Consider the following 55,638-nt stretch of genomic DNA (forward strand, 5'->3'; position numbering starts at 1 on the left):
GAAGATGCCGTGTGGCTTCAGGGACATGACGGGCAGTTTATCGGCGTTTTCCCATCTGAGGACATGGTCGTGGTACGGCTGGGCTTGACGCCATCGCGGCATGGATATTCCTCGTTGCCGCTGGCAAAAGAGCTCATCGCCGCCTTTCAAAACTGACGTGAAGGACCCCTGTGTGCGGCTCATTTGTTGTAGTGCGATGCATGACTTCAAATCGAGCCGATTGGCCAGGGTGCTTCTCGCAACGTCCCAAAGATTAGTCGGATGAGCCCAAAATACCTGCAAGCCCCGCCCGACAGAACTGCAACAGGTTTTGGATCGCGTCTTCCGGATCTTGATCACCGTCAGGTCCGGAAAGTGCCGCGATCCGCCATTCTGACGTACACAGAGCCAGCATCGAAGACACCGAGAAGACCAGCGCCCCGGCAACCTTTGCTGGGTCGGCCTTAGGGTATCTTGTGCACAGCTTTTGAACCACCAGCGAGGCGACGGGATCAAAATGGATTTTGGCCAGCGCATGCCAACGCGCATCCGCGGAAACGATCGCTACAATGCGCGCATAGGCCAGCCATTGTGGGTCATTGCTGAATGCGCGGCTCAGTAACGGCCTCATGAAGGCCGACATCAGGTCCCCGGCATCCCAGCTGCTCTGTTCCTCCAATCGGCTGATGGCTTCGCGGCGTTCTTGCGACAACTCGCTGGCGCGGCGCGCAACGATACGTTCGAATAGCTCGTCCTTTGGACCACCGTGAAAGTTCACACTGGCCTTCTGAACCTGCGCCCGCGCGGCAATATCGCGAATCGACGCGCCTTCGAATCCCTGCTCGGCAAAGACCAGTTCCGCAGCGTCAAGAATACGTTCTCGTGCCGCAATGGATCGCTGCGAGGGCGCCCTTTTTCTTTCTTTTACAGCGTGTTGTGCCATTTCAAAAACTAATTTGCCTTATTTCGAACGATCGTTCAAGATAAATAGTGTCGCAGGAGGAGAGACGGATGGAACAGGTGCAAGTCGGAGCGGGTCAACCGGTCACGGTGAAGGCCCGCCCGGAAGAGTGTTTTGCTCTGATCGGAGCCGGGCCCATGGGTCTTGCAATGGCCAAGACACTTGTCGAGCAGGGAGTGCCATTTCAGGGGTTTGAACTGGCAGATGACGTGGGTGGTCTGTGGAACATCGATGCTCCTCGGTCTACGATGTACGAGACTGCCCACCTCATATCGTCGAAGAAAATGACCGAATTCACCGACTTTCCCATGCGCGATGATACGGCAGAATACCCTTCGCATCGTGAACTCAAGACCTACTTCCACGATTTCGCCAACGCGTTTGACCTGTACCAGCACTATCACTTTGGTGCCGAGGTCCTAAGCACCACACCCTTGGACGCAGGCGGATGGGAGGTGAAATGGCGCGACAAGGCAGGTGCCGAGCACCGCCAGACTTTTGTGGGGGTTCTGATCGCAAACGGCACTTTGTCCGAGCCGAACATGCCCGAATTTGAAGGAGAGTTTACGGGCGAACTGATCCATGCCTCGGACTACCGCTATCCGACGCAATTCACAGGCAAGCGGGTTCTGGTCATCGGGGCAGGAAACTCGGGCTGCGACATCGCTGTTGACGCCATTCACCACGGGCAGTCCTGCGATATCTCGATGCGTCGGGGGTATTACTTTGTTCCCAAATACGTGTTCGGCGTTCCCGCCGATACGATGGGTGGGAAAATCAAACTGCCTATGTGGCTGAAGCGCAAGGTCGACGGCACAATCCTGAAATGGTTCGTGGGTGATCCGCAGAAGTATGGCTTTCCCAAGCCAGATTATGCCCTTTATGAGTCCCACCCCGTCGTAAATTCGCTGATCCTGTTCCACGCTGGACATGGCGATCTGACAGTGCGCCCGGATATTGAACGCTTCGACGGCAAGACCCTGTATTTCCGAGACGGCAGCAGCGCCGACTACGACATGGTTCTGGCCGCAACCGGGTACAAATTGCACTACCCATTCATCGACAAGGCGCATCTGAACTGGCAGGGGGACGCCCCGCATCTGTATCTGAACTGTATGCACCCGACCCGCGATGACCTGTTCGTTCTGGGCATGATCGAGGCATCTGGCCTGGGCTGGCAAGGGCGGCATGAGCAGGCCGAGATGGTAGCGCGCTATATTGCCGGGCTGAGGTCCGGTAACTCTGCCGCAAAGGCGATCCACGCGACCAAATCCAAGAAATTCGAGCGTGCGACCGGCGGCATGAACTATATCGACCTGCCTCGGATGGCATACTACGTGGACAAGGCGACCTATCGCGGTGAGGTGACCAGGCAGATCGCGGCATTGAAGGCGGCCCAGCCATGACCGGGATCGACGACGTTGCGTTGAACTTCGACGCCGGGAACTTGAGGCTGTTGAATGCGATCCTCGCGGTCGTCATGTTCTCGATTGCTCTGGATCTTCGGATGGAAGATTTCCGCCGCATCCTGCGCGGTCCAAAACCGCTGCTTGTTGGGTTGGCTTCTCAGTTTTTGGTTCTACCGGCACTTACTTTCCTGATGCTGTTGGTGGTCAATCCACTCCCCTCGGTCGCGATGGGACTGATCCTTGTTGCGGCCTGCCCGGGTGGGAACATCTCAAACTTCATGACGCACCGTGCTGGCGGGAACGTCGCGCTTTCGGTATCTATGACCGCCTTTGCGACCGTGGGCGCGATCCTGATAACACCGGCGAATGTAGCACTGTGGGGGAACCTTTACGCCCCGACTCGGGAAATCTTGCAGAGAACTGAGATCGACCCGGTCGCAGTGGCCATTACAGTCGGCTTCATGCTGGTCCTGCCCCTTATCCTTGGCATGTTGGTCAACGCGCGTTTCACAGCCGTCGCCGACAAAATCCGGCGTCCGATGCAGTGGCTCTCGATGGCGATCTTCATCGCGTTCATCATCGTGGCGCTTGCCGCGAATTGGGCGAATTTCCAGCGTTTTGCCACAGCAATCATCGGAATCGTCATCCTCCATAACGCACTGGCGTTCATGGGAGGGTATTTGACCGCGACCGCCGCCAATCTGTCGGAACGCGACCGCCGGTCTGTCACAATCGAAACAGGAATACAGAATTCGGGCCTTGGCCTTATCCTGATTTTCGCCTTTTTCGGCGGGCTCGGCGGCATGGCCGTGGCCGCAGCACTTTGGGGTATTTGGCACGCAATCTCGGGGCTGGCTCTGGCCGCGTTCTTTGCAAGACGAGAGGTGCCCGAATGCGCCACATCCTGATCACCGGAGCCGCCGGCGCAGTGGGCACTGCCTTGCTAAAGCGATTGGGCAACCGCGCCGATGTCACGATCACGGCGACCGATATTCGTCCGCCCGCCGACCTGCCAGTCAATGCGCGGTTCGTTCGGATGGATGTCACCGGCAACGCGCCTCTCAACGTTGTTCTGGCTGAGGGACCAGACACAATCGTGCATCTTGCATCCATCGTGACCCCCGGTCCGGGTTCGACCAGAGAGCATGAGTATCAGGTCGACGTCGAAGGCACTCGGAATGTACTGAATGCGGCGATTGCCGCCGGAGTTAAGCGTCTGGTGGTGACATCATCGGGTGCTGCATACGGATATCATGCCGATAACCCGGTTCCCTTGCGTGAAACGGATGCGATACGAGGCAACCAGGAATTCCCGTATTCCTGGCACAAGCGTTTGGTCGAAGAGATGCTGACTGATGCCAGAGGCACCGCGCCTGATCTGGAGCAAGTTGTTTTGCGTGTGGGCACTGTTCTGGGCCGGAAGGTTGAAAACCAGATAACGGCTCTGTTTCGCAAACCCCGCCTGCTGGGTCTGAATGGGCACGACAGCCCCTTTGTGTTTATCTGGGACGAGGATCTGGCCGATATTCTGGTGCGTGCGGCCACAGACGGACCTGCCGGAGTATTCAACGTAGCGGGCGATGGAGCGATGACCGTGTCGCAGATCGCATCACAAATGGGCAAATCGGTGCGTTGGCTGCCCCCGTTAGTGGTCAAAGCTGTTCTATCCGTTGCCCGTCCGCTGCGCCTGTCGCGCTATGGGCCGGAACAAGTGCGGTTTCTTTTGTATCGCCCCGTTTTGAACAATGCCGCGCTAAAAAGTGTATTTGGCTATCACCCAAAACTTTCAAGCGCAGAAGCATTCCAACACTGGTGGGAGGCCGCCCAATGAAACCAACCGCAGTTATTACCGGTGGTGCAGGAGGATTGGGCCGCGCCTTGTCCACCGCGTTGAGGGAAGACGGCTGGCATACGGCTTTGATCGACCTGCCCGGCCCCGAGCTTGACGCGCTTGCTAGTCTGGACGACGTCAGCACCTATGCGTGCGATCTGACAGACGCCAACCAGTGCAAAGACATTTGTAGCCGGATCATTGCAGCAAGAGAGTCCGTTGATCTGGTCATCTACAATGCAGGTGTTTCGCAAATCTCAGCGTTTTCTGACAGCGATATGGGCTCGCACCGTAACCTGTTCGAAATCAACTATTTCGCAGCCGTTCGCTGCGCGCAGCATTTCCTGGATGCTATCAGGACAGCCAAGGGCACGCATCTTGCGATCTCTTCCGTCGCAGGCTTTGCGCCGCTCATTCACCGCACCGCCTATGCAGCCAGCAAACACGCGATGGAGGGGTTCTTCAAATCCCTCCGCGCCGAAGAAGCGGCGCACGAGGTCCGCGTCGCCATCGCTGCACCATCCTTTGTGGCGACCAATATCGGGCGACCAGAGGCTGCAGGCGCTGGGTTTGTTCGCCCCGGTTCAGCCTCGGATGGCATCGACTACATGGAGCCGGATGCGGCTGCACGGGTGATCTTGAATGGTCTCAAGCGGAACAAGGACTACATCCCGGTTGGTCGGATCGCTCGGATTGCCAATTTGCTGAACCGTGTGGCGCCAAGGTTCTACTTTCGGCAAATGATACGAACCGTTGGCAAGCAGACAACGCCCTGACCCATTATCTGACCGAGGCTCCAAGCACCATCTTTAGCCTCTGCGCATCAATCGGCTTATGCAGCAGTGGATAACCCGCCGTTTTGCAATGGGCTACCAATTCGGCCGAACGGTCAGCGGAAATGATGCAACCCGGCAGTTGTCCGAATTCGTGCGCCAATTCGGCAATGGCATCGGTCCCGGTTTTGCCGCTCTTCAATTGGTAGTCGGCGATAATGACATCGGGTAAAATCCCGATCTCGTGCAGCAGGCTTGCAGCTTCGGCTTTACTGGCCGCTTCCAGCACCTGAACGCCCCAATTTTCCATCGCCATACTCAGCGCGCCACGCAGGGCGTCATCGTCTTCTATTAGCAACGCGACAGTTCTATGCAACACGTCCGAAGGAGGCTGTATGGCGGCCTTCCCGTTATTCTGTTCATCACGTGCCTCATCCGCTGATGGAACATCGATCGAGAAAACGGTTCCTCGCCCCGGTTCGGATTGCAGGCGTATCGGGTGTTTCAGCAACCCACAGGCGCGTTCCACAATGGCAAGACCCAAGCCCATGCCGTCCGCCGCACTAGCATCTGAATGAACCCGTTTAAACTCTTGAAAAACAATGTCTCTTTGATCGGGCGCAATACCGATGCCTGTATCCCAAACCTGAATCGAAAAGGTTTTGCGCCTCCGCCTGACACCGACCAGGATCCGACCCGCTTCTGTGTACCGGATCGCATTTGACAACAGGTTCTGCAGAATGCGCCGCAGGTAGCTGGCGTCGCTTCTGACCACCGCGCCAGTGCCAACAAAATGCAATCCGAGACCCTTGGCCTGTGCCATCGGCCCAAAAGCGTCTTCCATCTGGGAAAAGAGATCTCCGACCGGGACCGAAGATAAATGAACGGATGCCCGCCCAGAATCCAGTTTTGAAATGTCCAGCAGCGCCTCAAGAATGTGTTCTACACTGTTAAGCGCGCTTTCTGCCTTGGCCGCAACGTCCCGCGCGTCGGCCTCAGCCAATCCTCCGCCCAGCGTCGAGACGTAGAGTTTTGCAGCGGACAGAGGCTGTAACAGATCGTGGCTGGCGGCTGCGACAAAGCGTGATTTTGATGCGTTCGCGCGCTCTGCCTCGTTCAGGGCGTCCGCCAGCTCCATCGTCCGCGATGCAACGCGCTGCTCCAGCAATTCCTTGGCTTCGACCAGTGCTTGCGCGGATTTTCGTTCAGCAGTCACATCGGTGAAAGATATCACAAAACCCCGGTCTGGCATTTCCTGCGCAAAGACCGACAGTATCTTGGCACGGCCGCTATGCATCTGGAATTGCAGCGGCGGACGCTCGGTCGAACGATTAACCCAGGCCAGCAGATTGGCATCGCTCACGCCACCCTCAAAGCTGATGGTCGCGCTTAATCGGTGGAACAACGTCTGGAACTGCGCGCCCATCTGAAATTGCGCGTTGGGAATGGCCAACAGCTCGCTGGCGCGGTTGTTCCAGCCGACAAGTCGCAGCTTGCTGTCAAAGATACAGACCCCCTGATCTATATGCTCCAGTGTCGCGCGGATCAGCCGTGCTTTATCATCGAGGATGCGGTCCCTTTCCTGCCGCTCGATCCGCATGATGTCCGTCACATCCGTCTGCAGAATAACGGTGCCGCCATCCGGCGTTCGGTGCTCGGACACCTGCATCCAGCGGCTGCCGCTAAGGCGGATGTTAAAGACCACGTGATCCTCAGAATGGCGCGCGATGCGCCGTTTCACCCAATCCTCTGGTGAAACAACCTCTGGCAGAGACAGGAACTTTGACTGGCTGACCAAGCCAACATAGTCAGTAAAGCGCAATCCGGGGGTCAGCTTGGCCTGAATATCGGGCATATGCAGGCCAAAGCGGCTATTGCACAGCACCATTTCCTCATCCCGGTTGAACAGTGCAAACCCCTCTTGCACCGCCTCGATCGCATTGGCGAGGTCTGCGCGGGCGGCTTCGGTTTCCTGATTGGCTTGCGCCAGACGGGCGTTCGAGTCATTGAGCAATTCTAACGCACGCTCAAGATCATCCGTCCGCGCCCGCACTTCCTGTTCAAGCATGGCGGCCCGCTGAAACTGAGCATAGGCCGCTCCCGAGGCGTTGGTTGATTCCTCAACCCGCCGCATCAGCGCCGCAACGATTTTCAGCAGCTTTTCATTCTGCCGATCAATCGGATCATTTGGGTCGGTCAGAGATTCAATCATCGCCTACCCGTCTTCCGGAGGATAAATCGCGACGCCGGTCAGCGTCTGGTTTACATGGATCGAGTTATACTGCTCACCATAGGTCGAAAACCCAACAACATGGTTTTCGGACAGTAAGCGGGAAATCTCGCCAGTCATCTGCTTTTCCTGCGCTTCAAGACGGCGCAGGATGCAATCACAGCCAAGGATCGTGTCCGGGCGGGCGGTCTGTGTCAGCACGGCGATTTCTTCCTCAAGATGCGAAACCATGTCCCGAGGTTCTGCCAGCGTAAGAACCAGCCCCTCATCTATCGCCGAAAAGAACACAAGGTCACCGTTGCCCGCGACACGCTGAATGGCCCGCACATGATGCTGGCCACCGATCTGAACAACCACCGGGTGGGCCGCAAAGGTAAAGGTCGTCAGCTGTTCCGGGTCTTTGCCAAGCAGACGGGCATATTCGCGTGCGGCCGGCTCAGCGTTGATTTCCTGAACCACGCGGTTTGTAGGGTCGGCCTTGGTCACAACCATGCGCCGCGCTGTCGGCACCAGGTGATCCGTTTTGAATACTTTGACCGGGCAGCGTGTACGAACCTGCGTCAGGACAGCCGCGTTCTGCATGGCCTGACCGTCCTTCATCACATAGGTTGCACCGAAACGGGTTCCGTCCCCCGCCGACCCACCGAACAAGGGCACCGGCCCCAGTCCAACGGCGAGTTCCGATGTCAACGCATCCTCTTTCGTCGACAGCCCGTCGATCATCAAAAAGGAAAACTCGTGTTTCCAATCCGGTTCGGACACCGCCATATCGTTACGATTGCAGATCATCTGGTCAATGATGTCCTGCGCAGAAAACTCCTCAAGGTTCGGCACCAGCAGGGTCCGAACTTCGAAATGCGATGATGGGAATCCAACAGCAACGATCTGATCTTCGCTATAACCGCAATCTGCAAGTTCACCCGCAGTGGTACAGCCGATCACAGGAGTGGGCGCAAAGGCTTGGTCCGCGTCGGAAACAACCGCTGCCGCATCTGCACCTGGGCTTACAAAAAGAACAACCAATGAGAGGGGTGCACCGCCCAGAGATTCGGCGAGTTTTCTGACCGCCTGATCCGTGTCACGATGTACAAAACCCGTTTTGACGATACCTGGCGTTCGGGCAGCAGCTGTCGCCCACCCAACGGCTTGGTTCATCGTGCTCTCCTCCCTCAAGCGCGACGTTTCGCTAAGATATGGCGCTTGGGCTTATTCTTGCAAGACGCTGGCAAGAGAAGCTTTCTTGGCCAGCAGTACAGCCTGCGTGCGGCTTTGGACGCCAAGCTTGCGCATGATTGCAGTCACATGCGCTTTGACTGTGGTCTCGGCGATGGACAGATCAAACGCAATTTGCTTGTTCAGCTTGCCCTCACAGATAAGCTGCAGAATACGCGATTGCTGATTGGTCAACGTGGCAAGACGATTGGCAGCGTCGCTGTTTTCGGCACCCGCCTCGTCTTCGATCAGCACATAGCCGTCCGGCACGAAGACGCCACCTGAGTGGACGGTCTCAAATGCCGTGCGAAACACATCGCGCTGGCTGTGCTTGGGCACATAGCCTGAGGCACCCGCGCGGATCACCTGACTGATCACACGATTCTCAGAGATCGACGACACCACGATGACCGGTGCATCTGTGGCGGCTTTGACACGCATCAGCCCCTCAAGCCCATCCACATCCGGCAGGTTAAGATCCAGCACGATCGCATCAAGCCGTAAACCACCGGCAATCAGAGCAATCGCATTTTCCAATCTGTCCGCGGTCTTGATTTCACCAATACGAGCGATACTTTGCAACGTCATCGACAAAGCATCGCAGAACAATGGATGGTCATCGACGATCAGAACCTTGTCGAAATCAATCTGTCCGGCAGATTTTGCAAACATAAACTATGGCCTTCGCAATCAGGGTGCCTCAACCCTAGCAACCGATCGGCGCCGCGCCTACTGGCGAAACGTCGTATTCCCCGACCCCGAGTTTGACTATTTGTCGGTGCTATTTGGCAAAACCGATTGACGCAGTACCGCCGTCACTTTTGCGCCGATCTGGGGGGCTTCGCTTTCTCTGGGGCCTGCAACGTTCAAAACAGCGTTGGGTCGCGCCATGATCCAAGGCTTCACCTCACGAACACAGATTTCGGCTTGCTGACGCAGATCCACAACCAAGCATGGCTTTCCGGTCTTGTGTGCGAAATCGATGGTCAGTTGCGTTCCGGGGCTGCTTGATCCATCGAGGAACACCAGCAACGCATCGCAAGACAAAACATTCAACCTTGTGCGTTCCGCTACATCTTCGGACTGCGTTTCAGTCAAACCGGTGAAGCGATCTGGAATGCGACCCGCCTCGTTCAAGCGACCTTTCGGAACCCAGCCGCCATAGGGGATGTCGTTTTCCAGTGCGAATTGCCACGCCGCCAGATCAACGCCTGTTTGTCCGCCGGTTATGATTTTCACAAGGCGTTCCCCACCCTTACACAGCGTCTTGTTAACTCAGCAGGCCGATTTCATGCCCGTCGATTATAATCGCCAGATCCCAGTACTTTCTGATTTCTTCCTCGGCGGCCTGTGCTGCTGCCTGCTCTTCTGGAATGCGTTCGACCCGAAAACCAAAACGTTCAAGCCCGCAATAGTCAACGCGGCTAAGAATGACCGGAAAGACCTCCCGCTCCAACGCGGCGGCGGCCAGAAGCCTTGCAACACGATACGGCGTTTCCGGCGGCTCGTGCACACGTACACCGATATGCACTGGTCCACCCGGTTCACGGTCCCACAGCATAAGCGATGGTGCGAGGCGCATGTTCGGGAACACAACCTTGCCTATTGGCTTGGTGTCCCGGCCCTCGTTGATCAGGTCGTCCAGCGGCTCGGGCCGATTTGGCGACGCTCTGCTAAGGATTTCGAACCATGGATCACTGGTCATATCTGGCCCCCAATTCGGTCAGCAATTCGGCGGCTTTGACAGCCCCCGTCTTAGGCAACTCAAAACTGTTCAAGGCGGATTTGTGGTATTCGGCACCGTCATGATCCAGCCAGTCTGTGACCGTACGTTCAAGCGTCATGAATTCCCGTTCGGTAATGATGGCGCACAGGTCACGGTCGGCCATAGCTGTGGCGCGTCGTTCCTGATCGTCCAGATAGGGTGCTGACTGCGGGATAAATATCGCCGGAATGCGATGATACAGCATCTCAAGGACCGAGTTGTATCCCGCAGCAGAAATGACAACGTCCGCGGCAAGGCTAAGCTTAGTCGCCTCTAAAGTCTGCACCACAAGGGTGTTTTTCCATCCAAATGCGGCGGGCTGGACCGTACTTCCGGGCCACGTAACAATCAGGTGCAGACAATCCTGACGCGCCTCAAGCATACCCGAGATTGCCTGCAATTGCGCAGACCGGTCCGAGGCGACACCACCCCCCAACATGCTGACGGCCAGGTGCTTGAAATCACGCCCGAAACGTTCCGCCAGCCGAGCCCGGAGCTGCTCATTTTCTGCCGCAGACTGTTCCACCTGACGCACAATTGGCCCCACATAGTGAACGTGATCGCCATAGCTGTATGCGTCGTTTAGTTCGTCAAACGCCTCAGAGGGCACGATGACGCGGTCAAACACACCTTCGCGGCGCAGCATGGTCTGGCGCGACCGGCCTTCAGGCCACAATCCACGTCGGATCCAAGCGGCCGAAAGCTTGCGCTCACGGATCACCCGATAGACGGAGTCGAACACATAGCCTCCGTCAAACACCAATGTATCATTTTCCTGAAGCGCCGCACTGAGGCGCCGATATGTAAGAACGTCATTGCCTTCAGAGTTGGTCTTCGTATCGATACGCTGAACCAACGGAATACAGTCGATACCTTCACGGCGGACAAGGGGTACGCAGCTTGGAAAAGCCGCGAACATTTTGGTCGTGCTGTCCGGCATTTCTCGGGCGATGTTTGTGCATCGCTGCGCGTGCCCCAGCCCCACCCCGTTCGTCGGGAAGAACAGAGTTTTAGGTTTGTCCTGTTCTGCCAGACGCTGTCTCGGCTTCAGGCCCGCAGCCGCTTCGAGACGAGAAATGTCGACCGTGTGCAACCACTGAGATTTTGAGGCTTGTTCGACAATTTGCGGCACGTTGTCGATCACATTGCCGATCAGATACCCATCCAGTGCAAATGGCGTTTTGGGCCCCAGCAATGCAGGTGCGCCAGAGGACATCAGGACCTCATCTTCCGTGCAATCAATGGCAACGCCGCCGGCAGCAATCAACTCGATTGCAAAAGCGGCCATGCGAACGCCGGCAATTCCCTGCCCGAACATCACCAGAATATCCGCCGAATTCGCCAGGGTAAGCGGTGACAGGCCGGTATAAAGGTAGGTCGGCAAATCGTGAAAAGGCGACGCCTTGATCGCCTCATTCTGCGCGCCGCTTACTATGAGCTTCAGATTATAGCCACTCTGGATGCTCATGCGGGAAAAGCATGACAGCGTCTCGGGGTTGTCCAGTTCCATCGAGCCCAGAACAGCTGTCACGTTCGGCACCGCCCTGTTGGGCCGCCGTGATACAGACCGAATATCCGCGACCAATGGGCTTGAGGTCGATGGCAGCACAGGGCGCGGCTGAAAATCCGTCAGGTCAATCACCTGGGCTTCGCGCCCAAGCGCGTACGCCAACCGGGCCTTGGCCGCGATGTAACTCTGCTGGGTCATAAAACGACCGGTTGCAATCACTGGGACACTCGGGGCGAGTTGTTTGTTCCTAAGCGACGCAAGAAGAAAATCGTCGATCTCTTCGGCACCCAGAACGAAAACGGTTAGCGCCTTGTGCTCATCCGGGTCGACAAGGAACTTGGCCGCCTCATAAATCCTGCCACGCCCTGCATCCTCTGGCAGATAGTCCGCATCAATGCATACATTATAGCCAAGTGCAGCAAGCTGTTCGGCAAAGATCAACTGCGTGTCAAACGACCGCAATGAGCGTGTGCCAACTTCCACATAGATCATGTATTCACCCCGCTGTCGGCGGATAGTATGCCCGACAGCATCGCCTTGAAATTCCCAGCAGAGTAGTTTTGAAGAGCCGCCTGCGACTTGGCCACCTGCTCATGGTACTTCTGCGGATAAGCGATCAGATCGGCAATGATCGTATCCACTTGTGATGGCTGGCAAGTCAGTACGGCATTTCCAAACGTGGCACCAGTTTCGGGGTTGGTCAGAACCACCTTACCCGCTGCCACCGCTTCGGCCACAACGCGACCAAAGCTTTCCTGCCAGGTCGGCGCCGTAAAATATACAAAAAAGTCAATCATTCCAAAGAACTCTTGCACAGTTATGGCATCAAAGGGAAGCAAGGTCCAATGCGCGCGAAGTACGCGGGCATTCAACAAAGCATCCGCTCCAAGAATTACATTGGACTGAGAATGGCTTGGAAAACAGCTATCCAAATCTGCAATGGCAGGGAATTTCTCGAACCCGGGTCGTGAATGTCGCCCGCGGCGATCCTGAGGGTCTTCACTCGGCGCGCTCATCTCGGTTTCGCAAATATTGAACCAATCGGAACCCAAAACGTCCCATTGCCGTGCCATACGGGACGTTGCCAACCAGTCGACCACACCTTTGCGGTTATACGGAGATATCGGCGCGAGTGATTTCCTCAGCGAAATTGTCGAGGCTTCGATCTGGCGCAGGCAGCTTGAAACATCAAACCCCTCTTCCCCACCCGGGCGCAGAAAATTCTCATGCGTAATCACATACAGTTCTCTGGCAATGATCTTTGTGCCAAGCGTGTCCTGAAATTTCAGAAAAGACGGATTGTGCAAGAAAACGAAATCGGCGGTGATCCGGGGTGCGTCCCAAATGATTGGAATGTTCAATTCGTCCAGCATCCGTCGCAGGACAGGTGCGACGTGTTGGTTGTTCCCAAATGTTTTGGATGTGATTGCATGCACGACCACCTGGCCGAATTCTGCGGCCAGCGGCAACTCGGCGGCTACAGCCGCAGACGTCCCGCCAGAAAACCGCGGCTCAATGACATAGGCAATCTTAGGTATGTTCGATCGCCCGAAAGCAGGCATTTCCGACATCCGGCTCAGTGTTGCAACGAGGCAGCGACTGCGTCTGCGTCGTCGCCCGAGCGGCTCTCACCGCTGGCCGGTGCGCTGGAGGCATAGCTGAAATCCAGATCGCCAACCGACGCGACCTCGTGAAAGCTCCGCAGCTCCAGCGATAGTTCATCTTCGCCGGTCAAAAGCTCGGGGTTTTTATCGAGGTAGGAATATAGCGCCTGTATGTCATTGGTGGACAGCATTTGGTCAATGGCCAGCAGATGCTCAAGCGTAATCTCAGCACGTGCATTTTGGGTCGTCGATAACAATAGCAGAGCAGTTACGATGCCGATAAGTCGTCTATCCGTCATTGTGGATACCTCGTCGGAAATAATTAACAGTACACAAAATTGAATCAGTCCTTCTTAGTATAGCTCAAAATACCGTCATTGGGTGGTCGCTTTTTTTAGTTTGCTCAGAACCTGACTTCTGAGTCGATTTACGCGGCTGGGAGCCTGGGCTCTGACCGTACTGCGCGGGGCGGTCCGCTTGACCCGGGCAACGCCGGAGCCTTCCCCTGATAGCCATAACTCTATGATACCGCTTGGAGTTTTGACATTGGCACCGGTGAAATCACGCAACAATGCCCCGGCGTCTTTGGCAAGGGCGGCGGCCCTTTCCTCGTCCTGCTTGTGATAGAAGCGAACGTTTGACTGGGTGATCCCGAAACCCACGCGCGCCTGCCCGCTCAGCTCATGCCCCGTTGACGTCAGGTTCGTCACAACAGAATCAACAACGCCCTGCGGCACGTTGGATGGCGCATAAAGCCGGAAGGCCACAACCGTATTTGCCGGAGCAGGCGCTGGTTCCGATGGGGTGATCGCATCACCCGGCAATGCTGTTCGTTCAATCGGTTTTGATGGCGCGGACGCCTCTTGCAGCAAGGGTGCCAAGGACACTACGGCATCCAACGGAATTGGTACTCGAGGCGCGTTCGGCGTCTCCAGCGAGCCAGGCGCTGCCGAAAGCCTTGGTGCATCCAACGCAGACAATGTCTCGGAAGGGGCCGGCGTGGCCAGTGGTGCCGGCGCATCAGATAGCTCAGGCGCAACACGTAGTGCCGCCAGTTCTACCGGCTCAGGCAGAGGCTCGGATGGCACTGTTGTCACGACCTCGGCAGCACGCCCTGAGTCCTCTGGCTGCGTGGCCGGGTCTAATGCGACCGTGCTCAACTCGCTTGCGTCTGGTTCAGGTAACACGCGCAATTCCGGCGGCTGTTCGATTTCAAATGAGGCCACGACGTCCGGCAGGAAAAGCATCGGATCATTTGCCAGATTGATCACGAGGTCCAATTCCGGCTGATAAGAACCTACTTGTTCTGGCCCTGTCTCGACGATATCCAAGGGCACTTGCGACGCTGCATAGCTCAAGGCGTCAGGTTGGACCGGAACCACCGGAGAAGGAATTGCCGTCAAAGTAGCTGTTGCTGTTCTGGTTGCACCTTCCGAGAATTCTTCAAGCGCTGCCTCTGTCACAGTTGTTTCAACAAAAGCGACGGACGTGCTGAAAATCTCGGGAGAGGTTTGAAGCCCGACGAAACCCAGATTCACCTCTGGCCGGGGTCGATAGCTGAGCAGGGTTATCGGAAGTGGCGGCTGAATAAGGGTTGGCACAAAGGACAAAACACTGGGAGCCGAGCTTGAAAGCTCTGGCTCAGCACCGGCAGGTTCCGACTGGGGAAGCGACAGTGACGCCAAGTCTTCCGAACCGTCAGTGTCGCCACCCGGCGAAGGCGTATCCGATGACGTATCGAACACAGTCGCGGACCTTACCGTCAGATCCTCTGTTCCGCTTGCAATGCCTGCAGTCGGCGCAAGGTTCTCGGTCATCTCAACGTCTTGTTGTGCAACCGCACTCGGTGCCACGGCTTCTTGACTTGTCTGATCCGCATTTTCGGTCGGACCAGACCCGTTCAATCCGGACAAGATCAAAAAAATCGAGGACGATGCAGCCACACCGATGCCGCACCCTGCGGCGACCAGACCCAACCGCGTCTTGCGACGAGATCGTTTCTGATCCTCAATCCTTTCAATTAGATTCTTGCGTAGACGGTCCGCGACCTCATCTTCGGACAGCTTCAGGCTGGGCTCTGAGTTAGGCAGATCCTCAGAAACACTGTCGGGATTGATCCCCGGCACGGGCGCGTCATTGGGCGGCGCAGCGCTGGTATCACCATGTTTTTCGTGTGCAACGTTATCGGTCGCACCGCTGTCATTGTTGACGGTTTTTCCGCCTGCACCGCTTGCAGTTGTTCCTTGAGCCGACTCACCGGATTGGCGAGTATTGGGTGCTTGAGCCGGTTTACCAGCAGATCCCGGCTGCCCGGCGGCCACATTCTGCGCGCTTGCTGGTTGCGAACCTGCGGTTGAGTTCTGAGTTTTGTTGCTGTCCGGGGAAGACGGTTGCGCTGCACCGCCGTTCGCCTTGCCAGCCGCGGGGTTGCTTTCCTGCTGAATCCGAGCTTTTTCAAGCACCTCCTGCCATTCAGGAGATTGCACAAAGTCATAAATACCCGACACTTTGTTAGCGTCATTCTTGGCAACTTGTGGGCGAGCTTTTGGATCGCTGGCCTTTGTCATCAATACCCCCGAACTGGCCGCCGGAACATGCTCTTCGCTGTCACAACTCGGGCAAACCAAATACACTCGTGAACATCAAAAATTCAAAAATAAATGCACAAACCAGTATAAAAAATTGACCGCTGGAAGACAAGTAATCCAGTGTTCGGTGTAAAACTTTTACGTATTTCGAAGGGGAGGAATGCGTATTTGCAGCCCCCTACTTACGCTCGGATCGATGATCAACGCCGCCGATCAAAAGATCGGGCAAGCTGTGGCCCTGTATCAGGAAACCTGCGGAAACCGAGTTGAATTGGGCGCGGTTGAAATAGCACCATACGCTTAAAAATGATCGCTGACGGCTGGCCGACATTACGATTTGGATTAGGCTGATGAATGCCGAATAGGCCCCGCTGCGCTACGGAGACAGCGCAACACCTTCCACTGTAACCCGATGCATGAGACGCCGAAAACCGTGGTAGTCGTTGATCGCCTTGTGCCACGTGGCTCGGTTATCCCAAATGGCGACGTCCCCTGCCCGCCAACGTAAACGGCACTGGAATTCTGGTTGCTTGCAGTGATCGTAAATCATCCCCAGCACCGCAGCGGATTCTTCACTGCTGAGGCCCTTGATTTCCGTGGTGAATACGGGATTGACGAACAACCCACGCCGACCGCTGAGCGGATGCGTTATGACCACGGGATGCACGGCGTCTTGCGTGGCTGCATGGGCATTGCCCAACCGGCCGCTTTTGGCCGCTTCTGTGTCCAGCGTATCGGTGCCAAATACATGGCGCGAGGAATGCACGGCCCACAATCCGTCAAGAAAACCGCGCATCTTGGACGACAGGGCCTCATAGGCCGAAGCCATCGACACAAACAGTGTATCGCCCCCGTATGGCGGAATGTCCAATGAATGGAGGATCGAGCCCATGGCCGGTTCCTGATCGTAGGAGTGGTCCGTGTGCCAGCCTTCGCCAACAGCTTCCTTCTGGTCCTTTTCCTTCAGAACTGTCGCGATTTCGGGATGTCCTTCCACGGGCTTGAAAAATCGGTTTACGTTGATCGAGCCAAACCGGCGTGCAAACGCCAAATGCTCTTCCGGGCTGATGCTTTGATTTCTTAGGACAATAACAGAATATTCTGCAAAGGCGGATCGGATCTCTTCGAATTGATCCTCGCACCGAATATCAGCCCCAAGGATCTCTGCCCCCAATCCTCCGGTAAGTGGTTTTATGTCCATGCGTCGTCCCCCTTTGTCACCAATCCTATTTGATGGCCCCGTCCTTTCAAAACAACCAGGTTGCCCCCCAATGGCTATGGTAGATTACCTGAGAAACCACCCGCCGGGCATGATCTAGGCATGGTAAAGCCCGGGCACCAATCCCTCTGCCAGGCTTTTCAGGGTTTTCGGCGCAGTTCCTGCAGGCTGCGGGGGGCCGTAATACACATCATAAGTTCCACCCAGTTTGGCAATCAGTTCCGAAACGTATCGCAGCGAGGACACCCTGCGCCCGACCTCGTCGTTACCACCGCTTAACAACGCCGCCAAACGCCGTGTCCGATAGTAATGCCGGGAGTTGCGCATATCGGCAGAGGCAGGAACAACAGGCGCGCCCATGTCGGCAGAGGCGCGCGTCACCCCTGTGCGCCAAGGCGGTTCGATCAAACGCCCGTTTTTCATAATGGGCACCCGCCCCGATCCAAAAACAACAAGCGCACCACCGGCTTGCAGATGCTTCAGCATGCCCGCTCGGGTTTGCCGCGCGGTCAGGACCTTGTCCTTTCGGTCCAAATCCACCGGAACGATCAGGTCGCGTCCAAGAAACCGTTCAGTTTCGCGCCCGGCGACAACCCTCAAATCGGGCCGGTGGTCGAGCAAAGCGCCAGCATGGGCCAGAAAATCAAATGTGCCGATGGGATGTGTGGAACCGATGACGACAGGACCGTTGGCGGGAACATTCTCAAGCCCATGAGCGTTGATCGTGGTCCCACCGTTCATCGCCAGGACGGCTCGGATCAGTTCGTGTCCGGTTCGCCCATCAAGCTTTCGCAGAATTTGTTCGGTCTCTCGCAGGGCAAAGAATGCCTGACCAGTAAAGGCGCGGCTGACAACATCGACGCCTTGCATCGTGCGCCGCAGGCCTGCGAGCTTCATATCTGACCCAACTGGTATTCGCAGGCGCGCGCGCAGCAAGTCGTCCAGTGGATTGTCTGTGTTTTTGACCAAAGCGTGCCTAAACCGTTTCGGGATGTTGGCTGAGACGCTAGCACGCATTTTGCATGGCTGCACCCGGTCGCAGACCCCAATTTCTGACGGCACACCAAACCAACCTCACTCTTGTATCATCAAATGAAGCCGTTGATCGGCGCGGACAAAAAAGGCACCAATGATTTTAGCAATCTGCGCTCTGAACCGGCATGAACAACCAAAGGTCCGACGGCATTGAAAACCTTTTAGTAAAACACATCTCGCGACTGCTGGATGACAGTGTCCTCTCGTGCCATAGATTGCACGGGGGCGGCCTGTCCGAGGTGGTGCGTCTTCTGCTTGGTTCGGGCAAAAACATCGTGGCTAAGTCCGGCCCGTACCCGGAACGCGAAGGGCAAATGCTGAGGGTGCTGGCGGAGGCGGGTGCAAATGTCCCACGGCCAATTGCCAGCAACTCTGACGTTCTTGTGCTTGAGGATCTCGGCCCCGAAGTCCCATCATCCGACGGTATGTGGCAAGATCTGGGGGCGCAACTTCGTGTCCTCCATGCTGAAACCGGCGACCTATACGGCTGGGAAAGCGACTATGCCTTCGGGAACATGCGGATCGACAACGGGTGGAAAAACCGCTGGTCCGAGTTTTGGTTCGAACAACGCCTGGCGGCCGACATCCATGTGCTGCCGCCGGACATCGCACGGCGGTTGGAAAAGCTGCAGCGCCGTATCACCGCACTCTTGCCGGACCGGCCCAGACCCTCGCTACTTCATGGCGACCTATGGTCCGGAAATGTGTACTTCGCGGCGGACGGCAAGGCCTACCTTATTGATCCGGCAAGCTACTACGGACATGCCGAAGTCGATCTGGCAATGCTGACGTTGTTTGGTGCTCCGCCCGGTGCGTTTTGGGACGTCTACGGCCATCTGGGTGAAGGCTGGCAACATCGACGCCATGCCTACCAGCTTTGGCCGGCACTTGTTCATTTCCGCCTGTTCGGAGAGGGATATCGCGCCATGGTCGAGACCCTTTTGGCTGCACTGGACGAGTAACGCCCACGCGCAGCCTTTGGAAGGTGGCGACAATCTGAATCCGCGGACTGCCTTAAATCGCCAAATACTCTTCGCGAAGACTGGTGTTTTCAAGCACCTCGTTCGCCGTCCCATCAAATACGATCGTGCCGGTGTCCAATATGATCGCGCGATCGGCCAACTCCAAAGCGCGGACAGCGTTCTGCTCGACGATGATCGTGGTCATGCCCTGTTGCTTGACGTGCACAAGTGTTTTTTCAATCTCGTCGACAATAACCGGGGCCAGACCTTCGTAAGGCTCGTCCAAAAGCAGGACCTTGATATCTCTGGCAAGGGCTCGGGCGATTGACAGCATCTGTTGTTCGCCACCCGACAATGTAATCCCCTCTTGCTTCCTGCGTTCGCCTAGGCGCGGGAACAACTCATACAGCCGTTCCAGGGACCATCCGACAGGCGGGGCAATCTGGGCAAGCTGGAGGTTTTCCTCAACGGTCAAGCCAGGGATTATTCGTCTGTCTTCCGGTACCAGGCCAAGTCCGACAGCTGCCGCTTCGTAGCTTGTCATATTGTGCAGCGGTTTGTGATCCAGCCAGATTTCACCATGCCTTACTTCGGGGTCACCAACCCGGGCAATCGACCGGAGTGTCGAGGTTTTGCCAGCGCCGTTTCGTCCAAGCAGGGCAAGAATCTCGCCTTCGTGCACGTTAAAGCTGACACCCTGTACGATATAGCTTTCGCCGTAATACGAGTGCATGTCCCATACAGAAAGGAACGCAGGCGCGGTACTGGCCCTATTGGCGTTTTTCGAAAAGTCAGGTTTTTCGTTCATAGCTTTTCCTTACGCAGCAGTCTCGCCCAAATAGGCCTCGCGGACCTTGGGATTACCGCGGATGTTTTCCGGAGTGTCTTCGACCAATGGTGTCCCCTGCGCCAATACGGTGATCCGTTCGGCCAGGCTGAAAACGACGTGCATATCATGCTCGATAATGGCGATGGTAATGTCGCGTTCATCTTTGATCTGTTTGAGCAAGTCGATCGTGTTGTTGGTATCAGCCCGCGCCATGCCTGCCGTCGGTTCATCCAGCAGCAGCAAGCGTGGGTTCTGGCTGAGACACATGCCGATCTCAAGTCGCCGTTTGTCGCCGCGCGACAGAGAGGCCGCGTTCATCTCGCGCTTGTCGGCCATGTTCATTTCTTCCAACATGGCTTCGGCTTGTTCTACCACCTCACGTTCGTTGGCGATGGTCTCATAGGCGTGCATCCGAAACGCGCCATCCCGCATCGCGAAGATCGGGATCAGCATGTTCTCCATCACCGTCAGCTCACCAAAAATCTCGGGCGTCTGGAACACGCGGCTGATGCCCATCTGGTTGATCTGGAACGGCTCCAGCCCAAGAACTGAGTTGTTGTTGAACAGCACCGACCCCGTATCCGGCATCAGCTTGCCAACCAGACAGTTCAATAGTGTCGACTTTCCGGCGCCGTTGGGACCAATGATGGCGTGAACCGAGTTCTCCTCGACGTTGAGGTTCACATCCGTCAGCGCCTTGAGGCCACCGAAGCGTTTGCTGACGTCTTTGACTCTTAGAATTGCCATTGCTCACCCCTCATTCAGCCGGTTCTGTTTTGCCCGACGGCGCGTCATCGGTATCTTTTTTCTTTCGTTTGAAGCGCTTGAGCAAACGTTGTCCACCTTCGACAAGACCGCCCGGCAGATAGATGACGACCAGCATGAACAATATGCCCAGCGTCAGGTGCCAGCCCTTGCCGATGAACGGGTGGATCAGGAACACCACGGCGTCCTCCAGCCCGTCGGGCAGGAATGCGAACCAGCTATGCAGAACGTTGTCGTTGATCTTCGAGAAGATGTTCTCGAAATACTTGATGAAACCTGCGCCCAGAACCGGTCCGATCAGCGTGCCCGTACCACCAAGGATGGTCATCAAGACGACTTCACCCGAAGCGGTCCATTGCATCCGTTCGGCACCTGCCAGCGGGTCCATCGCGGCCATCAGACCTCCGGCCAGACCGGCATACATGCCCGAGATCACGAAGGCGGCCAAAGTATAAGGCTTGGAGTTCAGGCCGGTATAGTTCATCCGTTGCTGGTTCGACTTCACCGCGCGCAGCATCATGCCAAAGGGCGAGCGGAAGATGCGGATCGCTAGATAGAACACCACCATCATGATCACCGCGCACAAGTAATAGCCTGCGTTAAAGTCGAAACTCCATGCGCCCACATCCATCGTATAGGTCGCCCGCATCGGCAGACCAAACAGATGCGGCAGGTCTGGTGAGTTCGCCCCCTGCAGGATTTGCGGATCGTCCGCATAGACCTGCAGACCGGTTTCGCCATTCGTCAGATTAAACTTGGGGTTCGAGAGCACCGAATAGGCCAACGCAAAGCTCATCTGCGCGAAGGCCAGCGTCAGGATCGAGAAATAGATACCCGAGCGTCGCAGGCTGACAAATCCGATTAGTAGCGAAAACAATCCAGCGACGACGACACTCAACGCGATGGCTGGAATGACATTGTAGCTAAGAAGTTTGAACATCCAAACGGCTGAGTATGACCCCACCCCCAGAAAGGCCGCGTGACCGAAGGACAAGTACCCGGTCAGGCCGAACAGAATGTTGAACCCGATGGCGAAGATGCCAAAAATCACGAACCGCTGCATCAGGTCCGGATAACCCGCGTTGAACTGCGCCATGGCGCTGCCTTCCGGGAACGGGTTTAGGATGAAGGGGGCCAGCAAGGTCAAAAGCGCGACGATGATCAGCAGGCTGGTATCTTTTTTGTTCAGTCCCAACATGGGTTATTCCTCCATCACGCCTTTGCGCCCCATCAGCCCGCGCGGACGCGTCAGCAGCACGATGATGGCGACTAGGTAGATGATGATTTGGTTGATGCCCGGGATCGTGGTCGTGGCCCAGGTGGTCGACGCAAAGCTTTCGAGTATCCCCAGAAGGAACCCGGCTAGAACAGCCCCTGGCAACGACCCCATGCCGCCCACAACAACCACGACGAAGCTCAGGACCAGAAAGTCCATGCCCATGTGATAATTGGGCGGGTTCAACGGCCCGTACATCACCCCGGCGAGACCCGCGACAGCGGCAGCTATGCCAAACATTATGGTAAATCGGCGGTCGATGTTAATGCCCAGAAGGCCCACGGTTTCCCGGTCCGCCATCCCCGCGCGAACAACCATCCCGAAGGTGGTGAACTGCAGGAACGAGAACACTGCCCCGATTATGCCAACGGCAAATCCGAAATAGACCAGCCGCCAGATCGGATAGATGATAGCATTCGGGTCAAACCCAACCATGATGCCCAGATCGACAGACCCGCTCAGCGCATCGGGCGGCGGGGTCTGGATCGGGTTGGCTCCGAAGAAGTACTTGACGATTTCCTGCAGAACGATCGCAAGTCCAAAGGTTACAAGGATCTGATCAGCATGTGGACGCTTGTAGAAATGCTTGATCAGCCCGCGCTCCATCACATACCCGACCAGCAGCATGACCGGGATCGCGAACAGGATGGCCAGAGGGACGGACCAGTCGATGATCGTTGCACCGACTTCGGGGCCGAACCAGTATTCGACATACGGGGTTTCGACCTTCAGCGGATTACCCAGGAAGTCTTTTTGGGTTTCGTCCAGAGTTTCGAAACTCAGGTTCAGCAGTTTTTGCAAAGTGACGGCGCAGAACGCACCGATCATGAACAAGGCCCCATGGGCAAAGTTCACGACGCCGAGCGTCCCGAAGATCAGCGTCAGACCCAGCGCGATCAGCGCATAAGCCGAGCCCTTGTCCAGACCGTTAAGTATTTGCAGTAGGATGGCGTCCATTGGGCCCACCTCAGGGTTGGTCAGTGTGGATTGAGTGGTCGCGACCGGGTCGACAGGCCCGGCCACAAGAAGTCTGACTGCCGGAAACGGCAGTCAGACATGCGCCAAATTGCTTACGCGCCCGGGTTGCACTTACCCAGCTCGCCACCGGCGAACATCGGGTGCTCCGGATCGTACTCGACTTGCGCACGCGGCGTGATCTCGACGATTTCAAGCGTGTCATAGGCGTTGGTCGGGTTCTCGTTGCCCCGCACAACCAGCACGTCCTTGAAGCACTGGTGGTCGGCACCGCGATACCATGTCGGACCGTTGCCCAAGCCGTCGAACTCAAAGTCTTCCAGGGCTTCGACAACGCCGCATGGATTGAACGTACCAGCCCGTTCGACCGCGTCCGCATAAAGCAGAACCTGCGCATAGCAAGTCTGGGCCGAGTTGGACGGCGGCTTGCCGTACTTCTCACCAAAGGATTTAACGAAGGCCTTTGTGCCCTCATCCTGCAACTGCCAGTTCCAGTTCATCGAACCCAGCACACCTTTGATGTTCTCGCCTGCACCGGCGGCCATCAGCTCGGAATAGAGCGGTACGACGATCTTGAAGTCCTTGCCGTTGGCAACCTTATCGAGCAGACCGAACTGGATCGCGTTGGTCAGCGAGTTCACCATGTTACCGCCATAGTGGTTCAGAACCAGAACGTCCGCGCCCGAGTTCAGAACCGGAGCGATGTAGGACGAGAAGTCCGTCGACGCGAGCGGTGTCTTGACCGTGTTGACCGTTTCCCATCCCAAGGCTTCGGTCGAGGCAACGATCGACTCTTCCTGAGTCCAGCCCCAGTTGTAGTCGGCTGTCAGGTGATATGCGCGACGTTCCTTGCCCATCTCAGCCGCCAGCACCGGCGCGAGTGCTGCACCAGACATGTAGGCGTTGAAGAAATGGCGGAACCCGTTGGCTTTCTTATCCTTGCCTGTGGTGTCGTTGGCATGGGTCAGGCCGGCCATAAAGATAACGCCTGCCTCTTGGCAAAGGCCTTGAACCGCAACGGCCACGCCCGAGGACGACCCGCCGTTGATCATGATCGCGCCGTCTTTTTCGATCATCGACTTGGCCGACGCGCGCGCCGCGTCCGATTTGGTCTGGGTATCGCCGGTGACGAACTCGACTTTCTTGCCGAGGATACCGTTCCCTTTCAGCGCTTTCGACGAAAATGTGTTCAGGCAACCTCCGTCGCCTTCGCCGTTCAGATGTTCGACCGCCAGTTGCTGCGCCAGCAATTCGTCATTGCCTTCTTCCGCATAAGGTCCGGTTTGCGGAACATTGAAGCCCAGAGTCACGGATGACCCAGTCGGTTCATTTGTAAAGGCAGCGGCCGACGAAGCCGTAAAGATCGTAGGCAGGGCCAGACCGGAACCTGCTACGGCACCAGACTTCAGCACGCCGCGGCGCGTGACATTTTTGTTAGTCATGTATTCCTCCCATTTCCATTTTTCGTCCTTTGGCTCCTCTTCCAGCAGACGAAAACGCACTTTTGTGCATTCCAATAATGGAAATCGGACTGAAAATTTCTCAATAAATTACCGGTATTGAAACAAAATTTTGTAAATTCATTCACGAAAAACTGGAATTTTTGTAAATAATCAGGGAATCCCCCACGCGCCATGAATGGTTTCAGGCAGTTAAGTGTGAACTTCCATGGCAGCGACCCTTGGACTCAGACCCACCTGCCTCACGTTTCTATTGACACGCAACTGCAGACACATCTCACACCGAGACCTCCGACCTCACGCACCAGTTCCGGCAAACTCGGCCATACAAAAAAGCATGAAGGACATACGAACGAAATCGCAGCGTCAGCCCGATTTTCTTTGGTTTTCTTTGATTTGCCGAAAGTCAGATGATTGCAGTCTAAAGCAGCCTCGCCAAAATCATGCACCCGAGATCAAACCACCAGCGATTTCATCGACAGGAATCCGAATGCAGCCAGCGCTTCAAGCCACTAGAATTACCAGATAATTCTAAATCGGGAAATCAAACGAGACGGTCCTGAGTGGCGGGGAGACAGGGATTCGAACCCTGGGAACGCTCTCACGTTCAACGGTTTTCAAGACCGCCGCATTCGACCACTCTGCCACCTCCCCGCTTGAGGCCGGGTCTAAGGCCATCGCGCAGCGGTGGCAAGTCCAAATAGGGAAATCTTGCCGAAGCACTTGCTGCGGTCTTTCCATGACACTTTGCCCGCGTTATGATCTGCAGGAAAGACCGGAGCAGGCTGGCAATACAGAACCAGCAGTCGGCGGCGGGTCTCGGGAAACGAGGCCCAATCAGGCAAGGGATGACAAAATGAAGCGAGCGACTGAGACACGCGCACATCCGCGAGCGTTAGCGGCTTTGGCCGTTATGTCCGTGGTTTTAGCTGGTTGCGACGAGGCGCTTTCCCCAGACAATGTCTCGGCAGAAGCCGAAAGTTCTGAAACAGAAAATGAAGGCCGGACCGACCTGTTCCCCATACCCGCCGGCAGCCCGAAAGATGACGTCGAAGCCCCCGAGGTTTTTCAGCTGTCTGAGCCCGGGCTATGGGACGGCCGCCCGTCTTTGGGCGGCATATGGGTTGCCCACCCTGATGTGACACAGCCCGAACGTGTGCGCGTCAAAAACCCCAAGAACAACAAAACGATCACTGCAGCGCTATTCCGTCGCGAAAGAAATCTGCCGGGCCCTGAGTTGCAGCTATCCTCTGACGCCGCCGAAAAGCTGGGTATCCTGGCGGGCGCTCCAACGAAAGTTGACGTTGTCGCTCTTCGTCGCAAGGCGCCTGAGCCTGAGCCTGAGCCTGAGCCAGCTGCCGAGGAACCGGAAACCGAAAAGGCCCCTGCCGCGGAATCGCAGACTGCGGCTGCGAATGAACCCAAGGCTGACGTCACCGAAAATGAGGCCGCCGCAACCGAAAAGCCTGCCAAGCTCAAATGGTGGCAGCGCAAAAAGCCCGCTGCTACGGCCGGTGCCGCGACAGCGGCTGCTGTAGCTGCCGAAGCCGCAACCGACACGGCCACCGAGACAGCCGCAGAAACGGCGGCTGAGACGGTTGAAGCGGCTTCCGAAGCAGCGCCATCAGCTTCTCTGGTAGACCCGGAAGTCACTCCACCGGCTGAACAACCTGCCAAGCGGAAATGGTGGCAAAAGAAAAAACCTGATGAAATCACCGAAACGCCGCTTGACCCGATTGCGGGCGCGGCGGCGGCGATTGACGCGGCCGAACCCACACCGGCTGGCGCTGCAGCAGCCACAACCACCAGCGCTTCGGCAGCCACGACGGCTTCGGTATCGTCCTTGTCGAAACCGTTTGTCCAGGTGGGCACATTTGGGGTTGAAGCCAACGCCGACAGTGCTGCCAACAAGATCCGCCGCAATGGGTTGCCCGCCGAGGTGCGAGAACTGACCTCGGACGGCAAACCTGTCTGGAGGGTTCTGGTAGGTCCCGCCACGACCCGCTCGGAACGCAACGCTATGCAGCGTGATATCAAAGATTTGGGCTTTACCGACGCGTTCACCGTCAAAAACTGAAACAAAGGAGGCTCCCATGCTGTCCTCGCTGCGATCATCTGTTTTGACCCTCGGGTTGGCGCTGTTTGCCTTTCCCGCCCACGCCTTCGATACGACAGCCCGCGCGGCCTATGTGATTGACCAGACGACCGGAACGGTTCTGCTGTCCAAGGAAGCGGACCAGCCGCTGCCGCCTGCGTCGATGTCCAAACTGATGACGCTCTATGTCGCGTTTGAAGCGTTGCGTGATGGACGCCTGACCCTGGGTGAAACCCTGCCCGTTTCGGAACACGCCATGAGCTATGGCGGCTCGACCATGTTCCTGAACACACAGGACCGCGTCACAGTCGAGGACCTGTTGCGAGGCATTATCGTTCTGTCCGGCAACGACGCCTGCGTCGTGATTGCCGAGGCGCTCAGCCCCGATGGGACCGAGGCAGGGTTTGCCCGTTACATGACACAACGCGCCAAGCAAATGGGCATGGACAATTCGAACTTCGCCAATTCGAACGGCTGGCCGGCAGCCGGCCACATGATGTCGGTTCACGACCTCGCTGTTCTGGCCAATCGGCTGATCAGCGATTTCCCGGAATATTACCCTCTGTTCGCCGAAGAAGAGTTTGAATTCGATGGCCGTGCGCCGTCGAACAAACGCAACCGCAACCCGTTGCTGAAACTGGGCATCGGGGCAGACGGCTTGAAAACCGGACACACGCAAGAGGCAGGCTATGGCCTTGTCGGTTCGGCCAAACAAGGTGACCGCCGTGTGGTCTTTGTCCTGACCGGGCTCGACAGTACCGCTCGCCGCGCAGAGGAGGCTGAGGCCGTGGTTAACTGGTCGTTTCGCAATTTTGTCGAGAGGACAATTGCCGACGCAGAAACGCCGATAGCCGAAGCTCAGATTTGGATGGGGGCCGAAAAGACCGTTGGGCTCGTACCCGAAGAGGATCTGACCCTGTTGTTCCCAGTTCTCAACGACAAGAACGTCGAAGCCGAGGTCGTCTATGAAGGTCCGATCAACGCGCCTGTCGAAAAGGGGCAAAAATTGGCGGAACTGGTGATCACACCCGAAGGGTTGCCAGAAATCCGCCGTCCTCTGTTTGCCGCCAAGGACGTGCCTGTGGGTGGTTTCGTCGTGCGCATGAAAACCGTAGGTGGAATCGTTCTGGAAGACGTGATCGGCAATCCGCTGGAGGCGATGTGACGAAGGCCGGGTTGTTCCTGACCTTCGAAGGCATTGACGGGTCTGGAAAGTCATCACAAGCGCGCATGCTTGCCGAACACTTGCGTGACCTCGGTCACGATGTGGTCTTGACCCGTGAACCAGGAGGCTCCGATGGTGCCGAAGAAATCCGACGCCTTGTTCTGGAAGGCGATCCAGATCGCTGGTCGGCGGAAACCGAAATCCTGCTGTTCACCGCCGCACGCCGGGACCATCTTGAACGCACGATCAACCCAGCGCTGGCCGAAGGCAAAGTCGTGATTTGCGACAGGTTTGCCGACAGCACCCGCATGTATCAGGGCCTGTCGCGCGGCGATCTGCGGGGCCTGGTGGACCAGTTGCACAATCTGATGATCGGGCGCGAACCCGATCTGACCGTTTTAATCGACATGGACCCCGAAACCGGCCTGTCCCGTGCGAAGGGGCGTCAGGGAACGGAGGAACGGTTCGAGGATTTCGGTCTGGATCTGCAACAACAGATGCGCGCGGGCTTTCTGGCCCTTGCGGACGAGTTTTCCGACCGTTTCCGCGTTATCGACGGCAACCGGGACATGGACAGTGTTGCACAGGATGTGACAGATATCGTTCTGCAAGCATTGCGATAGACGATAGATGAGCGACGACACTCCGACCCCGGATCAGGCACCTGGTGCCCCGCACCCGCGTGAGACACTGCGCCTGTTTGGACAAGACGCAGCGGAACAGACCTTTCTGACGGCCTATACCTCTGAGCGTCTGCACCATGGGTGGCTGTTGACGGGGCCGCGCGGCGTGGGCAAAGCAACGCTGGCGTGGCGGATTGCCCGGTTCCTGCTGGCAACGCCTCCGGTCGAGGATGACGGGTTGTTTGGTGCGCCACCTCCGCCCGAAAGTCTGGATATCGATCCGGAACATCCCGTCGCCAACCGCATTCTGGCCGGAGCGGAACCCGGATTGGCTGCAATCACCCGGTCTCTGAACGATCAGGGACGGCTGCGCAATGAGATCGTGGTTGATGACATCCGCAAGCTCGGCAAGTTCTTTGGGCTTTCCTCAACTGACGGTGGCCGTCGCGTTGTGATCGTGGATGCCGCAGATGAGATGAACGTCAGCGCAGCCAACGCGCTGTTGAAAATGCTCGAGGAGCCCCCGGCCCGCACCACCTTGCTGCTGATCTCGCACCAGCCGTCGCGCCTGCTTCCGACGATCCGGTCCCGGTGCCGGACGCTGCGCCTGTCACCGCTGGGACCCAAAGACATGGAAGCCGCGCTGATGCAGACCGGCGCAGAAATACCTGCGAGTACAGACCATCTGGCTGCACTGGCGGCAGGCTCCGTCGGTGATGCGGTTCGCCTGATCAATCTGGGCGGGCTGGAGATTTACGCCGAACTGATCGCCATTCTGGGCACCCTGCCCCGCATGGACCGCCAACGCGCGCTGGCTTTGGCCGAGGCTGCAGCCCAACGTGGCGCGGCAGAGCGGTTTGAACTGTTACTCACCTTGATCGACGTCGCTTTGTCCCGTCTCGCGATGACCGGCGCAACCGGTGCGCCCCTGTTGCCCGAGGCCGCGCTGAACGAGGCAGAAACACTTGCCCGCCTGTCGCCCTCACCTCACCAGGCGCGCAAATGGGCAGAAGTTGCCGCAATGATCACCGCGCGCGCGCGCCATGGGCAGGCGGTGAACCTTGACCCTGCCGCTCTGGTCCTAGATACGGTGTTCAAGATACAGGAAACCGCCGGTCAGAGCAGATGAGCGATACCCCCCAAATCACCGACAGCCATTGCCATCTGGACTTCCCCGATTTCGAGGGTCAGCTGGATCAGATCGTGACCAATGCCGCCGAAGCTGGCGTGACGCGCATGGTGACCATCTGCACCCGCTTGCGGAACGAACCAACCGTCCGCGCCATCGCCGAGGCCCACGCGCCTGTCTTCTACGCCGCAGGCACACACCCCATGAGCGCTGCTGATGAGCCGATGGCGTCCGTCGACGAACTTGTCGCTTTGTCCCGGCATCCAAAATTTGTCGGCATCGGCGAAACCGGATTGGACTATCACTATACTGCGGACAGCGCTGCGGTGCAGAAGCAATCGTTGCGGGTTCATATCGAGGCCGCCCAACGCACCGGTCTGCCCCTGATCATCCACGCCCGTGCCGCCGATGACGACATAGCCCGCATTCTGGCCGAGGAGCACCGCAACGCGCCCTATTCTTGCGTCATGCACTGCTTCTCATCCTCAGCTGAACTGGCCAAGGCCGCCCTGGAGTTGGGGTTCTATTTGTCGATGTCCGGCATAGCGGCCTTCCCCAAAAGTCAGGAGTTGCGCGACATCTTCGCCAGTGCTCCGGTCGAGCGCGTCCTTGTTGAAACCGACGCGCCATATCTGGCCCCGCCCCCTTATCGTGGAAAGCGGAATGAGCCCGCCTATACTGCCCACACGGCCCGAAAAGGGGCCGAGTTATTTGGGATGGACTACGCCGAATTCGCAGCCCAAACACAGGCCAATTTTAATCGGTTGTTCACCAAGGCTGCGACATACAAGGCGGCTGCATGATCGAATTGCGAAGCACCATCCTGGGCTGCGGATCTTCCGGCGGAGTTCCCCGGCTGGGCGGTCATTGGGGGGATTGCGACCCGAGTAACCCCAAAAACACCCGCCGGCGCTGTTCGATGCTGGTGGAACGCGACGGCCCAGATGGAACAACCTCCGTGCTGATCGACACCACCCCGGACATGCGCAGCCAGTTGCTGGACAGCGGGACGGGGCGTCTGGATGGGGTGATCTACACCCATTCCCACGCAGACCATGTTCACGGCATCGACGACCTGCGTATGATCGTTTTCAACATGCGCGAACGCGTGCCCGTCTGGGCCGATGGAGACACGCAGAACGCCCTGCTGGGGCGGTTCGGCTACGCCTTTATTCAACCCGAAGGGTCGCCCTATCCGCCGATCCTTGATCTGAAAACCATTGACGGCCCGTTTGAGGTGGACGGACCCGGCGGTCCGATCCCGTTTCATCCTTTCAAGGTCAATCACGGCTCGATCGACTCGCTGGGCTTCCGGATGGGCAAGCTGGCTTACTTACCGGATGTGGCGGAGATCTACGACGACGCATGGTCGATGATGCAAGGGTTGGATTGCCTGGTGATCGACGCGCTACGCCGAAAGCCTCACCCGACGCATGCGCATTTGGAAAAAACGCTGCGCTGGATCGAACAGCTGAGCCCCAAGCGTGCGGTCCTGACCAACATGCATATCGATCTGGACTATGCCACGGTCGATGCGGAAACCGCCGACTACATCACTCCTGCCTATGACGGAATGGTAATCCATCAGGCGCTTTAAAACCTCACGCAACCGACCCGGGACGCCCCAGTCTTGTGTCGACCCAGCTTGCAAAGCGGTGCCATGCTCCAAAGCCTGATTGACGTAATTCTACCGGTTTTCCTTGTGATCGGAGCAGGTTATGCCTCGACCCGGCTGGGGTATTTCAAGGAAATCCACATCGACGGGTTGATGAAATTCACCCAGGGCTTTGCCATCCCATGTCTGCTGTTCCTTGCAATTTCGCATCTGGATCTGAGCGCCAGTTTCGATCCGCGGCTTTTAGCCAGTTTCTATACCGCTGCGGGTCTGTGTTTTGCCGCGGGCTTGTTTGGTGCAAGGTTTATCTTTGGCCGGGATTGGGAAGATTGTGTTGCCATCGGGTTCTGCTGTCTGTTTTCGAATTCAGTTCTTTTGGGTCTGCCAATTACCGAACGCGCTTACGGCCCGGAAAACCTGACCGGAAACTATGCGATCATCGCCTTCCATTCGCCCTTTTGCTACGGCGTTGGCATCACAGTGATGGAGGTCATACGAAACCGCGGCCATGGCGGCCCTCAGATGGTCAAATCCATCCTGTCCGCCATGTTCCGCAATGCGCTAATCCTTGGCATTGCACTGGGTTTCGCGGTGAATCTGTCGGGTATAGGCATGCCTGCGGTCGTTGACGAAGCCCTTGGCCTTGTGACCCGCGCCGCGCTGCCCGGAGCGCTGTTCGCATTGGGCGGAGTGCTCGTGAAATACAAGCCCGAAGGTGATTTGCGGACTATCGCCTTTGTCTGCACAGTCTCGCTGATGCTGCATCCCGGCCTTGTCTGGCTATTCGGATCAACAGTCGGCCTGCCACAGGATCTATTCCGGTCGGGCGTTTTGAACGCCGCGATGGCACCTGGTTTCAATGCCTATATTTTCGCCAATATGTATGGGCGTGCGAAACGGGTTGCGGCCTCTTCCGTTCTGGTCGGAACCGGCGTTTCGATCCTGACGGTCTGGCTTTGGCTGACGTTATTGGGATAGCGTGGCGTCCCACGAATTGACTTTGCAGCAGCCGGACACACCTATCGGAAGAACCACAGGACACATAGTATGCCGCACGCCCTTATCGTCGCCCACGGTCAACCCTCAGCCCCGGATCCTGCCGAGGCAGCTTTAGCTGCATATGCTGCCGAGGTTGATGAGTATTGCGATGGGGTCACAGTTCGGTCCGCGACGCTTGCGGCGCCAGGAGTGCTTGAGGCACGTTTGGACGAGCTTCCCGAAGATACCGTGATCTATCCCCTTTTCATGGCCAAGGGGTGGTTCGTGACAAGTGCTCTGCCAAAAAGACTTGGTGGAAAGAACACCCGAATTCTGGACCCGCTGGGTGTAGATTCTATGCTCCCTACTTTGGCCGCAGTCGCATTGCAGAATACGCTTTCGTACAACGGCTGGAACGCGGCTGATTCAGATTTTGTCCTCGCCGCTCACGGGTCCGGCCGCAGTCGTAACCCGTCAGCGGTCGCCACAGCTTTTTCAATGGAATTGGCCGAGAAAATAACGTTCCGATCGATCCGCGTCGGGTTTGTGGAAGAGGCCCCGTCCATTGCCGAGGCCGCGACCGGGGCCAGCGATCAAGCTTTGTGCCTGCCCTTCTTTGCCTGCAACGGCGGGCATGTTCTGGAGGACGTGCCGCAGGAATTGGCGCGTGCGCAGTTCAAAGGGCACGTAATGCCGGTTGTTGGCGATCTACCCCCGATCAAACGTCATATCGCCAATGTTCTGCGGCAGGCCTTTTTACAGGCCTAACCTGTGCACCGAACCAAAGCTCATTGCGAACTGGCAGGTCTCAGCCCAGAAGCAATGAGTGACGAGTACAGACAATGCTGCGACCTTCCTTGCTTCTTCGCTTCGTACAGGGCCTGATCGGCTGCGTTCAACACCTCTGCTGCATTGGGTGTGCTGAATTGCGTGGACAAGGCAGTTCCGATGCTTGTCGAAATCTTGCACGGCGTTCCCTGGAAGATCATCGGTTGGCATAGACGGCAGATCAGGCGTCCCGCTATGTCTGACAGGACACTTTCATCGACCAGACCTTTGTAGATGATCACAAACTCATCGCCGCCAATCCGGGCGACCGTGTCCTCATTGCGCGTCTCTTCCTCCATGATGCGCGCGGCCTGCTGCAATACAAAGTCCCCGGCCGCATGGCCAAGACGATCGTTGATACTTTTGAAGAAATCCAGGTCCAAATGCATGAGTGCAAAGGCTGAGTTGGCCGAGATCAGGTGGCCAAGAACCACATCCATCGCCCTGCGATTTTTCAACCCTGTCAATATGTCTGTTACCGCCTGTTCTTCGGCAGCCAACATTGCCCCCTGAAGTCGCAGGTTCAGTGAACGCGACGCCTCCATCGCCGCTGATTTCGCCTCAACCAGATAGAGCAGTTCAATCGCCAGATCCGTGCCGGAAAAATCCGCGCTGGTCAGGGCGTAGTCACGAACTGCATCCAGTATCGAAATCCCGAAGGACAGGTTGATGATGGCCCCGTTCCCCTTTGGCAAGGGCGCGATTAGCCCGGTCAGCGCGGTCCGGGGTTCATCGTGAAATTTCAGATGCACTTTGCCGCCGGTCAGAGACAGCAGCTTCGCAATCGTTGTAACTGTTCGTGGCCGAACCAGTTCAAAGACGTCCAAAAAGTCTCGACCCCGCATCGGGTGATCCGGGCGAAGCTTTTGCAACGTCGGCCCGGCATTCACGATCCTGCCCTGATCATCCACCATCACGAACATGGGGCATAGCGTGTCCAAAAGGGTCGAGAGTTCAGAGGTTTGCATCATGATTTGCGTGCCCCCAGATCGAAATGACGCCCTTCGGCGAACGCGCTTTCGATCAGAATGATCGTGATGACCTCAGCGTCGCCGCACTGCCCTTCATGAGACAGAATGGCCAATGCTCCATAATCGTCTGCAATTGCCCGCAATACGCCGACCATCACGCTGGAATAGCCCAGCAGACCAGGGTAGCAGTACAAGTGATATTCTGCCGGTGACACTTCACGCAATTCCAGCATTGGCAGGCGCAGATCGGATACTGCAAGGCGGGCACGATCCGATAAGTCATCCAGCGAGTGCAGGAATTCGACATATGTCACACCGCCGAACCGAAGCAATCGGCGCAAATCTTCCATATTGGGGTGCGACACCAGATAGGTTCCAAGATCCTCCAGTATCTCAGCCCGCGGGCGATTCAGGTCGGCACAAAGCGCGTCCAGGACCTGCCCGGTCATGGCGTCATCATAAAGCAGCATTGCCTCAAACTCAGTTAATCCCAGACCCGCAGCCTCGGTCACCCGAAGCCAGCAAGGTTGTCCGTAAGTCGCGCAAACAAATGACTGTATTGCCCGATTGATCAGACCATGCATGAGATGCCCCAAATTGGTTACGCCCCAATCTGGTCAGATAATCCTTAACAAATAGCCAAAAAAGAGATGCGCTGGGGATAATCCGAAAAGAGTCTCAATGTGGAAGTTGTTGTTGTTGAACTAGAAATCCGTCGGGGCCCCACCTTCGACTTTACGGCGGGCAACAAAATCTGCCAGCTCTTCTCGGATCCCGTCATCCATCGCCGGTGGTTCAAAGCTTGTTACGATTTCCTTGAACATGTGATGGGCGCGCTCGGCGGTCCAGATACCGCCCGCCACGTCCCAACCTTCGTAGTTCTTCCAATCACTCAGGAACGGTTGATAGAACGCAGTGGTATAGCGATCCTGGGTGTGCTGAATGCCGAAGAAATGGCCGTCGTTGCCTACCGCTTTGATGGCATCCAGCGCGATTTCGTCAGGGCCTGTCGCTGTGATCTCGGGCTGCATATATCGCTGGATTTGCTGGAGAATCTCACAGTCCATGATGAATTTTTCGGGGCTGGCAATCAGCCCGCCCTCAAGCCACCCTGCCGCATGGTACACCATATTGGTGCCCGACTGCACCGCCGCCCAAAGCGAGTTCGATGTCTCCCACACCGATTGCCCGTCCGGCACATTCGCGGCACACACACCCGATGAACGCATCGGCAGACCATAGAAACGCGCCATCTGCCCGGTCATCTGGGTCGAGCGCATATACTCGGGCGTTCCAAAAGCGGGCGCACCTGATTTCATGTCAACGTTGGACGTGAACGTACCGATAACGCAGGGAATTCCGGGCCGGACATATTGAAACAATGCAATTGCACACAGCGCCTCGGCCAAGGATTGCGCGACCGCGCCTGCCATCGTAACCGGCGCCATTGCACCGGCCAGTGTGAACGGCGTCACGACAATCGCCTGACCGCGCCGCGCAAGGCGCAGGCACCCGTCAATCATCGGGTGGTCGTGCTTCAACGGCGAGGTCGAATTGATGTTGGTATACATCCGCGGGGTCGCTTCGAATTCTTCATGGCTGTGCCCACCGGCGATCCGAACCATCTCCATCACGTCCTCGACCCGCTCTTTACCCAGCGAATAGGCGTGCATCGCCTTGTCGGTCAGCGTCAGCTTGTCATACAGCACGTCCAAATGCCTGACGCTGGCGTGGATATCGACCGGCTCGACCGGATAGCCCCCTGCGAAGTGGATACAGTTGAAGTACTGCGTGAGTTTCAGCAGGTTCCGGCACATCTCTCGATTGCCGGCCACCTTGGTCCCGATCTCAAGATCCCAGTAGTTCGGCGGAGAAGACACGTTCCCGAACAGCAGGGTTTTGCCGCCTACCTCAATCGTCCTGCTGGGGTTCCTTGGCGTGATCGTGAACTTTGACGGAGCTTTCGCCACCATTTCCATCACAAAGTCGCGGCCCATCCGGACGTTGTCGCCGTCAATTGTACAGCCCGCCTCTTTCAGGATGCCAAGGGCCTCTTCGTTGTAGAACTCGATACCGATCTCTTCGAGGATGCGCATGGCCCCTTCGTGGATCGCTTCAATTCCAGATTGATCCAGAGGCCCAATGGGTTTGTCGATATTGATCGGCGGATTCCACGGCATTTGGTCGATCACCGCACTGCCCCTGCGTGCCGCGGCACCAGCCCGTCCTCCACTGCGGCGTTTGCGTGTCTGTGTGTCAGCCATAGGAAACCTCCGGAACTTGCTTATCTCAAGCAAGCCCGGAAGTCGGCACACTGGCCGCTCTGTCTGCGACAAGGTTTGTCGGTTTTATATCTTGGACAGTCGAATTCAGCCGCAGGCGGATCAGTTTGCCGCCAACCAAGCGGGAATGTGACCGATGTCCGGCAACACAACATCTGCCATCGGCGCAAGCGCTTCGGCCGGGGCCAACCCGGTCAGCACGCCGATTGTGGTCATCCCGGCGGCGCGCCCGGCCTGCAGGTCATGCAGGCTGTCACCCACCATCGCCACACGCGACGGATCCACGCCCACATGGGTCGCAAAAGCAATCAACTGTCCGGGTCCAGGTTTGAACCCATGGCCGCTGTCGTAACCGGCAACAAAATCAAAATGATCGCGAATCCCGACCGAGGCGAGATGTTGCAACGCTGGCATTTCCCCATCGTTCGTGGCCACGCCCAATTTAAGACCCGCCTGCCGCAAAGCATCAAGGAAGGGAACCAAAGGAACAGCCGGAGCCTGTGTCGCCGTCGCCGATTCCGCATTCAGAATGTCAACCAGCTCATCGTTGGGCATATCCGGGAAAAAGGGCGAAAGCGCTTCGGCAATCTCTTCGACGGTTCCGGCAATCACAATGCTGTCGTCAGCATATTCTTCCGAGATCGGATCGAATCCGATGGCGCGGCCCAGTTCGGCGGCGAGCATTGCGTCCCCGTCTGACAGTTTCTCCAACACACTACGTCCAAAACCACCCCATGTGTTCGCAAAGTCAAACAGTGTTCCGTCCTTGTCGAACAAGATCGCGTCGATGGGCATTACATGCTCCTGTCAGTGTATATTTTCACGTCCAGTGAACCTCGCCACCGGACAAAACGGCCCGCGCCTGACCCGGCAGGTCATAGGCCATGGAATTGGCGTCACAAAAGGCGATCACCCACGAATCGTCAAGCATCAAGAATTCAAGAACCGAGCTCAGGAATTCTGGGTCTGAAGCGCGCACCCGCAGCTCTTCGGCAGAAGCTCCTGTCGAGCCCAGAAAAATCGGCAGCAACTCGTCATTCCCGACAAGCCACCCAAGAACGTTCAGGGCAAGCGTTTCGGCGGATTGGGCGGTAATCGGCATAAAGAGGCCCCGGAAACAGACTTGGAAAGGGTTTGTTAACCAGACTCATAAACACTTTGGCAACGCATGCAATCAACGGTGACAGATATGTCCGTGCAAGGAACCATCCTTGTCCTCGACGGGACTTCGACCAATCGCATTATGCTGAAGGTTCAACTGACCGCGGCGTGGTATCACGTTGTTCAGGCTGAAAAGTTGCACGGTCTGGCCGGGTTGCTTCGCCGTACGCGTCCCGATCTGGTGCTGGTCGCGCAATCCCTGCCGGATGGCTCGGCCGCTGACGTCAAAAGAATGATGGCGGCCGACCCTGAATTGGCCGATGTACCCGTCGTCGCCATCGCGCCGCGAAGCGACAAGGCCGCAAGGTTGCAGGCATTGTCCGATGGGTTGGACGATGTTTTGACAGCCCCGTTCAAGGATACCTTGTTACTGGCGCGAATTCGCAGTCTGCTGCGCGCGCGTGCAGATACACAAGAGCTTCAGTTGGGCAACGGGTCACACCCGATCGGGTTTGCAGAGTCCGCCGCTGTATCAATTGCGCCCCCCAAATCAGCCCACGTGGCCATACTGACACATGGCTCTGGGACCGGGGTATTGTGGCAATCCGCACTGTCGGGGCGATCGCGTCACAACCTAAGCGCCCATCGTGCCTCAAACATGCGTGCCTTGTTATCCGGGCCTGTACCTGACGCAATCCTGATCGAATTGGGGACGGGCACCGCGGGATTGAATACGCTGGCAGATTTGAAGTCACGGGGTGCAACCCGGCACACGGTACTAATCGCTGTTCTGGAGGATGAGGACACGGCAATGGCGTGCGAAGCCCTGGATCGTGGAGCTGACGCGGTTTGCATGGGCGGGTTCTGCGCCGACGAGGTTCAACTGCACCTGGAAAACCAGATTGCCCGAAAGGTGCGAAGGGACCAAATGCGCGCGTCTCTAAAACGCGGGCTCGCCGAATCCTGGGTGGATCCACTAACCGGCTTGCACAACCGTCGCTATGCAATGCAAGCCATGGATCAAATGGCGCGACAGCCATCGCGATCCGGCTACGGATTTGTTGTCATGCTGGCAGACTTGGATCACTTCAAAACTATCAATGACCGTTTTGGACATGTCAGCGGCGACCGAGTTCTGGCCGAGGCCGCAAGGCGTATGAAACATACGGTTGGCGCTGCGGGGTTTGTCGCGCGCATCGGAGGGGAAGAGTTTATGATTGGCTTACCCGACAGCTCTCCCGCAGCGGCAATGGAATTGGCTAAAACCCTGCGTGATTGTATCTGCGAGGCCCCCTTTTCTTTGCCCGACACCTCAGCCCCGGTGCCGGTCACCATCAGCATAGGCCTGGCAGCACCGGATGCGCCCCTGCCCCGCAGCGAACCAGTGGAGCGGTTGCTGAAATCCGCCGATACAGCGCTTTATGCAGCCAAAAAGGCGGGTCGCAATCAAGTGAGGATCAGGCAGACTGCTGCCTGACCCACTCAGTCCTTTTTCTTGTGACCACGCGGGCCACGTTTTACGACCTCTTCCAGGCGGTCGGCGTAGACCAGACGCTCTTCATCGCTCATGGCCTCGACACGAGCGAGCCACTCTTGCTGCAGTGCATTCTGCAGGTCCGCCATGGATTTCGCTTGCTGATCCAACAGGGCTTGCACCACCGCAGCGTCAAACGGGTCTGCACGCAAGGCGGTGCTGAGCTGCGCAAAATCCTGAGATCGATTGCTTGCACCCTTTTTGTGACGATCGAACAGCTCACCGCGCATCGCTTTGCGTTCTTCCTTTGGCAAAGCACGATAAAGCGCTGAACCGAATCCTGGCGGTGACTTCGCGTGATCACCTCCTTTGACCCGGAGCGCAGTTCCCAGGGCGACACCAACGATCAGCAGATTCAAGGCCAGCGAGATGACCAGCAGCACCGACATCCAGCGGTTTTTGGGTTTGGGGCTATCGCTCATTCGGCGTCCTCCAGAAAACTCGTATCCAGACTTAGGTCAGCGACTACGAAACTAACATCCTGTGCGTAAAGGTAACTGGCGGGATCGGGCAGAAAATCTGGGGCAGAAAAACCGATCCAGACACCTGCCATGCTGGCCGCAACCAAACCGCCCATTCCTTGCCAGCCGCCAAGACCAGCAAGCAGACGCGCCCAAAGAGGGTTTGTCTTTGGCTCATCAGGTTTCAGGCGGTTCAATCGCACGGATTCCGCATCGGTAAGAATGCGCACAGCCAGATCGTCCGGCAACTCGTGGCGGTCCTGCCGGGCTTGGGCGAACAACAGATCCAGATTGTCTTCGTCTTCAGTCATCGTCGTACCCCAGTTCATCACGTCGTCCGGCCAGAATCGCCGTCAACGACCGTTTTCCTCGTGCCGTCAGGCTTTCCACCGCTTCCACCGAAATACCCATGATCCCTGCGATTTCGGGGTTGGGCAATTCCTCTATATGTCGCAAAACAACGGCTTGCCGCTGCCGTTCGGGCAACTGCGACAGCGCCGTTTGCAACGCATCCTTGCGGGCCGCGTTCTGCAGGCGATCCGCTGCGCTGGCCTCTCCGTCTTCTGGTTCTGGCACATCCGCCAGACGATCTGGCGTCTTTTTGCGGCGCAGATCGACGCACAGGTTTAACGTCACACGATAAAGCCACGTTGAAACTTTGGCCTGGCCCGGGACCCAGTCGGGGGCCATCTGCCAAAGGCGCATCATTGCCTCTTGCGTGACGTCTTCGGCCTCCGCCCGGTTGCCCAAAAAACGCAGCGCTACCGACAGGCTGCGCGGCGCAAGCCGATCCGTCAGAACACGCGCCGCAGCAGCATCGCCATCGGCAAACAGCCTGAGCAACGCATCGTCGCCTAGTTCGTCCGCGGCGCAAGGCACGCCGCGAACGTCTTGTGGAGCAGAGGTCAGGTCCTCCATCCCGCATTAGCTATCGTCAGAGTCCGCGTTCCCACGTTTCTTGTGGCGCTTCCCCATTCTGTCTTTTGCATCGGCAAATTCCTCTTCCGAGATGGCGCCGTCGTCGTTCGCGTCGATACGGTCAAACATCTTGTCAGCCCGACGCGGCTTGGGCAACTCGTCCTCGCTCAGAAACCCATCCTTGTTGGCATCGTTGCGTTCAAACATCTTCGTAACACGGTCATTGACCTTCTGTTGACCTGCAGCCTGCATCTCTTCGACGCTCAACTGGCCGTCGCCATCCGTGTCGGCCTTGGTGAAACGCTGATTCCGATGTGCCTGCATTTCTTCCTTGGTCACCTGCCCGTCACCGTTCGCATCGAGCTGTTCAAAGGTCACAGGCTCGCGATCTTTACCGCCTGCGGCCAAAACAGATGTGCCGGTGATTGCCAGAGCTGACACAACGATTGCAGGAATGAATTTGGCGCTTTTCATAACGTTTTTCCCTTGTTTTCGCGGCGCGATTGCCGCTGCTTACATAGGTTCAAACGCGCCCGGCCGAGCTTTCCGTCGCGGGAATCGAAACTTTTTTGAAAACACCCCGGCGATGCAAAGCGACGCACCCCCTTTCCCGAAGGGTCAAACAAGCGTTATATCCTCATCATTGGAACGCGCGAGTATCAACATGACAGATCAGACGATCGACACCACCGCCCTAGAAGACCGCCCGACAAAGCCTGCACTGGTCAAAGGGTTCCGCTGCCGCTGCCCCAATTGCGGCGAAGGAAAGCTGTTGCACAGCTACCTCAAGGTAAACGACGAATGTTCGAAATGCGGAGAAGAGCTGTTTCACCATCGCGCCGATGACGGCCCGGCCTACCTGACTATTCTGCTGGTGGGACACCTCTTGGCACCGGCGCTGCACGTATCTTACGTCCACTGGCGACCGGAGCCCCTGACGATGTTCCTGATTTTCGCCTTTGGCTGCACAGCTCTGTCGCTGTTCCTGCTGCCGCGATTGAAAGGTGCGGTTGTCGCCTATCAATGGGCCCGGCGGATGCACGGCTTTGGCCAATCCAAGTGATCGCAGACCGCGTGTTGGGCAACGGATGACGGTGGACAAAACAGCCATACGAGACGCTGCGACGGTCATTGTTTTGCGGGACCGTCTGACAAATCCTTCTATTCTGATGGGACAACGCGGCGCCAAGGCCGCGTTCATGCCCAACAAGTTTGTCTTCCCCGGCGGCGCGGTCGACACGTCCGATGCGGATGTGGCACTTGCCACAGACCTACCGGCTGTGTGCCATGACCGTCTTGCAGAAAAATCGCATAACGGGTTGCAGACTGCTTTGGCGGCGGCTGCAATCCGAGAACTTTGGGAAGAAACCGGACTGGTACTGGGCCAGCCCGATAAATGGGCAGGCCCGTTGACCGAAGATTGGGCGACATTTGCGCAGATGGGATATCGCCCATCTGCACAGGCGCTTCAGTTTGTCTTTCGGGCCGTAACGCCGCCGGGACGTCCGCGCCGGTTCGATGCGCGCTTTTTTCTGGTAGATGCCGAGGCGATCCAGGGCGATCTGGACGATTTCAGCCGTGCCTCGGACGAGCTGTCGCATCTGCAATGGGTTCCACTGGACCGGGCGCGCGAATTCGACCTGCCGTTCATTACCGAGGTTGTGCTGGCCGAAATCGCCGCGCGGGTCACAGATCCAACGCCGCCCAAATCCGTTCCGTTCTTTCTGAACACTGAAGAGGAAAACCTGTTTCTCAGACTTCGTGGCTATCCAATGCCCGAAGCAGACTGAGGGCCATTGGCCCCCAGCTAAGTTTACTTCATCCGGCTGATCACTGTCGTCACTTCGGGCTTTTTGCCGATCTCGGTCTTGGCCGTTTGGCGAACGATCCGGCGTATGGCTTCTTCCAGCTTGTCATCATCGCGCAGGGTTTTGGCCTCGGCACGCATCAGGAACTGAGTCAGGTCCTCTTCCAAAACCTCAACCAGCGCAGCGCGGGACGATCCAAGTTCGGGCAGGCCCATCGTGTCACACCATGGCTCACCAAGCGGCTCGTCTTCTTCGTCCAGAATGACAGTGACAGTGACATGCCCGTTCAGCGCCATACGGATGCGATCACGCACGACACCGTCCAAGGCGCCAATCTTGACCGTGCCATCCAGATAGGTCCGTCCGGTTTCGACATAGTCGACAACCTGCGGCGCGTTACCGGTCAGATCCACCATCGTACCGTTCACCGCCAGAATACCGGTACGCCCACCGGCCTCGGCCAGTTTGGCATGCTCACGCAGATGGCGATGTTCACCGTGCATCGGAATGACCATTTGCGGATCGATCAACGCATGCACTTTCTCAAGGTCCGGGCGGTTAGCGTGGCCGGACACGTGGTAAAGGCCTGCACTGTCATCCACCACATCCACGCCCTTCTCGCTGAGCTGGTTCATGATGAAAATCACGCCACGTTCATTGCCGGGAATCGTTTTGGACGAGAACAGGAACAGATCGCCCTCTTTCAATTCCAACCCGCGGTACTTGCCCCGCGCCAATTGCGCGCTGGCTGCGCGGCGTTCACCTTGGCTGCCGGTTACGATCAGCATCAGATTCTGGCGCGGCATATCCACAGCCTCTTCGGCGCTTACGACGCGCGGAAAGCTAGTCAGAATACCCGTTTCGGTCGCGGCCTCAATCATCCGGCGCATCGCGCGCCCCAGAAGAACGACTGAGCGTCCTGCACGTTCACCCGCCTCAGCCAGTGTTTTCACCCGTGCCACGTTTGAGGCAAAGGTGGTAGCGACGACCATACCGCTGGCTTCCTCGACCAGCCTGGTAATCTCGGGGCCCACTTCGGATTCCGAACGGCCCGCATGGGGGGAAAACACGTTTGTGCTGTCACACACCAGAGCTTTGACCCCTGATTTGGCTACCTCGGACCAGAGCTCAGGATCAAAAGCTTCGCCCACAACCGGGTTTTCATCCAGCTTGAAGTCACCGGAATGAACGATCCGCCCCTCGGGGGTGTCGATCACCAAAGCCGCACTTTCGGGGATTGAGTGCGAAACCGGCAAGAAACCCACTTTGAACGGACCGACAGAAATCTGTTCGGGCCAGGCAGATGCAGTGTGCACGGCATCTTCGGGGTGGCCGTGCTCCTCCATTTTTCGTCGCGCGATGTTGGCGGTGAAAGCCCGCGCGTAGACAGGTGCACCAAGCGCCTCGTAACAATGCGCCACGGCACCCACGTGGTCCTCGTGTGCGTGGGTCACGAACACGGCTTCCAACCGGTCCGCGCGTTCCCGCAGCCAGGAAATATCTGCGTAAATCAGGTCAACACCCGGGGTTGTATCCATGTCCGGAAACGTCACGCCCAGATCCACAAGGATCAGCCGTTCCTGTCCGGGTTTGCCGTAGCCGTAGACATAGGCATTCATGCCAATTTCGCCGGCACCACCCAGCGGCAGGTAGATCAGTCTTTCGCTGCTCATGTCGAGCCATTGTCCTTGTTGTAGCGATGAATCACGGTCAGACCGTGCATCGTCAGATCATCTTCGATTGCGTCAAACCCCACGTCCGCCTGATCGAACAGCGGCGCAAGCCCACCGGTCCCAACGACTTTCATCGGCATTCCGTATTCCGTTTTGATCCGGGAAATAAGCCCCTCGATCAAGCCGGAATAGCCCCAATACACGCCGGATTGGATACAGCCAACCGTATTTGTGCCAATCACTTTTTCGGGGCGGGTGATATCGATATGTGGCAGGGCAGCCGCGCCCTGATGCAACGCCTCAAGGCTGAGGTTCACACCCGGCGCAATGATGCCGCCGATATAGGCGCCATCCGCCGCGACCACGTCAAAGTTCGTCGCCGTGCCAAAGTCGACCACAACGACATTGCCGCCATGCCGGTCAAAGGCCGCTGCGGCGTTAGCCAGTCGATCTGGTCCTGGCACGGTGCCTTCGTCAACGCGGGGGGCCATCGGCAACAGGCATTCAGGCTTACCCACGACCAGCGGCCGACACCCAAAGAACCGATCTGCAAAGACCCGCAAATTGAAAACGACGCGCGGCACGGTCGATGCGATGATCACATCGGTGATCTCAGCCTCGATCCCATAGTGTTTCACCAACGTCGAATACCAAGTGAAATAAGCATCCGCAGTGCGTGCATGGTGGGTCGACGTGCGCAGGGTGCACAGAAACTCTTCGCCATCCCAGATTGAGAAGACAGTGTTCGTGTTACCGCAGTCGATAGCCAGAAGCATCTGAGCCTCCTTCAGAAAAACACATCCGCCGCAGGAATGCTGACACGGCCTTTGGCGGTGTTTAGGACAAGGTTGCCCCCGGCGTCCACCGTTTCGAAGGTTCCAACCGTTTCCGACGCTGCGGTACGGGCTGTAATGACTTCGCCCAGCCGGGCAGCCCGGGCAAGCCAGGCGGTGCGGATCGGTTCGAATCCGTAAGTAACGAATTGCGCCTCATATCCGGCATAGGCGGCCGCAAGTTCGGTCAGGAAATCCTCGGGTGTCACATTGGCACCTGTCTCGGACATCAGCGAGACCGGGCGGACAGCTCCGGGTTCGACCAGATCTGCGCCGGGTGCCTCGGTCAGATTCACGCCGATACCAATGGACAGATGCGAGACGCCACGCCCCTGCCCTGTGCTTTCCAACAGGATACCGGCCAGTTTGCCACCGTTCAGCAAAACATCGTTTGGCCATTTGAGGGATAAGCCCGCCGCCCGCCCAGTCACTGCAACGCAGGCATCAAACAGTGCCAGCGCCGCAACAAAGCTGCGCAACGCGGCCTGTTCCGGGTTGCCCTCTGGCCGCATCAACAAGGTCGCGGCCAGATTTCCGCTTGGGTTGGCCCATGCTCGCCCCCGCCGTCCACGGGCCGCTGTCTGATGATGCGCCATGATCCACACCGGGCCAGTTGTGGTCGGGGCCATCCGGGCGGCCTCGTTCAGGGTGCTGTCGACCTCCTGCAACACGTGCAGGCCGTATCCTTGTGGCCAATTTGTCATGTCAAAAAAGGCCCGGTCTGGTGACCGAGCCTCGGGTTCGAGCTGTTACGCGGATCAGTTGACAAGTGTCGCTGCCGCAGCTGCAGCTGCGCCTTCAATTCCGAATTGATAGAACACGCCCACCAACATCAATGCGGCCGAGCCCATCAGGGCGACCCAAAGAACCGGCGAAGAATGCGTTTCGATCGGGTCGTCGTTCTCGGCCCCGAAATACATGTAGAACACGATCCGCAGATAGTAGAAAGCACCGATCACCGAAGCGATGGCCGACACGATCACCAGACCGGTCAGCCCCGCAGAAACACCCGCCTGCCAGACGCCGAACTTGGCAAAAAAGCCCAGCATCGGCGGCACACCCGCCAGGCTGAACATCAGAATTAGAACCGCAAGCGCCTTACCCGGCTCACGCTTGGAATACAGGCGCAGGGCGTCAATGTCCGTGACCGGCTTACCATCCCTCTCCATCATCAGGATGAAGGCGAAAGTGCCGACATTCATGGTCACATAGATGGCCAGATACATCAGCATTGCTTTGATGCCCATCTCGGTCCCCGCTGCCAGCCCGATCAGCGCATAGCCCATATGGGCGATCGACGAAAACGCCATCAGCCGCTTGATATCGCGCTGACCAATCGCGGCAATCGCGCCCAGTAGCATCGACAGCACGGAAAGCAGGACGATCACCTGCTGCCAATCCTCGACGACGCCGCCAAACGCGTCGTGCATCACGCGTGCAAACAAGGCCATTGCCGCTACTTTCGGCGCCGTGGCGAAAAATGCAGTGATGGGCGTCGGCGAACCCTCGTAAACGTCGGGCGTCCACATGTGGAAGGGGACAGCCGAAACCTTGAAGGCCAGACCTGAGATCAGGAAGATCAGACCAAACAGCAGACCAATCGAGACGTCACCGTGATGCACGGTCTGAATGATGCCTGAGAACAGGGTGGTGCCTGTAAACCCGTAGACCAGCGATGCACCGTACAGCAACAGGCCCGAGCTAAGTGCGCCCAGAACAAAGTACTTCAAACCAGCCTCGGTCGACTTGGCGCTATCGCGGCGCAGCGCGGCCACGACATACAGCGACAGTGACTGCAGCTCCAGCCCCATATACAGCGACATCAGATCACCGGCGCTGACCATCATCATCATGCCAACAGCAGCCAGAGCGACCAGCAAGGGGAATTCAAAGCGCAGCAAGTCGCGACGCGCCATATACTCCTGGCTCATAACCAGAATTGCGGCCGCCGAAAGCAGGATTGCCACCTTCGAGAACCTTGCGAACCCGTCATCCACAAACATTCCGTTGAACGCGACATTGGTGCCGTCACCGTTGGTCGCAATCCAAATCGCCAGCAGCGCCATCAACCCTGCCGTCGCCCACACCAGCACAGGAGCAAGCCCGTCTTTCGTTGTGTAAACAGCCCCCAACAGCGCCGCCATCGCATATACGGCCAGAACAATCTCTGGCAGGATTATCGTCAGATCAGCCTGGATCATGTCTCCAAAGCCTCCTTAATGCGAAGCGGCCGACTGGTTCGCGGCCTCAGCTGCGGCCAGAGCCATGTCATAGTTTGAAATCAGCGCGGCGGTCGAGTTGCCAATCACATCGGTCACCAGTGATGGGTAAACGCCCAGCAGGATCGTCATCACGATCAGCGGCGCGAAGATCAGCCTCTCGCGCGAACTCATGTCCGTCATCGCCTTGAGGCTTTCCTTGATCAGATCGCCAAAGACGACCCGGCGGTACAGCCACAGCGCATAGGCTGCCGAGAAGATCACCCCAGAGGCCGCCACTGCCGTTACCCAGGTATTCACCTGGAACGTGCCCATCAGCGTCAGGAATTCTCCGATGAAACCGCTTGTGCCCGGCAAGCCCACATTGGCCATCGTGAACAGCATGAAGACAAGCGCGTAGGCCGGCATCCGGATCACCAGACCGCCATAAGCCTCGATGTCACGAGTGTGCATCCGGTCATAAATCACGCCGACACACAGGAACAGCGCAGCCGAAATGAACCCGTGGCTGAGCATCTGGAAGATAGCTCCGTCAACGCCCTGCTGGTTCGCAGCAAAAATACCCATGGTCACAAAGCCCATATGCGCAACCGAGGAGTAAGCGATCAGCTTTTTCATATCCTCCTGCACCAGCGCCACCAGCGAGGTGTAGACAACCGCGATGGCCGACATCCACAACACAACATCGGTCATCACAGCCGAGCCCACAGGAAACATCGGCAGGCTGAACCGCAAAAAGCCATACCCCCCCATCTTCAACAGGATCGCCGCCAGCACGACCGAACCAGCGGTCGGAGCCTGAACGTGCGCATCCGGCAACCAGGTATGGACTGGCCACATCGGCATCTTCACCGCGAAAGACGCAAAGAACGCCAGGAACATCAGCGTTTGCGTACCGCCAACGATATAGACGCCCAGCACGCTAAACCCTTCGGATGAGAAGTGATGGAGCATCAGCGCCTCAATATCGGTAGTGCCCGCATCAGCGTACATGGCGACCATTGCCACCAGCATCAGCACCGAGCCGAGGAAGGTGTAGAGGAAGAACTTGAAGCTGGCATAGATGCGATCCTTGCCGCCCCAGATGCCAATGATCAGGAACATCGGGATCAGACCTGCTTCGAAGAACAGGTAGAACAGCACCAGATCCAGCGCCATGAACACGCCCAGCATCAGCGTTTCCAGCATCAGGAAGGCAATCATGTATTCCTTGACCCGATCGGTGACGTGCCAACTGGCCAGAATGGTCAGCGGCATGATGAAGGTGGTCAGTAGAACGAAAAGGACACTGATGCCGTCCACGCCCATCTTGTATTTCAGACCCATCAGCCATTCACCTTCTTCCACCATCTGAAAGCCGGTGTTCGACGGATCAAAGCCTGTATAGATACCGATCGAGACCAGGAACGTCACCGTAGTTGCCACCAGCGCAACCCATTTCGCATTGCGCTGTGCAGCCACGTCTTCGCCATGCAGGAACAGGGCGAGAATGCCTGCTGCCACAGCGGGGATGAAGGTGACGATGGAGAGGATATTATCCATTAGTGTGCGCCTCCGCCGATCGACATCCAGGTGACAAGGGCGGCGATACCCAGAACCATCCAGAAGGCGTAAGTAAAGATGTAGCCCGTCTGCGCCTTGCCTGCGAGGCGGGTAAAGAAAGGTACAACGCCCATGGCGACCCCGTTCAGGAAGCCGTCAATTGTATTGCCGTCCCCGCGTTTCCACAGGAACCGGCCAAGCGCTATGGTGGGTTTGACAAACACTGCGTCGTAGATCTCGTCAAAGTACCACTTGTTCAGCAGAAACAGGTACAGCGGACGCTGGTTTTGCGCCAGACGCGCCGGCAGCGAGGTGTTCGCGATGTAGAACCAGTAAGCAACGATGAACCCAAGCAGCATCGCAACGAAGGGTGAAACCTTGACCCATTTCGGAGCCGCGTGCGCATCATCTAGCACATGGTTCTCCGGCGCCATATATAGCGCGCCCTCACCCGGTTCACCGGCAAAGGCATAGTGGTGGTCGCCACCATGGGCTTCTTTCTCACCATGTGCGCCGTCATCCGCATGATCGTCGTCCGCGTGGTCACTATTGTGGCTATCTTCGCCATGCGATGTATCCGCCGCTGTATGATCTCCTGCCTCGGCATGCTCTGACGCTTCCGCAACCGGAATGCCATAGAATTTGCCTACCTTGTCAGCATGACCAAAGAAGTTGCTGTACCAGATCATTCCGGCGAACACCGCACCCAATGACAAAACGCCCAGAGGAACCAACATGGTCATCGGGCTTTCATGCGCATGTTCATGGGTATGCTTGTCGCCACGCTCTTCGCCATAAAAAGTCAAAAAGATCAGGCGCCAGCTGTAGAACGAGGTGAACATCGCCGCGATTACCAACATCCAGAATGCGTATCCGGTGCCTCCGGCATAGGCGCTTTCGATGATGGCATCTTTGGACAGGAACCCTGCGAAACCGATTTGAGTCAACGGAATACCCACGCCGGTAATCGCCAGCGTACCGATCATCATTGCCCAGAAGGTATAGGGGATCTTCTTCCGCAACCCGCCGTATTCCGTCATCTCCTGCTCATGGTGCATTGCATGGATCACTGATCCCGCGCCGAGGAACAACAGAGCCTTGAAGAACGCATGTGTCAGCAGATGGAACATCGCCGCCGAGTACATGCCGACGCCAGCAGCCACGAACATGTAACCCAGCTGAGAGCAGGTCGAATAGGCAATGACACGCTTGATGTCGGTCTGCACCAGCCCCACGGTTGCCGCAAAAAACGCGGTCGAGGCACCGAGGAACGTGATGAACCCGGTTGCACCCGGCGCGAACTCCATCAGCGGCGACATGCGGCAGATCAGGAACACACCCGCGGTCACCATGGTCGCGGCGTGGATCAGCGCCGACACAGGCGTCGGGCCTTCCATCGCGTCCGGCAACCACGTGTGCAGGATCAACTGCGCCGATTTACCCATCGCGCCGATGAACAGCAGGACACAGATCACCTCGATGGCCGTCCACTCACCCCACAGGAAGTGCAGCTTTTCTTCGGCAAGTGCAGGGGCCGACGCGAAAATGTCCGAAAAGTTGATGCTGTCCGTCAGGAAGAATAGCGCAAATATCCCCAGTGCAAAGCCAAAGTCACCAACCCGGTTTACAACAAAGGCCTTGATCGCAGCCGCGTTAGCCGACGGCTTACGGTAATAAAACCCGATCAACAGGTAGGACGCGACGCCGACGCCTTCCCAGCCAAAGAACATCTGCACCAGATTATCCGCTGTCACCAGCATCAACATGGCGAATGTGAAGAAGGACAGATAGGCAAAGAAGCGCGGTTTATAGCTTTCGCCCTCACGCCATTGCGGGTCGTGATCCATGTAGCCAAAGGAATAGAGGTGAACCAGCGCAGACACGGTCGTCACCACAATCAGCATAATCGCGGTCAGGCGATCCAGACGCACCGCCCAGCTTGTCGACAAAGATCCGCTCTCGATCCATCGCATGATCTCGATCTGTTGCGTCACCCCATCGAAGGTGAAGAACACGATCCACGACAGCAGACAGGCCAGAAACAGCAGGCCCGTCGCGGTCCACATGGCGGCCTTCTCGCCGATAAATCGCCAGCCAAACCCGCAGAGCAGCGCGCCCACCAGCGGGGCAAAGAGGATGGTGGTTTCCATATTCTCTTACCCCTTCATCATATTGACGTCTTCAACCGCGATGGTGCCACGGTTGCGGAAGAAGCAGACCAGAATGGCCAGACCAATCGCCGCCTCGGCCGCCGCAACGGTCAGAACGAACAGTGTAAACACCTGCCCGACCAGATCGCCGAGGAAACTGGAAAACGCCACGAGGTTGATATTCACCGCCAGCAGCATCAGTTCGATGCTCATCAGCAGGATGATGACGTTCTTGCGGTTCAGGAAGAGACCGAAGATGCCGATGACGAACAGCGTCGCCGCGACCGTAAGATAGTGTTCAAGTCCGATCATAGCTTCGCTCCTGGCGAGTCGGGGTAGTAGAGTTTGCAGCCGCACAGTTGGTCGAAACGGTCTTTACGTTTCTCGGTTTTGAAACGTTCGTTAACGTCAAAATAAACGGCAAGGTCGCGGCGAGAGGCACGTTCAGCTAAGTCGGCCAGTCGCCCTTCTGCGGTCGGCACCAGCCCAGTTGGCAAGGGCCAAATCTCATCAACATCAATCGACGGGCCACATGATGTCAAACCCACAACTGGTCCGCTAATATTGATCCCGGTTCTATTATTGCAGTCGATTACATTCACACTTCTGTCGATCTTCTGGCCGACGAAGCCGTTCCCCAAGTCCAAGGACGCACCGCCTTGGATCCAATCTTGATCACCACCGTTTTTGAAACTGCAATCTGTTTCTTGAACGACGCGCTCATTTTGCCACGGCTTCAAAAATACAATCGAACATGCTGACGCTTCTGCACCAACGGCGCTGATCAGAACAGCGACAGAAAAGGACTTGAGACATAAGCTCATCACAATCCCTGCCCCGGTTTCACGTCCTTCAACTCCATCGCCTTGGCCGGGTCGCGCATCATCTGGCCGACGATGTCCTGACGCTTGATGTCCTTACGGTGGCGCAGTGTCAGCACGATGGCTCCGATCATAGCCACCAGCAGGATCAGGCCCGCCAGTTGGAACAGAAGGAAGTACTGATCGTAAAGGATGACGCCCAACGCCTCGGTATTGTGGCGGTCTGCCGGAACCGGCTGCGCCAGATTGGCCGCCGCGCCCTGCGCGCTGTCCCATGCGCCAAAGGCCATGACGAACTGCATCAGAATGACCAGACCGATCAGCAGGGCCAGTGGCATATAGCGCGCCATCTCGGCCTTGAGCTCGGCAAAGTCCACATCCAGCATCATCACCACAAAGAGGAACAACACCGCGACCGCGCCGACGTAGACGATGATCAGCAGCATCGCCACGAACTCGGCCCCGAGCAGCACGAACAGCCCCGCCGAGGACAAGAAGGACAGGATCAGCCACAGCACCGAATGCACCGGCTGGCGGCTGATCACCGTGAACAGCCCACCGGTAATGGCGCTGATGGCAAACAGATAGAAGGCAAAGACGGTCATTGATCCTCATCCTCGTTATCGCCCATGACCTCTTGCGCCAGATCCAGCGCACGGGTCATGGCCGGGATGCCGGCAAAGACCGACATCTGACCGATCGTTTCCACGATCTCTTGTTTCTTTGCGCCCGCTTCCAGCGCGTGGCGCACAGTCTGACGCACTGCCGCATCTGCATGCGCGCCCTGACAGGTCAGCCCAGCCAGTGTAAGCAGCAGGCGGGTCTTGGCATCCAGCCCGTCGGTGTTGACGGTGTTGCCGAACATCATCTCCATGACCTCTTTGGGCATGGTCGGCCACAGCGCTTCGAACCCCTTGGGCGAGAAATTCTCCATCGCCGGGTTCATCGCCTTGGCCATGTCCTGCGCCTGCTTCATCATCAGGTCGAACGGATTTTGCGGCGTGTCAGTCATCGGTACGGCGCGTCCATTTCCAGATTGCGGGCAATCTCGGCTTCCCAGCGTTCGCCGTTATCGAGCAGTTTTTCTTTGTCGTAGAACAGCTCTTCCCGGGTTTCCGTAGCGAATTCAAAGTTCGGACCTTCGACGATGGCGTCAACCGGGCAGGCCTCTTGGCAGAAGCCGCAATAGATGCATTTCGTCATGTCGATGTCATAGCGCGTGGTGCGGCGGCTGCCGTCTTCGCGCGGTTCAGCGTCGATGGTGATGGCCTGTGCCGGGCAGATTGCCTCGCAGAGTTTACAGGCGATGCAGCGTTCTTCGCCGTTCGGGTAACGGCGCAGGGCGTGTTCGCCTCGGAAACGTGGGGACAGAGGGCCCTTTTCGTGCGGATAGTTCACGGTGGCCTTGGGGGAGAAGAAATACTTTAGCCCCAGCTTCATGCCGACCCAGAAATCCTGCAGCAAGAAGTATTTGGCGGCGCGGGTGTAGTCGATTTGGGTCATATCAGCCTCCTACGCTCCAACGCGCGAATGCGCCCCAGAACCAGTCGAATTTCGCCGCAAAAGCCACGAACACCACCCATGCTAGCGAGAACGGCAGGAACACTTTCCAACCCAGCCGCATCAGTTGGTCATAGCGGTAGCGCGGAGTGATCGCCTTCACCATCGCGAAGAGAAAGAAGAAGAACGCCATTTTGGCCACCATCCACAGCACGCCATCGGGCAAGCCTGGGATCGGGGACAGCCAACCGCCGAAGAACAGCAACGTGGTCAGGGCACACATCAGGAAGATCGCGATGTATTCGCCCGCCATAAATAGCAGGAAGGGCGTGGCCGAGTATTCGACCTGATAGCCTGCGACCAGTTCGGATTCCGCTTCCGGAAGGTCAAATGGTGGGCGGTTGGTTTCAGCCAGCGCCGAGATGAAGAACAGGAAGACCATTGGGAAATGCGGCAGCCAGTACCAGCTGAAGAAGCCAAAGCGGCCATCCTGAGCCTCAACTATATGGCCGAAATTCATCGACCCAGTTGAGATGATCACGCCAATGATGATCAGGCCGATCGACACTTCGTAAGAGATCATCTGCGCGGCGGAGCGCAGCGAGCCGAGGAACGGGTACTTTGAGTTCGACGCCCAACCACCCATGATCACGCCATAAACCTCCAGCGAGGACACGGCAAAGACGTAAAGAATGGCGACGTTGATATCCGACAGCACCCAGCCATCGTTGAACGGGATCACGGCCCAGGCGATCATCGCCAATACAAAGGACGTCAGCGGTGCAAGGATGAATACCGTGCGGTCGGCCCCGGCCGGTATGACCACTTCTTTCACCACGTATTTCAGCGCATCCGCGACCGATTGCAGAAGGCCATAGACGCCCACCACGTTGGGGCCGCGGCGCATCTGGACCGCCGCCCAGATTTTGCGGTCGCCGTAGACAAGGAACAACAGCGAAATCATCACAAAAGCAACGACGGCAATCACTTGCGCCAGAATAGTGATGGCTATTCCGCCTGGGGTGTTAAAGAAATCAGCCATTGGTCCTCACACCGTGGGTATTCCGTTTTCCGCGCGTAATGTTCAGGCCAAGCGCCTGCGCATATTGCGGTTTGGTCGGCGCATAGGTGTAAATAGCATCTACAGCCTTCGCGCTACCTTTTTCATTGCGTTTCCTCCGCAATTCCGTGATCCCCGCACCGCAGGTGGCGGTGTTGGTATCTGAAAGCGATATGAAACGTGTCTGGTTCACTCCGCAGCGATCTTCCCGGCGTTCCGTGCCTGCGCCTGAGCAGAAAGCTCGGCCATCAGCTGCGACGCCCGCGCGATCGGGTTGGTTAGATAGAAATCCTTCACCGCGTTGCGGAACGTGGCCTGCCCCAGAGGACCAGCTGCCAGCGGCTGGACCTCATTCTCGATCACGTGGTCGATCTGCGCCAGATGCGGCACGGCTTCGATCAACGCAGTGCGCAGTTGTGCCAGTGAGTCGAAGGGCAGCGTAGCATCCAGTTCCGCGGAAAATGCCCGCAGGATAGCCCAGTTTTCTTTGGCCTCGCCCGGGGCGAACCCGGCACGCATAGCAAGTTGAGGGCGACCTTCGGTGTTCACAAACAGGCCGTTTTCTTCCGTATAGGCGGCACCCGGCAGGATCACATCGGCGCGATGCGCGCCGCGGTCACCGTGGCTGCCCTGATAGATCACAAAGGCGCCATCACCGATTTCGACTTCATCCCCACCCAGATTGTAAACAACGTCCGCAGCACTAACGGCCTCCATACCACCTTCGTTGGTTGCATCCACATCCATGGCACCCACACGAGATGCGGCTGTGTGAAGGATCAACAACCCGCTGCCGGTGTTTTCTGCAATCGTTTGCGCGGCGGCCAGCACTGCCGCGCCGTCCGCCTCAACCAGCGCGCCCTGTCCGATGATAACCAACGAAGCCTTGCCCCTGATCTCATCATCACCACCCATGTCGACAACCTTCTGCAATGCTGCCCGGTCATCGCCCATGTGGTGATATTCATATGTCAGATCGACCGCTGGCCCGACAAGAGCGACCTCGGCCCCGTGCGCCCAAGCCTTGCGAATTCGAGCGTTCAGCACAGGCGCTTCGTCACGCGGATTGGTTCCGATCAACAGAATACGCTCGGCTGAATCGATGTCTTCAATCGAAGCGGTCCCGGCATAGGCCCCACGGTTGCCCGCAGGCAGTTTGGCCCCGTCTGTCCGGCATTCCACAACACCGCCCTGACCTTCAATCATCTGTTTCAACGCAAAGGCGGCCTCGACCGGAGCCAGATCACCGACGATGCCCGCAGGTTTCACGGCCCCTTTCAGCGCCTCAGCGGCTTTGGTCAGCGCCTCGGACCAGCTCGCGGCCCGCAGCTTGCCATTTTCGCGTACATAGGGCTTATCCAAACGCTGACGGCGCAGCCCGTCCCAGACAAAGCGGGTTTTGTCGCTGATCCATTCCTCGTTCACGCCATCATGGTTGCGCGGCAGAAAACGCATGACTTCGCGCCCCTTGGTATCAACGCGGATGTTCGAGCCCAGTGCATCCATCACGTCGATACTTTCGGTCTTGGTCAATTCCCAAGGACGAGCGGTAAAAGCGTAAGGTTTCGAGGTCAGCGCCCCGACCGGGCACAGGTCGATGATGTTGCCCTGCAGGTTCGAATCCAATGTCTGGTTCAAATACGACGTAATCTCAGCATCTTCCCCGCGCCCCGTCTGGCCCATCTGCGTGATCCCGGCGACCTCGGTCGTGAAGCGCACGCAGCGAGTACAACTGATGCAGCGGGTCATGGCTGTTCCAACCAGCGGCCCCAGATCCAGATCATCCACCGCGCGCTTGGCTTCTTTGAAACGCGAACCCGACACACCGTAAGCCATCGCCTGATCCTGCAGGTCGCACTCTCCACCCTGATCACAGATCGGACAATCCAGCGGGTGATTGATCAGCAGGAACTCCATCACCCCCTCGCGGGCCTTCTTGACCATGGGCG

General features: G+C 57.3%; 57 protein-coding genes and 1 tRNA gene (2 of these 58 only partly in view). 17 read left to right on the plus strand and 41 right to left on the minus strand.

Going from position 1 to position 55,638, the window contains the following annotated elements:
• Nucleotides 1-156: the 3' end of a serine hydrolase domain-containing protein gene (locus GOW16_RS00295; RefSeq protein ID WP_217354461.1), read on the plus strand. 1,182 nt of this gene lie to the left of the window's left edge; the window shows 156 of its 1,338 coding nt (coding positions 1,183-1,338); its start codon lies off the left edge, out of view; the stop codon is at nucleotides 154-156.
• Between the two features lie 97 nt (nucleotides 157-253).
• On the opposite strand, the gene GOW16_RS00300 is transcribed toward GOW16_RS00295, so the two are convergent.
• The gene (locus tag GOW16_RS00300) at nucleotides 254-922 is read right to left on the minus strand and encodes a TetR/AcrR family transcriptional regulator (protein WP_170409139.1); all 669 of its coding nucleotides are present in this window, start codon (nucleotides 920-922) and stop codon (nucleotides 254-256) included.
• A 68-nt stretch (nucleotides 923-990) separates the two neighbouring features.
• Here GOW16_RS00300 and GOW16_RS00305 point away from each other — a divergent pair, with 68 nt between their 5' ends.
• The 4 genes from GOW16_RS00305 to GOW16_RS00320 are packed head-to-tail and all read left to right on the plus strand — an operon-like array spanning nucleotide 991 to nucleotide 4,956.
• Nucleotides 991-2,346: a flavin-containing monooxygenase gene (locus GOW16_RS00305; protein WP_170409141.1), complete on the plus strand. Its 1,356-nt coding sequence runs from the start codon at nucleotides 991-993 to the stop codon at nucleotides 2,344-2,346.
• Nucleotides 2,343-3,257, plus strand: a complete 915-nt coding sequence (locus tag GOW16_RS00310; RefSeq protein ID WP_170409142.1) for a bile acid:sodium symporter family protein — start codon at nucleotides 2,343-2,345, stop codon at nucleotides 3,255-3,257. Before GOW16_RS00305 ends, GOW16_RS00310 begins: the two co-directional genes overlap by 4 nt.
• The gene (locus GOW16_RS00315) at nucleotides 3,242-4,180 is read left to right on the plus strand and encodes an SDR family oxidoreductase (RefSeq protein ID WP_170409145.1); all 939 of its coding nucleotides are present in this window, start codon (nucleotides 3,242-3,244) and stop codon (nucleotides 4,178-4,180) included. The genes GOW16_RS00310 and GOW16_RS00315 overlap by 16 nt, the downstream gene beginning before the upstream one ends.
• The gene (locus GOW16_RS00320; RefSeq protein ID WP_170409147.1) at nucleotides 4,177-4,956 is read left to right on the plus strand and encodes an SDR family NAD(P)-dependent oxidoreductase; all 780 of its coding nucleotides are present in this window, start codon (nucleotides 4,177-4,179) and stop codon (nucleotides 4,954-4,956) included. The genes GOW16_RS00315 and GOW16_RS00320 overlap by 4 nt, the downstream gene beginning before the upstream one ends.
• A 4-nt stretch (nucleotides 4,957-4,960) precedes the next feature.
• On the opposite strand, the gene GOW16_RS00325 is transcribed toward GOW16_RS00320, so the two are convergent.
• From GOW16_RS00325 to GOW16_RS00375, 11 genes are all read right to left on the minus strand, one after another.
• The gene (locus GOW16_RS00325; protein ID WP_170409148.1) at nucleotides 4,961-7,165 is read right to left on the minus strand and encodes a PAS-domain containing protein; all 2,205 of its coding nucleotides are present in this window, start codon (nucleotides 7,163-7,165) and stop codon (nucleotides 4,961-4,963) included.
• A gap of 3 nt (nucleotides 7,166-7,168) precedes the next feature.
• Complete coding sequence (locus GOW16_RS00330; protein WP_170409150.1) at nucleotides 7,169-8,338, minus strand: FIST N-terminal domain-containing protein; 1,170 nt, start codon at nucleotides 8,336-8,338, stop codon at nucleotides 7,169-7,171.
• 51 nt (nucleotides 8,339-8,389) lie between these two features.
• A complete protein-coding gene (locus GOW16_RS00335; protein WP_170409152.1) occupies nucleotides 8,390-9,067 on the minus strand; it encodes a response regulator in 678 nt (225 codons plus the stop codon).
• A gap of 96 nt (nucleotides 9,068-9,163) precedes the next feature.
• Nucleotides 9,164-9,634, minus strand: a complete 471-nt coding sequence (locus tag GOW16_RS00340) for a putative molybdenum carrier protein (protein ID WP_170409154.1) — start codon at nucleotides 9,632-9,634, stop codon at nucleotides 9,164-9,166.
• 31 nt (nucleotides 9,635-9,665) lie between these two features.
• Complete coding sequence (locus GOW16_RS00345) at nucleotides 9,666-10,100, minus strand: hypothetical protein (protein ID WP_170409156.1); 435 nt, start codon at nucleotides 10,098-10,100, stop codon at nucleotides 9,666-9,668.
• Nucleotides 10,090-12,162 (minus strand): glycosyltransferase, encoded by a 2,073-nt coding sequence (locus tag GOW16_RS00350; RefSeq protein ID WP_170409158.1) that lies wholly within the window; start codon nucleotides 12,160-12,162, stop codon nucleotides 10,090-10,092. Before GOW16_RS00350 ends, GOW16_RS00345 begins: the two co-directional genes overlap by 11 nt.
• A complete protein-coding gene (locus GOW16_RS00355) occupies nucleotides 12,159-13,232 on the minus strand; it encodes a glycosyltransferase (RefSeq protein ID WP_170409160.1) in 1,074 nt (357 codons plus the stop codon). Before GOW16_RS00355 ends, GOW16_RS00350 begins: the two co-directional genes overlap by 4 nt.
• Before the next feature lie 14 nt (nucleotides 13,233-13,246).
• Nucleotides 13,247-13,573: a hypothetical protein gene (locus GOW16_RS00360; protein ID WP_170409162.1), complete on the minus strand. Its 327-nt coding sequence runs from the start codon at nucleotides 13,571-13,573 to the stop codon at nucleotides 13,247-13,249.
• Between the two features lie 75 nt (nucleotides 13,574-13,648).
• A complete protein-coding gene (locus GOW16_RS00365) occupies nucleotides 13,649-15,841 on the minus strand; it encodes a hypothetical protein (protein WP_170409164.1) in 2,193 nt (730 codons plus the stop codon).
• A 397-nt stretch (nucleotides 15,842-16,238) separates the two neighbouring features.
• Nucleotides 16,239-17,063: a TauD/TfdA dioxygenase family protein gene (locus GOW16_RS00370; RefSeq protein WP_170409166.1), complete on the minus strand. Its 825-nt coding sequence runs from the start codon at nucleotides 17,061-17,063 to the stop codon at nucleotides 16,239-16,241.
• 114 nt (nucleotides 17,064-17,177) lie between these two features.
• Nucleotides 17,178-17,978, minus strand: coding sequence for a 1-acyl-sn-glycerol-3-phosphate acyltransferase (locus GOW16_RS00375; RefSeq protein ID WP_170409168.1), 801 nt, complete (start codon nucleotides 17,976-17,978; stop codon nucleotides 17,178-17,180).
• Between the two features lie 263 nt (nucleotides 17,979-18,241).
• On the opposite strand from GOW16_RS00375, the gene GOW16_RS00380 reads away from it, so the two are divergent.
• Nucleotides 18,242-19,078, plus strand: coding sequence for a fructosamine kinase family protein (locus tag GOW16_RS00380; RefSeq protein WP_170409170.1), 837 nt, complete (start codon nucleotides 18,242-18,244; stop codon nucleotides 19,076-19,078).
• Nucleotides 19,079-19,130: 52 nt separating this feature from the next.
• On the opposite strand, the gene GOW16_RS00385 is transcribed toward GOW16_RS00380, so the two are convergent.
• The 6 genes from GOW16_RS00385 to GOW16_RS00410 all read right to left on the minus strand — a co-directional run bounded on the left by GOW16_RS00385 (nucleotide 19,131) and on the right by GOW16_RS00410 (nucleotide 25,037).
• Nucleotides 19,131-19,886, minus strand: a complete 756-nt coding sequence (locus GOW16_RS00385; protein ID WP_170409173.1) for an ABC transporter ATP-binding protein — start codon at nucleotides 19,884-19,886, stop codon at nucleotides 19,131-19,133.
• A 9-nt stretch (nucleotides 19,887-19,895) separates the two neighbouring features.
• Entirely contained in the window at nucleotides 19,896-20,654 is a 759-nt protein-coding gene (locus GOW16_RS00390) for an ABC transporter ATP-binding protein (RefSeq protein ID WP_170409175.1), read from the minus strand.
• 10 nt (nucleotides 20,655-20,664) lie between these two features.
• Entirely contained in the window at nucleotides 20,665-21,870 is a 1,206-nt protein-coding gene (locus GOW16_RS00395) for a branched-chain amino acid ABC transporter permease (RefSeq protein WP_170409177.1), read from the minus strand.
• A 3-nt stretch (nucleotides 21,871-21,873) separates the two neighbouring features.
• Complete coding sequence (locus GOW16_RS00400) at nucleotides 21,874-22,905, minus strand: branched-chain amino acid ABC transporter permease (protein WP_170409179.1); 1,032 nt, start codon at nucleotides 22,903-22,905, stop codon at nucleotides 21,874-21,876.
• Nucleotides 22,906-23,018: 113 nt separating this feature from the next.
• Complete coding sequence (locus GOW16_RS00405) at nucleotides 23,019-24,365, minus strand: substrate-binding protein (RefSeq protein ID WP_170409181.1); 1,347 nt, start codon at nucleotides 24,363-24,365, stop codon at nucleotides 23,019-23,021.
• Between the two features lie 582 nt (nucleotides 24,366-24,947).
• Nucleotides 24,948-25,037 (minus strand) — tRNA-Ser (locus GOW16_RS00410).
• Between the two features lie 202 nt (nucleotides 25,038-25,239).
• On the opposite strand from GOW16_RS00410, the gene GOW16_RS00415 reads away from it, so the two are divergent.
• From GOW16_RS00415 to GOW16_RS00450, 8 genes are all read left to right on the plus strand, one after another.
• Nucleotides 25,240-26,460, plus strand: a complete 1,221-nt coding sequence (locus tag GOW16_RS00415) for an SPOR domain-containing protein (protein ID WP_170409183.1) — start codon at nucleotides 25,240-25,242, stop codon at nucleotides 26,458-26,460.
• Nucleotides 26,461-26,476: 16 nt separating this feature from the next.
• Nucleotides 26,477-27,643: a D-alanyl-D-alanine carboxypeptidase family protein gene (locus GOW16_RS00420; protein ID WP_170409184.1), complete on the plus strand. Its 1,167-nt coding sequence runs from the start codon at nucleotides 26,477-26,479 to the stop codon at nucleotides 27,641-27,643.
• Nucleotides 27,640-28,266: a dTMP kinase gene (gene tmk, locus GOW16_RS00425; RefSeq protein WP_170409186.1), complete on the plus strand. Its 627-nt coding sequence runs from the start codon at nucleotides 27,640-27,642 to the stop codon at nucleotides 28,264-28,266. Before GOW16_RS00420 ends, tmk begins: the two co-directional genes overlap by 4 nt.
• Nucleotides 28,267-28,273: 7 nt before the next feature.
• Nucleotides 28,274-29,395 carry a DNA polymerase III subunit delta' gene (locus tag GOW16_RS00430; protein WP_170409188.1) on the plus strand — a complete coding sequence of 374 codons (1,122 nt, stop codon included), beginning with the start codon at nucleotides 28,274-28,276 and terminating at the stop codon, nucleotides 29,393-29,395.
• On the plus strand, nucleotides 29,392-30,198 hold the full coding sequence (locus tag GOW16_RS00435) for a TatD family hydrolase (RefSeq protein WP_170409190.1): 807 nt from the start codon (nucleotides 29,392-29,394) through the stop codon (nucleotides 30,196-30,198). The genes GOW16_RS00430 and GOW16_RS00435 overlap by 4 nt, the downstream gene beginning before the upstream one ends.
• Nucleotides 30,195-30,992 (plus strand): MBL fold metallo-hydrolase, encoded by a 798-nt coding sequence (locus tag GOW16_RS00440; protein ID WP_170409191.1) that lies wholly within the window; start codon nucleotides 30,195-30,197, stop codon nucleotides 30,990-30,992. The genes GOW16_RS00435 and GOW16_RS00440 overlap by 4 nt, the downstream gene beginning before the upstream one ends.
• Nucleotides 30,993-31,055: 63 nt before the next feature.
• Nucleotides 31,056-31,988 (plus strand): AEC family transporter, encoded by a 933-nt coding sequence (locus GOW16_RS00445; protein WP_170409194.1) that lies wholly within the window; start codon nucleotides 31,056-31,058, stop codon nucleotides 31,986-31,988.
• 69 nt (nucleotides 31,989-32,057) lie between these two features.
• Entirely contained in the window at nucleotides 32,058-32,756 is a 699-nt protein-coding gene (locus GOW16_RS00450; RefSeq protein WP_170409196.1) for a CbiX/SirB N-terminal domain-containing protein, read from the plus strand.
• Nucleotides 32,757-32,776: 20 nt separating this feature from the next.
• Here the strand turns inward: GOW16_RS00450 and GOW16_RS00455 are convergent, their stop codons facing one another.
• From GOW16_RS00455 to GOW16_RS00475, 5 genes are all read right to left on the minus strand, one after another.
• Nucleotides 32,777-33,787 carry a diguanylate cyclase domain-containing protein gene (locus GOW16_RS00455; protein WP_170409205.1) on the minus strand — a complete coding sequence of 337 codons (1,011 nt, stop codon included), beginning with the start codon at nucleotides 33,785-33,787 and terminating at the stop codon, nucleotides 32,777-32,779.
• A complete protein-coding gene (locus GOW16_RS00460; protein WP_170409207.1) occupies nucleotides 33,784-34,371 on the minus strand; it encodes a heme NO-binding domain-containing protein in 588 nt (195 codons plus the stop codon). Before GOW16_RS00460 ends, GOW16_RS00455 begins: the two co-directional genes overlap by 4 nt.
• A gap of 120 nt (nucleotides 34,372-34,491) precedes the next feature.
• Complete coding sequence (locus GOW16_RS00465; protein WP_170409209.1) at nucleotides 34,492-36,051, minus strand: trimethylamine methyltransferase family protein; 1,560 nt, start codon at nucleotides 36,049-36,051, stop codon at nucleotides 34,492-34,494.
• Nucleotides 36,052-36,171: 120 nt separating this feature from the next.
• Nucleotides 36,172-36,864, minus strand: coding sequence for an HAD family hydrolase (locus tag GOW16_RS00470; protein WP_170409211.1), 693 nt, complete (start codon nucleotides 36,862-36,864; stop codon nucleotides 36,172-36,174).
• A 25-nt stretch (nucleotides 36,865-36,889) separates the two neighbouring features.
• The gene (locus tag GOW16_RS00475; RefSeq protein WP_170409213.1) at nucleotides 36,890-37,171 is read right to left on the minus strand and encodes a DUF3572 domain-containing protein; all 282 of its coding nucleotides are present in this window, start codon (nucleotides 37,169-37,171) and stop codon (nucleotides 36,890-36,892) included.
• Nucleotides 37,172-37,258: 87 nt separating this feature from the next.
• Between GOW16_RS00475 and GOW16_RS00480 the strand changes: the two genes are divergently transcribed.
• On the plus strand, nucleotides 37,259-38,647 hold the full coding sequence (locus GOW16_RS00480) for a diguanylate cyclase (RefSeq protein ID WP_170409215.1): 1,389 nt from the start codon (nucleotides 37,259-37,261) through the stop codon (nucleotides 38,645-38,647).
• Between the two features lie 5 nt (nucleotides 38,648-38,652).
• Here the strand turns inward: GOW16_RS00480 and GOW16_RS00485 are convergent, their stop codons facing one another.
• The 4 genes from GOW16_RS00485 to GOW16_RS00500 are packed head-to-tail and all read right to left on the minus strand — an operon-like array spanning nucleotide 38,653 to nucleotide 40,557.
• On the minus strand, nucleotides 38,653-39,126 hold the full coding sequence (locus GOW16_RS00485; RefSeq protein WP_170409217.1) for a periplasmic heavy metal sensor: 474 nt from the start codon (nucleotides 39,124-39,126) through the stop codon (nucleotides 38,653-38,655).
• Nucleotides 39,123-39,476: a hypothetical protein gene (locus GOW16_RS00490; protein WP_170409219.1), complete on the minus strand. Its 354-nt coding sequence runs from the start codon at nucleotides 39,474-39,476 to the stop codon at nucleotides 39,123-39,125. Before GOW16_RS00490 ends, GOW16_RS00485 begins: the two co-directional genes overlap by 4 nt.
• Complete coding sequence (locus GOW16_RS00495; protein WP_170409221.1) at nucleotides 39,469-40,083, minus strand: RNA polymerase sigma factor; 615 nt, start codon at nucleotides 40,081-40,083, stop codon at nucleotides 39,469-39,471. The genes GOW16_RS00490 and GOW16_RS00495 overlap by 8 nt, the downstream gene beginning before the upstream one ends.
• Nucleotides 40,084-40,089: 6 nt before the next feature.
• The gene (locus GOW16_RS00500; RefSeq protein ID WP_170409223.1) at nucleotides 40,090-40,557 is read right to left on the minus strand and encodes an EF-hand domain-containing protein; all 468 of its coding nucleotides are present in this window, start codon (nucleotides 40,555-40,557) and stop codon (nucleotides 40,090-40,092) included.
• A 190-nt stretch (nucleotides 40,558-40,747) separates the two neighbouring features.
• On the opposite strand from GOW16_RS00500, the gene GOW16_RS00505 reads away from it, so the two are divergent.
• The gene (locus tag GOW16_RS00505) at nucleotides 40,748-41,146 is read left to right on the plus strand and encodes a DUF983 domain-containing protein (RefSeq protein ID WP_170409225.1); all 399 of its coding nucleotides are present in this window, start codon (nucleotides 40,748-40,750) and stop codon (nucleotides 41,144-41,146) included.
• A 25-nt stretch (nucleotides 41,147-41,171) separates the two neighbouring features.
• Complete coding sequence (locus tag GOW16_RS00510) at nucleotides 41,172-41,873, plus strand: NUDIX hydrolase (protein ID WP_170409227.1); 702 nt, start codon at nucleotides 41,172-41,174, stop codon at nucleotides 41,871-41,873.
• Between the two features lie 23 nt (nucleotides 41,874-41,896).
• Here GOW16_RS00510 and GOW16_RS00515 read toward each other — a convergent pair whose 3' ends face one another.
• The 14 genes in view from GOW16_RS00515 to nuoG are tightly spaced (at most 54 nt apart) and all read right to left on the minus strand, a layout consistent with a single transcriptional unit that may run on beyond the window.
• Nucleotides 41,897-43,564, minus strand: coding sequence for a ribonuclease J (locus GOW16_RS00515; protein WP_170409228.1), 1,668 nt, complete (start codon nucleotides 43,562-43,564; stop codon nucleotides 41,897-41,899).
• On the minus strand, nucleotides 43,561-44,340 hold the full coding sequence (locus tag GOW16_RS00520; protein ID WP_170409230.1) for a type III pantothenate kinase: 780 nt from the start codon (nucleotides 44,338-44,340) through the stop codon (nucleotides 43,561-43,563). The genes GOW16_RS00515 and GOW16_RS00520 overlap by 4 nt, the downstream gene beginning before the upstream one ends.
• An 11-nt stretch (nucleotides 44,341-44,351) precedes the next feature.
• Complete coding sequence (locus tag GOW16_RS00525) at nucleotides 44,352-45,101, minus strand: biotin--[acetyl-CoA-carboxylase] ligase (protein WP_170409232.1); 750 nt, start codon at nucleotides 45,099-45,101, stop codon at nucleotides 44,352-44,354.
• A 54-nt stretch (nucleotides 45,102-45,155) separates the two neighbouring features.
• Entirely contained in the window at nucleotides 45,156-46,598 is a 1,443-nt protein-coding gene (gene nuoN / locus GOW16_RS00530) for an NADH-quinone oxidoreductase subunit NuoN (RefSeq protein WP_170409234.1), read from the minus strand.
• Nucleotides 46,599-46,613: 15 nt separating this feature from the next.
• Entirely contained in the window at nucleotides 46,614-48,158 is a 1,545-nt protein-coding gene (locus GOW16_RS00535) for an NADH-quinone oxidoreductase subunit M (RefSeq protein WP_170409236.1), read from the minus strand.
• On the minus strand, nucleotides 48,158-50,308 hold the full coding sequence (gene nuoL, locus GOW16_RS00540) for an NADH-quinone oxidoreductase subunit L (protein ID WP_170409238.1): 2,151 nt from the start codon (nucleotides 50,306-50,308) through the stop codon (nucleotides 48,158-48,160). The genes GOW16_RS00535 and nuoL overlap by 1 nt, the downstream gene beginning before the upstream one ends.
• A gap of 6 nt (nucleotides 50,309-50,314) precedes the next feature.
• Nucleotides 50,315-50,620 (minus strand): NADH-quinone oxidoreductase subunit NuoK, encoded by a 306-nt coding sequence (nuoK, locus tag GOW16_RS00545; RefSeq protein WP_005984024.1) that lies wholly within the window; start codon nucleotides 50,618-50,620, stop codon nucleotides 50,315-50,317.
• On the minus strand, nucleotides 50,617-51,132 hold the full coding sequence (locus GOW16_RS00550) for a hypothetical protein (RefSeq protein WP_170409240.1): 516 nt from the start codon (nucleotides 51,130-51,132) through the stop codon (nucleotides 50,617-50,619). Before GOW16_RS00550 ends, nuoK begins: the two co-directional genes overlap by 4 nt.
• Nucleotides 51,132-51,734 (minus strand): NADH-quinone oxidoreductase subunit J, encoded by a 603-nt coding sequence (locus GOW16_RS00555; protein WP_170331435.1) that lies wholly within the window; start codon nucleotides 51,732-51,734, stop codon nucleotides 51,132-51,134. The genes GOW16_RS00550 and GOW16_RS00555 overlap by 1 nt, the downstream gene beginning before the upstream one ends.
• Complete coding sequence (locus tag GOW16_RS00560) at nucleotides 51,731-52,141, minus strand: carboxymuconolactone decarboxylase family protein (RefSeq protein ID WP_170409242.1); 411 nt, start codon at nucleotides 52,139-52,141, stop codon at nucleotides 51,731-51,733. Before GOW16_RS00560 ends, GOW16_RS00555 begins: the two co-directional genes overlap by 4 nt.
• Nucleotides 52,138-52,632: an NADH-quinone oxidoreductase subunit NuoI gene (gene nuoI / locus GOW16_RS00565; RefSeq protein ID WP_170409244.1), complete on the minus strand. Its 495-nt coding sequence runs from the start codon at nucleotides 52,630-52,632 to the stop codon at nucleotides 52,138-52,140. The genes GOW16_RS00560 and nuoI overlap by 4 nt, the downstream gene beginning before the upstream one ends.
• A 1-nt stretch (nucleotide 52,633) precedes the next feature.
• Complete coding sequence (gene nuoH, locus GOW16_RS00570) at nucleotides 52,634-53,671, minus strand: NADH-quinone oxidoreductase subunit NuoH (RefSeq protein ID WP_170409246.1); 1,038 nt, start codon at nucleotides 53,669-53,671, stop codon at nucleotides 52,634-52,636.
• Nucleotides 53,664-53,882: a hypothetical protein gene (locus GOW16_RS00575; protein ID WP_170409248.1), complete on the minus strand. Its 219-nt coding sequence runs from the start codon at nucleotides 53,880-53,882 to the stop codon at nucleotides 53,664-53,666. Before GOW16_RS00575 ends, nuoH begins: the two co-directional genes overlap by 8 nt.
• Nucleotides 53,879-55,638: the 3' portion of an NADH-quinone oxidoreductase subunit NuoG gene (gene nuoG / locus GOW16_RS00580; protein WP_170409250.1), read on the minus strand. 262 nt of this gene lie beyond the right edge of the window; 1,760 of the gene's 2,022 nt are visible here — the last part of the coding sequence; the start codon falls outside the window, past its right edge — the gene reads right to left on this strand; its stop codon occupies nucleotides 53,879-53,881. Before nuoG ends, GOW16_RS00575 begins: the two co-directional genes overlap by 4 nt.

Origin of the sequence: Ruegeria atlantica (genome assembly GCF_013033965.1) — a bacterium.
GTDB lineage: Bacteria > Pseudomonadota > Alphaproteobacteria > Rhodobacterales > Rhodobacteraceae > Ruegeria > Ruegeria atlantica_D.

What these genes read in the sequence shown, in the direction of transcription:
- GOW16_RS00435 (WP_170409190.1), top strand. Translation starts at nt 29,392, where the DNA reads ATGAGCGATACCCCCCAAATCACCGACAGCCATTGCCATCTGGACTTC.
- GOW16_RS00360 (WP_170409162.1), bottom strand. Translation starts at nt 13,573, where the DNA reads ATGACGGATAGACGACTTATCGGCATCGTAACTGCTCTGCTATTGTTA.
- GOW16_RS00515 (WP_170409228.1), bottom strand. Translation starts at nt 43,564, where the DNA reads ATGAGCAGCGAAAGACTGATCTACCTGCCGCTGGGTGGTGCCGGCGAA.
- GOW16_RS00375 (WP_170409168.1), bottom strand. Translation starts at nt 17,978, where the DNA reads ATGAAGCTCGCAGGCCTGCGGCGCACGATGCAAGGCGTCGATGTTGTC.
- GOW16_RS00510 (WP_170409227.1), top strand. Translation starts at nt 41,172, where the DNA reads ATGACGGTGGACAAAACAGCCATACGAGACGCTGCGACGGTCATTGTT.
- GOW16_RS00495 (WP_170409221.1), bottom strand. Translation starts at nt 40,083, where the DNA reads ATGGAGGACCTGACCTCTGCTCCACAAGACGTTCGCGGCGTGCCTTGC.
- nuoI (WP_170409244.1), bottom strand. Translation starts at nt 52,632, where the DNA reads ATGACCCAAATCGACTACACCCGCGCCGCCAAATACTTCTTGCTGCAG.
- GOW16_RS00490 (WP_170409219.1), bottom strand. Translation starts at nt 39,476, where the DNA reads ATGACTGAAGACGAAGACAATCTGGATCTGTTGTTCGCCCAAGCCCGG.
- GOW16_RS00450 (WP_170409196.1), top strand. Translation starts at nt 32,058, where the DNA reads ATGCCGCACGCCCTTATCGTCGCCCACGGTCAACCCTCAGCCCCGGAT.
- GOW16_RS00370 (WP_170409166.1), bottom strand. Translation starts at nt 17,063, where the DNA reads ATGGACATAAAACCACTTACCGGAGGATTGGGGGCAGAGATCCTTGGG.
- GOW16_RS00520 (WP_170409230.1), bottom strand. Translation starts at nt 44,340, where the DNA reads ATGCTTCTGGCTATCGACTGCGGTAACACGAACACTGTCTTCTCAATC.
- nuoN (WP_170409234.1), bottom strand. Translation starts at nt 46,598, where the DNA reads ATGATCCAGGCTGATCTGACGATAATCCTGCCAGAGATTGTTCTGGCC.
- GOW16_RS00560 (WP_170409242.1), bottom strand. Translation starts at nt 52,141, where the DNA reads ATGACTGACACGCCGCAAAATCCGTTCGACCTGATGATGAAGCAGGCG.
- GOW16_RS00305 (WP_170409141.1), top strand. Translation starts at nt 991, where the DNA reads ATGGAACAGGTGCAAGTCGGAGCGGGTCAACCGGTCACGGTGAAGGCC.
- GOW16_RS00325 (WP_170409148.1), bottom strand. Translation starts at nt 7,165, where the DNA reads ATGATTGAATCTCTGACCGACCCAAATGATCCGATTGATCGGCAGAAT.
- GOW16_RS00440 (WP_170409191.1), top strand. Translation starts at nt 30,195, where the DNA reads ATGATCGAATTGCGAAGCACCATCCTGGGCTGCGGATCTTCCGGCGGA.
- GOW16_RS00455 (WP_170409205.1), bottom strand. Translation starts at nt 33,787, where the DNA reads ATGATGCAAACCTCTGAACTCTCGACCCTTTTGGACACGCTATGCCCC.
- GOW16_RS00415 (WP_170409183.1), top strand. Translation starts at nt 25,240, where the DNA reads ATGAAGCGAGCGACTGAGACACGCGCACATCCGCGAGCGTTAGCGGCT.
- GOW16_RS00445 (WP_170409194.1), top strand. Translation starts at nt 31,056, where the DNA reads ATGCTCCAAAGCCTGATTGACGTAATTCTACCGGTTTTCCTTGTGATC.
- nuoH (WP_170409246.1), bottom strand. Translation starts at nt 53,671, where the DNA reads ATGGCTGATTTCTTTAACACCCCAGGCGGAATAGCCATCACTATTCTG.
- GOW16_RS00335 (WP_170409152.1), bottom strand. Translation starts at nt 9,067, where the DNA reads ATGTTTGCAAAATCTGCCGGACAGATTGATTTCGACAAGGTTCTGATC.
- GOW16_RS00385 (WP_170409173.1), bottom strand. Translation starts at nt 19,886, where the DNA reads ATGAACGAAAAACCTGACTTTTCGAAAAACGCCAATAGGGCCAGTACC.
- GOW16_RS00395 (WP_170409177.1), bottom strand. Translation starts at nt 21,870, where the DNA reads ATGTTGGGACTGAACAAAAAAGATACCAGCCTGCTGATCATCGTCGCG.
- GOW16_RS00525 (WP_170409232.1), bottom strand. Translation starts at nt 45,101, where the DNA reads ATGACAAATTGGCCACAAGGATACGGCCTGCACGTGTTGCAGGAGGTC.
- GOW16_RS00310 (WP_170409142.1), top strand. Translation starts at nt 2,343, where the DNA reads ATGACCGGGATCGACGACGTTGCGTTGAACTTCGACGCCGGGAACTTG.
- GOW16_RS00405 (WP_170409181.1), bottom strand. Translation starts at nt 24,365, where the DNA reads ATGACTAACAAAAATGTCACGCGCCGCGGCGTGCTGAAGTCTGGTGCC.
- GOW16_RS00555 (WP_170331435.1), bottom strand. Translation starts at nt 51,734, where the DNA reads ATGACCGTCTTTGCCTTCTATCTGTTTGCCATCAGCGCCATTACCGGT.
- GOW16_RS00505 (WP_170409225.1), top strand. Translation starts at nt 40,748, where the DNA reads ATGACAGATCAGACGATCGACACCACCGCCCTAGAAGACCGCCCGACA.
- GOW16_RS00465 (WP_170409209.1), bottom strand. Translation starts at nt 36,051, where the DNA reads ATGGCTGACACACAGACACGCAAACGCCGCAGTGGAGGACGGGCTGGT.
- GOW16_RS00470 (WP_170409211.1), bottom strand. Translation starts at nt 36,864, where the DNA reads ATGCCCATCGACGCGATCTTGTTCGACAAGGACGGAACACTGTTTGAC.
- GOW16_RS00460 (WP_170409207.1), bottom strand. Translation starts at nt 34,371, where the DNA reads ATGCATGGTCTGATCAATCGGGCAATACAGTCATTTGTTTGCGCGACT.
- GOW16_RS00430 (WP_170409188.1), top strand. Translation starts at nt 28,274, where the DNA reads ATGAGCGACGACACTCCGACCCCGGATCAGGCACCTGGTGCCCCGCAC.
- GOW16_RS00350 (WP_170409158.1), bottom strand. Translation starts at nt 12,162, where the DNA reads ATGATCTATGTGGAAGTTGGCACACGCTCATTGCGGTCGTTTGACACG.
- GOW16_RS00345 (WP_170409156.1), bottom strand. Translation starts at nt 10,100, where the DNA reads ATGACCAGTGATCCATGGTTCGAAATCCTTAGCAGAGCGTCGCCAAAT.
- GOW16_RS00500 (WP_170409223.1), bottom strand. Translation starts at nt 40,557, where the DNA reads ATGAAAAGCGCCAAATTCATTCCTGCAATCGTTGTGTCAGCTCTGGCA.
- nuoK (WP_005984024.1), bottom strand. Translation starts at nt 50,620, where the DNA reads ATGATCGGACTTGAACACTATCTTACGGTCGCGGCGACGCTGTTCGTC.
- GOW16_RS00355 (WP_170409160.1), bottom strand. Translation starts at nt 13,232, where the DNA reads ATGCCTGCTTTCGGGCGATCGAACATACCTAAGATTGCCTATGTCATT.
- GOW16_RS00390 (WP_170409175.1), bottom strand. Translation starts at nt 20,654, where the DNA reads ATGGCAATTCTAAGAGTCAAAGACGTCAGCAAACGCTTCGGTGGCCTC.
- GOW16_RS00320 (WP_170409147.1), top strand. Translation starts at nt 4,177, where the DNA reads ATGAAACCAACCGCAGTTATTACCGGTGGTGCAGGAGGATTGGGCCGC.
- GOW16_RS00365 (WP_170409164.1), bottom strand. Translation starts at nt 15,841, where the DNA reads ATGACAAAGGCCAGCGATCCAAAAGCTCGCCCACAAGTTGCCAAGAAT.
- GOW16_RS00535 (WP_170409236.1), bottom strand. Translation starts at nt 48,158, where the DNA reads ATGGATAATATCCTCTCCATCGTCACCTTCATCCCCGCTGTGGCAGCA.
- GOW16_RS00380 (WP_170409170.1), top strand. Translation starts at nt 18,242, where the DNA reads ATGAACAACCAAAGGTCCGACGGCATTGAAAACCTTTTAGTAAAACAC.
- GOW16_RS00550 (WP_170409240.1), bottom strand. Translation starts at nt 51,132, where the DNA reads ATGAGCTTATGTCTCAAGTCCTTTTCTGTCGCTGTTCTGATCAGCGCC.
- GOW16_RS00315 (WP_170409145.1), top strand. Translation starts at nt 3,242, where the DNA reads ATGCGCCACATCCTGATCACCGGAGCCGCCGGCGCAGTGGGCACTGCC.
- GOW16_RS00330 (WP_170409150.1), bottom strand. Translation starts at nt 8,338, where the DNA reads ATGAACCAAGCCGTTGGGTGGGCGACAGCTGCTGCCCGAACGCCAGGT.
- GOW16_RS00480 (WP_170409215.1), top strand. Translation starts at nt 37,259, where the DNA reads ATGTCCGTGCAAGGAACCATCCTTGTCCTCGACGGGACTTCGACCAAT.
- GOW16_RS00485 (WP_170409217.1), bottom strand. Translation starts at nt 39,126, where the DNA reads ATGAGCGATAGCCCCAAACCCAAAAACCGCTGGATGTCGGTGCTGCTG.
- GOW16_RS00400 (WP_170409179.1), bottom strand. Translation starts at nt 22,905, where the DNA reads ATGGACGCCATCCTACTGCAAATACTTAACGGTCTGGACAAGGGCTCG.
- GOW16_RS00300 (WP_170409139.1), bottom strand. Translation starts at nt 922, where the DNA reads ATGGCACAACACGCTGTAAAAGAAAGAAAAAGGGCGCCCTCGCAGCGA.
- GOW16_RS00420 (WP_170409184.1), top strand. Translation starts at nt 26,477, where the DNA reads ATGCTGTCCTCGCTGCGATCATCTGTTTTGACCCTCGGGTTGGCGCTG.
- GOW16_RS00475 (WP_170409213.1), bottom strand. Translation starts at nt 37,171, where the DNA reads ATGCCGATTACCGCCCAATCCGCCGAAACGCTTGCCCTGAACGTTCTT.
- nuoL (WP_170409238.1), bottom strand. Translation starts at nt 50,308, where the DNA reads ATGGAAACCACCATCCTCTTTGCCCCGCTGGTGGGCGCGCTGCTCTGC.